Source organism: Altererythrobacter lutimaris, assembly GCF_013371495.1.
GTDB classification, from domain to species: domain Bacteria; phylum Pseudomonadota; class Alphaproteobacteria; order Sphingomonadales; family Sphingomonadaceae; genus Erythrobacter; species Erythrobacter lutimaris_A.
On the sequence record NZ_JABWTA010000001.1, the window covers coordinates 1777494 to 1834992 of the forward strand.

The following is a 57499-nucleotide window of genomic DNA, read 5'->3' on the forward strand; positions in this document are numbered from 1 at the left end:
CTGCTGGGCGCTCGCAAGCTCTTCTTCGGTGCGGGTAAATTCTGTCTGCAAATCGCTGATATATTGCGAGCGGATGCGCGAGATTTCGCCGCGTGTCTCCACCACTGCGCGGCGCATGCGGATGATTTCCGACATTGCCACATCGCCTGTTTCGACGAGCGGCAGGTTCAAATCCAGTTCCTGCTGCTGAAGCTGCGCGAGCTGCTCAAGCGTCGAGACTTGCGCTTGCAGCGCTGCGCGCCGGCGCTGGAACAGGCGCTGCTGGTTCGCGGTGAACTCAGGGAAATCAGCGAGCGAAGCAGGGAAACGCAAAGGCCGGTTGAACAGCTCCGCTTCGATCCGCGCCATCCGGCTTTCCAGCCCGGCAACCTTCGCCTGCGCTTCAGTCTGAGCCGCGCGCAATTGCACCGTATCAAGCTCCACCAGCAGCTCGCCCGCTTTCACTTGCTCGCCTTCGCGCACATGGATTTGCGAGATCGATCCGCCCTGCTCGCTCTGGATAATCTGTACCCGCGCAAACGGGATCACTTTGCCCGGCGCGCGTGTAACTTGGTCAAGCTCTGCCCAAAGCGACCAGCCGATAAAGATCAGCAAGGCGGCCGCAATCGTGCCGACAATGGTTGCAGCCGGTTTCAAACGGCGGTTCATGACGCGCCTCCAGCTTTGAGGCTGCTGGTCACATGCCCGCTTTGAGACGGCGGCGGCTGCGAAGCCTTGCGCATTTCATCAAGCACTACGTCCGCAGTCCCGTCACGCGCGATCCTGCCGCCGACCATCATGACGATGCGCGTGAAGCGCTCCAACAACGCAAGCTTGTGCGTGGTCATCACCAGGATATCATCTTTTGCCATCGCATCGTCGAGCGCGGTCAACACAGCCAGCTCAGAAGCTAGATCAAGCGACGATGTCGGCTCGTCCAGGAGCCAAATGCCGGGCGAGGCGTGGATCATCCGGTTAATCCCGACAATCGCGCGCTGACCGCCTGAAAGCCCGCTGCCACCTTCGAATATCTGTGTCTCGAGCCCGCCTTGCTGCTCGCCAAGCAGGACATTCAATCGCGTAGCCTTGGCCAGATTGATGAGCGTTTCGTCTTCCAGACCGCTCATCCCCATGGTGAGATTATCGCGCAGCGTCCCGCGAATGAGCCGCACGTTTTGCGGCAGATAGCCGATATGCCGCCGGGTTACGTCTTCTGCGACATTCGCGATATCGAGCCCGTTCACAGTGACGGAGCCTGATTGCGCGGAATACAGCCCCGCGAGCACTTTCAGCAGCGTCGTCTTGCCAGCGCCGACACCGCCGATAATAGCGACGCGTTCGCCCGGTTCGATCCGCAGACCTTCGATCTCGATCGCCGCTTTCTGTTCGGGGTAGGCAAAGCCTGCTTGCTTCACCATGATTGGCCCGCGCAAGCTTTCCGGGCGCATGGCCCCGCGCGATGCGCTCGGTTCGAGCGGCAATTTGAGAATGCCGTCGAGCATTTTGAGAGCTGAACGCGCATAGCCCCATTGCACGATCAGATTGGGTAATTGCGCTACCAAAGGCCCGTTGATGCGCCCGACAAGGATCGAGCATGCAAGCAGCGCACCGGTTGTAATCTCGCCTGTCGCTGCAAGATAGGCGCCGAAGCCCATCACCGCCACGTAAGTCATTTGCTGCAGCGAGGAGAATAGCGAGCTTGAGACAGCCGATGCCCGCTTCACCGGATATTCGAAGTGGTGGATCTGCCTTAGCAAGCGGTTCCAGCGGCTGAGGATCATCCACCCGCCGCGATTGGCTTTCACAGTCTCGGACGCGTCGAGCATCTCGACCAGCAATCCGTTTTTCTGATTGCCGCTGACTTGCGCGCGCTCTGCGCCATTGCGGATAATCCGGGCGAGCAACAGCGCGAGGCCTATAGCAATCGGCAGACTGACAATCGGGACGATGGCAACCGCACCGCCAATCGATGCGATCACCAGAATGAAGAACAGCGCGAAAGGCAAGTCAGCAATCACAAAGACAGAACTCGATGAAATCGCCTGACGGATTTGCTCCTGCCCCTGAATTTGAGAGGCCATGGTGCCCACGGCTTGCGGGCGCGCATCCAAGCGGATCGCCTGCGCGCGGGCAAAGAAATATTCCGAGACTTCGCGGTCGATATTCTGCGCTTCCAGCTCGATCAGCAGCGCTCTCAGACTGCGCAGAATGAGGTCCAGCAGAAGCGCAAAACCAACCCCGACAGTCAGAACGGCCAGTGTCTCAAAGCTCGCGAGCGGAATGACCCGATCATAAAGTTGCATCGCGTAGAATGAGACCGCCAGCGCGAGCAGGTTCGCGAACACTGTCGCGACCGCCGCCACTACCAGCACCGATTTGCGGCGCTTTATCGCGCGCACAAAAATGCTGAGCGCGGACGTTGTATCATCCGCAAGCGGATCGGGCGGCGAGATACTGAAGAAGCTTTGCACGCTCGAATAAACCACCGGCTCGCGCTCGCCTGCGATCAGCAGGCTGTCTTCATCGTCCCATTGCGTCGCGACGATCCAGCCGCGATCCGGATCATGTGTGAGCAGCGGAAACTGGTCCGCGCGCGGTCGACCGGAAATCCGTTCGGGCTGCGGCCATTCCAACTCGCTTTGCAACAGAAGCGGCGCGTCTACATCATCAAGCGAAGGATGCGCGCGCAATTCCGCGTCCCATTCAGGCGCAAGTGTGCGCCCGCTGGCTCTCGCATACCGTTCGACTGCGCTGATGAAGTCCATGCTGCGCCTCTTACCCTTGCGGCTGCCAACGGCAAGTGAGCACGAGGATCAGCGCTGCACTCGCAGCGGACGCTGTCTGGTTATCATTGGCGGAAAGCTGCGAGCTGATGACTTCCGTGACCGCATTGGAAAGATCAAGCCAGGACCGGCGTCCGGCAACGAATTGACGCTGATAACTGGCGAGCAAGTCTTGCGAAGCTTCGGCAGCGGTGGCGCTGACTTCCTGCCCTCTGAGGCCGGCTCGATATTGCGCAAATTGGCGGCGCAACAGATTGCGAACCTGCCGGTCGGTCTGCGCATACTCAGCCATCGCTTGCGCGACACCAGCTTCGGCCCGGTCGATCTGCGAGAACTTGGACAGCCCATTGCCGGTCTGCGCGCGCAAGACCAGCGCGGCCCTCGCCCCGGTCAGTTCATTCTGAGAAAGTTGCAACAGCAAGCGCGGAAAGAGCTGGCTCTCCGCATTATCAAGCGAGGATTGCGCTGCACCCAAGCGATTTGTTCGCTCTTGTAATGCGGGGCTGCACGCTTTCATTTCTTCCACCGCCAGGCTTTCCGGCGGCGGAATGGCAGCCGGGCCGCTGGCATGGATCTGCGGGATAGCAACATCGTATCCGACCAGCTCGGTTAACCGCAGATAGGAAATGTCGCGCTGTTCCTGGCTCGCCGCAAGGTCCGCTTCCAATTGCGCCATGCGCGAACGGGCAAGCGTCAAATCAACCGCAGGCGAAACCTGCTGCGACACGCGCCGCTCAATACTGGCGGAAAGGCCCGCATAATCGACAAGGCCCTGCTCGAGCACTCTCACGCGACCGTCAAAGCGCGCCACATCATAGTAGGCCTGAATGATATCAAGCGTGAGCGTCTGCGCTGTAATATCAACGCGGTCACCCGCCGCCTGCGCGTCAAAGCGCGCTTCGTCGATCTGGTTCGAGATCGCGCCGCCTGTCCAGACTGGCTGCTCCAAAGCGACATTGGCTGCGATGCCGTCTGTGTCAGCAATGGCAGAGCCGCCAGTAGTCGTAAGGATTTCCGCGCTGATATTGGGGAAGCGCTGCCACTTGGCTGTGCGCAAATCTGCATCTGCGCTTTCGCTCGCCGCTTCAGACGCAGCAAGCAGCGGGCTCGACCGTAATCCGGTTGTGATGATCTGCGCGAGCGCCTCCGGAATGCCAGGCGGTTTTTCGGACGCCGGGTTTTGCAGCTCAGGTGTCGCTGGACCGTAAATCTCCGCTTCCGGCTCAACTTCTTGCGGCCCGTCCTGAGCCCCGTCTTGTGCCAGCGCCCCGCTCACGCACAGCCCAGCCGCCAGCATCACCAAGATGCCGGAAACATGCCGCGTACGATGTGCAGCAAATGGCGAAGCCGTTGCGAAAACCGTCCTGTCCCTTCCGTTATGCTGTATCAGCAGCGATGCCCTTAGCATCGCGGTCTGATATTATGCTTAACGCAGCGGTGTTGTTGAGCGATTATCTCAAAATTGCAATCGCTTGAACGATTAGGCCCGTCAGCTCTCGGCTGAGGGCGGCGCGAAGCGGTTCGTAGCGAAGGTGACACAAACGACAAGAAACCAGCCGCAAGCGATGATCGCAAAGGCATAAAGCAACGGCACGACCGCTCCCACGAGGATCGCAATACATGCGGCGAGCGCGTAGAAATCGCGCATGGCGATATAGACCAGCGCCTGTTTGAAGCGCGAAGGTTTTGCGCGCATCTTGTGCTTCAAGGCATCGAAGGTGAAAGGCCCGCCGGACCGGCGTGCAACAATGCCAAGAAGCGCGCTACCAAGGCCCAGCACGATACAGGCGACCGCGCCCGCGGCTGCCGCGCGCTCCATGCCTTGCTGCCAGACATTAAAGCTGACGCCCGCCAGAAAGCCGAGATTGGTTGCGGCATCCGTTAGACTGTCAAGCATCGCGCCCCGCTCTGACGAGCGCTGTGTCGCGCGCGCCATTTCGCCATCGACGCCGTCGACGATTGAGGCCGCTTGGAACAGCACGGCTCCGATCAATAGCCCGGTCGCTCCGCCGAAAAGCAGCGCGATGACCATGGCAAGGCCGATCAAGGCCGCGAGCGCGGTTGCATGGCCGGGCCGGGTCCAGCTCGCACGCAGCATGATGCGGCTGATGGATTGCGAAATGGGCCGGTTGATGTAGCGCGAAACAATACCGTCCGCCGCTTTCCCGGTTGATGCGATGATTGCCTTGGAAGCCTGTTTGAGAGCCTGAATCTCGGCCTCACGGTTCTGCTCATTTTCATCTGGCTTCACGCCCAGCAGATCTATCGCCCAGACGGCATCATCTCGATTGATCTCATGGGTATCTGCCGTTTTCCATTCACCATCTCCGGCAAGCCTTTTTGCTTCCATTTGGCAGTATTCGCTGGGCTTCCATCCGCCCGGCACGGCAATGGCGATATCGCCATTTTTCTTCGCGTTTTCAGTAGCTAATAAGAGGGCGCGAGCTGCTGCAGGTACCCCAGCAACTAGCTGATTTGCCCCCGCTTCGCTGGCAAAAAGGATTGAGGCTGGAGGCTTTTCAGACATTGTTCCGGCTAGCTAGCAGACAGGCTTTAGTGTTACGAATGCAAATCGCGCTGGATCTCGATGATGCGTCCAGCGCAGTCGATAAACAGCTGTTTTGCGTGGAGATCATGCAGCCCAATCCCTCGCCTAAACCTCTGAATTCAAACGTGAATGATGCTTCTTTGACGAGCACCGGACGCGTGCGGGCTGTGCAGCATCCGGTCGATGTGCTGATCTTCCATCCGCTCGCCGCGCGGCTTGCAAAAGCGCTCAGCCACACACCGATTACCCCGAACATGGTGTCTTTCGCAGGTGGCTTGGCGGTCGTGCTCGCTGCGATCATCTATGTGCACGAAAACTGGGCATTTTCTGTGGCTCTTGGCTTTCTAGTCCATGCGAGCTGGCATGTCCTTGATGGCGCGGACGGTGACCTTGCCCGGCTAACCGGGAAGAGCAGTCCACAAGGCGAAGTGTTTGACGGGATATGCGATTATGCAGGGCACATTGCGCTCTATCTCATCCTCGCCTGGGCTCTATCTCAAAGTATGGGATGGCTTGGCTGGGTATTGGGTGTTGGATCCGGGCTAAGTCGCATTCCGCAAACGATTTTCTACGAATCCCAGCGCCGCCAATACATGCAATGGGTGCACGGCATCCCATGGCTCAGAACAAGTACCTCACAGGAGAAGGCAGCGGACGCTTCTGGTCTCAGTACAACCTACTTGAAAGCTGCCGGTATTCTGGCACCGAGCGCGCCTGCAATTGAGCGAGCACTGGCCGATCCAAACAAGGCAGAAGCAATGCGCACGCGGCTTGTCGCGACCGGTCCAGAGAAGCTTTTCGGTAGTACACTGCTTGGGCAGCCATACAGGACTTTGGCCTTAGGCGCGTCCATGCTGACAGGATCACCTGTATGGTATTTCCTGTTCGAAATCATAGTTTTGCATGTCGTTTTGGCGTTCAGCATATTCCGCGCCCGCCGCACACTCACGGAGCTGAGCATTCAGGTAGACGTTCGCTGAAGCACCTGTTTATACACTTCAAGATGCTGCTCAGCGCATCTCTGCCAACTTAGCTGCGCCGCCCGTTCCAGACCTTTGGCGCGCAACTCTGCACGCAGATCTGCATCGGTCGCCAGCCGCCGCTGCGCGTGCGCAATTGCTTCGACATTTAGAGGATCGACCAGCAGAGCCGCGCCGCCGGTGACTTCCGGCATTGCGGACTGGTCGCTTGTGATTACGGGGCATCCGCAAGCCATCGCTTCGGCTAATGGCATCCCGAACCCTTCGCAGATGGAAGGATGAAGCAACGCAAGCGCCCCGTTATACAGCTGCACAAGAACGTCATCGTCAACAGGTTCGACGAAACGCACACGCCCGTCGATCCGCAAATCCGAGCAAAGCCGTTGAAGGGCAGCGTCACGCAGGCCTCGGCGCTGTATCAGCACTAGCTGCATGTGCGGCGAATCAGCGAATGCCTTCGCGAATCCACGGATCACACTCTCATGATTCTTGTAGGGTGCGTTCTGACCTACGGTTAAAACATATTTATTCTTGGCGATGCCGAACTTTGCCAGCACTCGCGCATCGACTTCACTGGGACGAAAATTAGACGAAACACCCGACAAGATTGCAGTTGTCTTTGGGCCTGCGCTTGGATCGCACGCGATAATGTCTTTCCGCGTCGCTTCGCTTACCGAGATGATAGAATCTGACCGCCGCAATGCGCGCTTCATACCGTGCTGATAAAACCGACGTTCAACCTTACCCCAAATCCTCGCGCTACAAAGCTCGGGTCGCATGAGCCACATGACATCGTGAAGAGTGGTCACGGCGTTCATCGGCAATCGCGCCGGCAGAATATTCGAAGGCGAATGAAAAAGATCAACACCTTTCAAGTCGATCAGCTCGGGTAGGAACCACATACTCAACGGGTGGTTGGCACCAAATTCGACAACCATTTCGCAAGTGTTAGGCGCAGCAGATAAGGGTTCTTTCAACTCATTCGAACGCAAAAAGAGAAAGCTCCATTCCGGAGCAATACTAGGCAAATAGTCCACGAGTTGCCGCACGACCATGCCGATGCCACTAGGGCGCTCACGAACGTAGCGACAGTCTAGACACACCAAAGGCATGATTTTCGCATTGCCGCAAAGCTACTAAATCGCAAGCGTATTTCCGTGAGGTCCGGCCGCCAAGTCATCACTTATTAACTTTGTCTCTGGATAGCTATCTAAAGTAAAAGTTTCAGGCGGGGTTGGCGAACTGAACTCAGAATAGCGCACATGACTGTCGGCCTGCCTCCCAATGATCGCGATTGACGCAGGAAAGATACAGAGCATTACAATCAAGTGGTGGATTATTTGAACCAATCTGCCAATGGACGGTTGAAAGAGTGTAACGACACAAACCAATATGGATTAACGGGCCATAGCTTTGCGGGAAATTCCCACTTAGGTCCGGAACACATTTTATTACGAGGTCGTCGGATTATGTCCCCCATCCGAGTTGCCATTATAGGTATCGGAAATTGTGCAAGCTCGCTCGTACAGGGCGTGAGTTTTTACACGCAAAATCCTCATGCCGGCGGCCTGATCCATCCCGAGATCGCGGGCTATCTTCCTTCCGACGTGCAGTTCGTTCTGGGCATCGATGTGGACGAGCGCAAAGTCGGGAAGGATGTTGCTGAAGCCATATTTTCACCGCCTAACAACACCAAAGTGTTTCAGGACGATGTTCCACTCACAGGTGCGAAAGTCATTCGCGGATGCGTGCTTGACGGCGTTGCCCCGCATATGGTTCAAGGCGGGGAGCGCGGCTTTCAAGTTTCTGATCAGCCTGATTCTACCAAAGACGAAATTGTCGCAGCGCTGAATGCATCACAGGCAGAAATTCTCCTGAACTTCCTGCCAGTCGGCTCGCAACAGGCCACAGAATTCTACATGGAATGCGCGCTTGAAGCAGGTGTTGCTGTTGTGAATTGTATCCCTGTCTTCATCGCTAGCGATGCCGATTGGGAGGCGCGTTTCCGGGCGCGAAGGCTGCCCATCGTCGGGGATGATATCAAAGCGCAGGTAGGCGCGACAATCGTCCACCGCACTTTGTCGACGTTGTTTGCATCGCGCGGCGTATCCGTCGATCGCACGTATCAGCTCAACACCGGCGGCAACACTGACTTCATGAACATGCTCGATCGCGATCGGATCAGCAGCAAGAAAGAATCGAAAACTGAGGCTGTTCAAGCCGCAATGGCTCGGCGTTTGAATGACGAGAATATTCAGATCGGTCCGTCAGAGTATGTCCCATGGCAAAAAGACAATAAACTCTGCTTCTTACGGCTTGAAGGCGAGCAATGGGGCGGTGTGCCGGTAGAGGTCGAGCTGAGGCTGTCGGTCGAAGACAGCCCGAATGCAGCGGCTTGCGTTATGGACGCGATCCGCTTCTGCCGCTTTGCGCTTGATAATGGTGAAAGCGGCGCGCTGACGGTGCCAAGCGCCTATTATTGCAAGCATCCACCCCAACAAATGAATGAAGGTACGGCAGGACGCCTGCTCGACGATTATCTTTTGGGTCAGCTCAAAGCTGCTGAGTAGTTGCGGAAGAGGTCGCAGTCATGGACGCGCTCATCCTAGCAGCAGGTTTTGGCAGTCGATTGAGAGACGCTGAGCCATGCAAGCCGTTATCTCAGATCAACGGTGTGACCTTGCTGGAGATTTCGGCGCGGCAGCTACAAAGTGCGGGCGCGGATCGCATTGTCGTTGCAACCGGATACGAAGCAGAACTGCTGGAAGTGGAGATCGATCGGATTTCGGCCAGGCTACGTATTCCGATTGTATCGAAACACGTAGGTGATTTCACCCGGCCTAACGGATATTCGATTCTTGCTGCGGCAGACATACTCGACGAACAATTCCTGCTGGTCATGGCGGATCACATATTCAGCGCCCCCATCCTTCAAATGCTTTCAGCGCAAGCGGCACCTGAAAGAGGGGTAGCGCTAGCGACTGACAGTTATGTTCAATCCGAATTGATCGATCCTGACGATGCGACTTGGGTGGAAAGCGATGCTCAAGGGCGCATCGTTCGGATCGGGAAGCATTTGTCGAGTTACAATGCAGTGGATTGCGGCGCTTTCCGCGCGAGCGCCGGCCTTATCGAAGCGATTAGAGAGGCCATCAAGGCGGGCAAACCCGGCTCACTTTCTGACGGCATGCAGACTCTCGCTGATCGTGGGATGGCATGGACCAGAGACATAGGGACAGCCTGGTGGATTGACGTCGATGACCCCCATTTTCTCGGGCTTGCCCGCCAACAAGCCCCACATCATCTACCGTTCCTGAAGCAACAGGATGCCGCCGTGCACAGCCCGGAATTCACCGAAGAAAGAGCGATGTTGTGAGTCGCATCGTACTTGACATGACGCGTGCAGCCGCGCGCAGGTGGAACGGGGCAAACCCGACGGGCATTGATCGCGTTTGCGACGCTTACGCGTCATATTTTTCTCAGCGTGCAATTGCTGTCATTCAGATACGCGGACGCGCAGTGATCCTCAATCGCGCGGCAAGCGATGAGCTGATGATGGCGCTCAACCTGCCGCGCTGGCAGTTTCGCCGTATGCTTGCCACTTGCATCGCAAGAAGTGCCGCTGCGCCGCTCCAAATCAGTGAGTTGAAAGACGCTTTTTACATTAATGTGGGCCATTCCGACTTTGACCTTGCTGCCCATTGGCGCTGGGTTGGGCGTCACGCGGTCAAGCCAATCTACCTGCTCCACGATCTCATTCCAATTACCAACCCCTCTGTTACAACGCCTCACAAGACAGCTCGACATCGAGGGCGCGTCGAAAGCGCGCTTCAGCAAGCAGCCGGAATTGTGACCAACTCGCAGACGACAGCTGATGCGCTAGCCGATTTTGCAGAAAACAATCAGCTTCGGTTGCCGCCGGTTTTGGTTTCGCACATCGCGGGTGGCGCCCTGCCGCATTTGCGACCACCCTTGGCTACGAGCAATGCGCCCTTTGTCACTGTAGGCACTATCGAGCGGCGCAAGAACTGCGGTTTGCTCTTGCGGGTGTGGGAAGAACTGATCGAGAGACTGGGGAACAATTGCCCGCAGCTGATATTTGCTGGCGGGATGGGCAAAGGCAGCGAAGAAGTTCTCTTCGAGCTTGAAAAGAAACCGCGGCTCGCTCGCTTTATCAGCATCCAATCCGATCTGGACGATCGAGGCATGGCGAAGCTCATTGCAAGTGCGCGAGCGGTTCTGCTGCCATCCTTTGCGGAAGGCTATGGCATACCTCTCGTCGAGGCGCTGGAGCGGAAGGTACCAGTGATCGGATCAAACCTTGCGAGCTTTAACGAGCTCGGACAAGGCGTGCCTACTCTGCTTGATCCCGCTGATGACAGCGCCTGGATCGACGCAGTTTTGGATTTCTGTGTGCAGGGTAAAGAGTTCCAGCGTCAGCGTGTCGCCATTGCGACATTCAATCCGCCTCGCTGGTCGCGCCATTTTTCCATGTTGGACAACTGGCTTGATCAACTCGAATCCGCTCATGAATCTGTCATTGCCCAGCAAGGGCGGCTTGCTGCATTGGCCTGACCACGGCAATGTTGTTAAGCGACAGCACAAACCCATGAAGCAAGAGAGACGGGCATAGGTGATGATGGAACGGTTGAAAGCAGTCAGCCCGTTATTTCTTGCGATCGTCGCGCTGCCGACTTTGCTTGCGATGGTATATTTCGGCTTACTCGCGGAAGACATCTATGTGTCGGAGTCGCGCATCGTTGTGAGCAGCACGACGAAATCCAGCGCCTCTCCGATCGACGCCGTGTTGGGATCCACTGGTATCTCCACGTCAAATCAGGAAAGCGACGCCGTGACAGAATATGTCATGTCGCGGGACGCTCTAGAGGCGGTGAATGCCGACGGGCTCGTGCGCGAGGCCTATGGCAATCCGGCAATCTTCGCTCTTGACCGGTTCGGCTGGCCAATTGGTGACAGTTTTGAGCATCTGTACTCATATTTCTCCGGCAAAGTGATGATCCAGCCGGGGGACAGCCAGCGCGTGCTACGCCTTAGCGTTGAGGCTTACACACCCGAACATGCGCGGGAAATCAATGAAAGGCTCCTCAAAGGTGCGGAGCAATTGGTCAATGATTTATCCAACCGTGCGCGCAGCGATGCTATCGAGTTCTCTGAAGGTCAGGTTGTGGAAGCACGTGAAAAGGCTAGAGCTGCATCGCTTGCTCTTGCCCGGTTTCGAGACCAGCAAGAGGTGATCGATCCACAGCTACAAGCTCAAGTCGGATTACAAACCATCGCGCAGCTTCAAGATCAGCTAACCGCTGCACGAACACAGCTGCAGCAAATGCAGGCCTACACGCCGAGAGCCTCGCAGATACCATTCTTACGCACACAGATTGCGCAGCTTGAGCGAGAGATCGATGCGCAAACTGCAAAGATCGCAGGCGGTAAGGAATCTCTTTCAACCAATGCAGCACGTTTCCAAGAACTCACGCTTGCATCCGAGTTTGCAGAACAGCAGCTCGCCATCGCTTTGGCATCATTGCAAGAAGCGCAAGCGGAAGCGCGACGCCAACAGGCCTATGTGGAACGGATCTCGGAGCCCTCCCTGCCAGATTTTGCGATTTACCCGCAGCGCTTGCGCAATATTTTCGCGACGCTGGTTTTGGGATTATTGGCTTGGGGTGTGATCGCCATGCTCCTCGTCGGAATAAAAGAGCACCGCGAGTAATGTCTGAAAGCGCTCAGGCAGCTCCTTCCTTGAAGGAAAGCTTTCGCACCACCAAGCGCATCATTGGCGCTTTGCTTGTGCGCGAGATGCTGACGCGCTTTGGCAGACATAATATCGGTTTCCTTTGGCTCTTTCTTGAGCCTATGATGTTCACACTCGCTGTCACAGCGCTGTGGACAGCCACCAGGTCCTTGCATGGAAGTGATTTGCCTATCGTGGCTTTTTCGCTGACCGGGTACTCTAGTGTGCTGCTCTGGCGGAACATGCCGGGCCGCTGCATCGGCGCAATCGCTCAAAATGCCAGCCTGATGTATCACCGCAATATCAAGGTTTTGGACATCTATTTCGCGCGCCTTTTGCTGGAATTCGGCGGAGCGACGATTTCGTTCATCGCACTTGCTCTGGTTTTCATTGCAATCGGGATTCTTGAGCCCCCCGAGGACGTATTGAAGGCTGTGGCGGGTTGGTTTTTGCTCGCATGGTTCGGCTGCGGGCTCGCCATCACCTTAGGTTCAATTGCGCATCATAGCGAGCTTGTATCGAAATTCTGGAATCCTGCATCTTACATCATGTTCCCGCTCTCAGGAGCCGCCTTCCTGGTTGCGGCATTACCGAAATTTGCTCAGGAAATTGTTCTGATGTTTCCGATGGTTCATGGCGTTGAAATGGTCCGTGAAGGATGGTTTGGAGACCGAGCACAAGCAATTTACGACGTATCCTACCTCATCAGCTTCAATTTGATATTGTCGGTGGTTGGCTTGATGTTTGCCCGATGGACATCGAAACGGGTTGTTCCTGAATGAGTGAGCGCGGCCTGATCCAAGTGCGCGATGTGCACAAATCCTATCCGACGCGCTTCGGTGAAAAGACCGTGCTGCGCGGAATCAATTTCGACCTCGCGCGAGGGGATCGCCTAGGCATTCTCGGCCGTAACGGCGCGGGCAAATCAACACTGATCAGGCTGATCAGCGGAGCCGAGAAGCCGACCTCTGGAACCATCGAGAGTTCGATGTCCATTTCTTGGCCCTTGGCATTTGGCGGCGCGTTCCAGCCACAATTGACCGGCGTGGACAACGTCCGTTTCATAACTTCGATTTACGATCAGGACTTTGATCGGAACATCGCCTTTGTCGAAGATTTTGCGGAGCTAGGCCCTTATCTGAGGGAGCCTGTCCGTTCCTACTCGTCAGGTATGCGGGCGCGGTTGGCATTCGCAATTTCGATGATCATCGAGTTCGATTGCTTCCTTATCGATGAAATCGGTGCGGTTGGCGATGCTCGCTTCCACGATCGCTGCAATCATGAGCTCTTCGAAGTGCGCGGCGATCGCGCGATGATCATCATTTCGCACAATGCCAGCTATGTGCGTCAGAACTGCAATCGCTGGGCTATCCTTCACGAAGGCAAGCTCACGCTTTGTGATGATTTTGAAGAAGCTTACGAAGAGTACAAAGAGCTGATCGGCGCGAATACTCGCGCTCAAGCCCAGCCGGTGAGCTTTACCAATCGTGCGCGAATGATTGAATCCTCTCAACACGCTGCTCTTTCTGACGAACGCTTTCGGGCACTCACACAGCAGGCTGATTGGGCGCGCGACCAAAAGCAACGACAACGCGCCGCAGAGCATTACGCGAAAGCGCTGGCTCTCTACCCGTATCAGAGCAGCTATTGGGCCCAGCTGGGTCACATGCACAAGGAACAAGGTGAATTTGCAGAAGCAGAGGTCGCATATCGGACCTCTGTTGCTTTAGGCAAACCGATTGCCGACGTTGAGCCGCATATTAAGAATGTCGTGAAGAAACAGGCGGGCGATTATTACTACTCCGCCATGCATTTGCCGAGCGATGGTCCTGCCTCAGAGCAGCCGCCCACACGGCCGGATATAGATTGGTTGAGTTGGATGTTACGCGGGCAAGCTCAGCCATCGACCGATGAGTATCTTCGCGCGCTGCGCCTTTACCCCAATCTGGATTCGCTCTGCGCTTCCATGCTGACGGAGCAATCGGACGCCCTTGCCGGCGAAAAATGCACAGCTCAGGATGCTGCGAGGTTACGCCAGTTTGCGATCTGCCAATTTGGCGATGCACTGCCAGATGCTGCGCGCAAGCAGCTTGAGAAATCAGGGGCATCGCCGGAGAAACTGCTCGCCGCGCTCAAGCAGCAGGGCGCTTTCGCGCGCTGGCCGAAAACTGCCGCCGCTCTTGCCGCTCAAGATCCGCAGATGGCGGCTTAGGGGCTATCCATGGACGCGCAACCAAAAGAGCCCATTGGCGCCGGTCGGCAAGCCTCATCAACCGGCAAAACCATCCTGATCGATGGCTACAACCTCGGACTTGAGAAGGGTACCGGCGTTGCCACCTATGCGCGCAATCTCAGCTATGAGGTCCATGAGCTTGGCCACAGAGTCTCTGTCCTTTACGGCAATCGAAGCTCTTATCAGCGCGATGAGCTCCTGAACGAGATTTCCTTTTTCGATGGTCCTGTAGAACCCAACAAGTTCTTTGCATTTGTTGAGCTTGCCAAGCAGGCATTGCGGGGTGGCCTGAGTTACAACGCAAGGCCCGTGCCCATTTCCGGAAGAGTTGTGACCCAATCCTTCTCGTCGCAACTGCCGTATTTCGATGCGCTCCATAATTCCAACCAGATCTTCAAGAACGCGCAAGCGGCGTTCTCGATTTGGAAGAGGCTTATCAATGTGCGTTTGGATGAGCAGCCGGATTTGGCGCATTGGACCTATCCGCTGCCTGTAAAGCTTGTCGGTCGGCCCAATATTTACACGCTGCATGACCTTGTTCCGCTGCGGCTGCCGTACACCACCTTGGACAATAAGCGCCGTTATCTAAAACTGATGCGCTTACTGCGAGACAAGGCAGACCACATCGTTACAGTATCCGAGAACTCCAAACGCGATCTTGTCGAGCTTATCGGCATTCCCGAAGACAGGATCACAAACACGTATCAGTCTGTCTCAATCCCGGCGAAATATCGCGAGAAGCCGGAAGAACAGGTCGAACGCGAAATCGAAGGCATCACTGGCTGTGATTACAAGGAATACTTCCTGTTTTGGGGGTCTCTTGAGCCGAAAAAGAATATCGGGCGGATCATCGAAGCCTATCTTTCAAGCGATGTTGATACGCCTCTGATCATAATCGGTGCACAAGCTTGGAAAGAGGACAAGGAACTTGCTTTGCTTAACGTGGCAAAACGGTCCCCAGAGGCTGAACCTCAAGAGAAAGGCCGTCCTCCCCGTGCTCATGCTGGCAACACACGCCGACGTCGGAACCAGAAGCAAATTATTCGCATGGATTATGTTCCGTTCAGCATGCTCGTAAGCCTCATTCGCGGCGCAAAAGCCGCGCTGTTTCCTTCGCTCTATGAAGGATTCGGCTTGCCTGCATTAGAAGCTATGCTGTTGAATACGCCGGTGATTTGTTCCAACACATCATCATTGCCGGAAGTTGTCGGAGATGCAGCCTACATGGTTGATCCATACGATCCGCAAGCCATCACTGAAGCGATTCGTGCACTCGATGCCGATGCGGACATGCGCGCTGATCTGATTAAGCGCGGGGCTGCGCAAGCCGCGAAATACAGCCCAGAAAATCATCGCACTCGGCTCCAATCAGTCTATGAGAAGTTTCTGTGAGCGAAACTAGAACATCTAACTCCATATTCCGTATCATTGGTGCATGCTTGCTCGCGATGGCGGTGAGTGCATGCTCCACGTTGGGAGCTGGCGGGCCTGGCAGCGGCACTGTTCGCGGCGCCGATAGTGAGACCTATGCAGCCGCAGATATTGCCGTGGTGCAGTTGGATGGGGAGACCAACGCGCGCATAGCTGCCACGCAGGAAGCACAAAGCTTTGCCCAAGTGTTTGGAGAAGCGGAATTTGTCGCTCCGAAGCTCGCAAAAGGCGATATCGTTAGTGTTACTTTGTGGGAAGCACCGCCAGCAGTTCTGTTCGGACAACAATTGATGGGCGCCAGTCCGATTGGAAGCACAACTTCGCAAGGGGGCTCAGTGCCAGAACAACCGGTAGATGAAACAGGTTCAATCACTGTCCCGTTCGTCGGAAAGATCGTTGCAGCTGGACGCACGACAACGCAGGTGCAAGATGCTATTATGCGCGAGCTTCGTGGACGAGCAAACGATCCACAGGTCCTCGTTCGACTTGTAAGCAATCAAGCCAATACGGTCACTGTGATGGGTAGGGTTGCTCAAACACAACGTGTTCCCCTTTCTTCACGAGGCGAACGCTTGTTGGATGTGTTGGCTCAAGCTGGCGGCCCCGTTCAGGAAATCGAACAAACCACCGTGAGAATTGCTCGCGGCAACGAAGCTGCTTCGATGCCACTCGACGCAGTAATCCTAGATCCTGCGCAGAACATTTCTCTGCAAGCTGAAGACATCGTAACTGTGGTGAACAAGCCCTATAGCTTTATCGCTCTGGGCGCCTTGAAACGTAACGCAGAAGTGCCATTCGAAGGATCGGGCATCTCTCTTGCTCAGGCCTTGGGCCGGGCTGGTGGCCTGCGCGACGATCGAGCGGATATACGCGGCGTTTTCATATTTCGGTTCGAAGATGCTGAAGCGATTGATCCGGCCATATTAAGCGGACTGCAGATCACTCAAGATGGCCGCGTGCCCGTAGTTTACCGTCTCGATCTGTCACAAGCAGCAGGATTGTTTGTGGCTCAGGACTTCCAAATACGTGATGATGACGTACTCTATGTGTCGAGCGCTCCGGGTGCCGATTTGCAGAAATTCCTGCAAACGCTTTCGAATGTCGCGCTCTCGACCATCGCGATCAGCAACTCGCTTGATAACAACTAAAAAACTTTTCGACCTTGCGGCACCAATCCTGAGTTGAAGCGTTCAGGACCAGTTGATCAGAATTTTAATCCGATCTTGAGAATGACCTTAAGGGGATAACGATGAAGAAACTGCCACTTACACTGGGTGCTCTTGCTCCCATCGCTCTGCTGGCTGCTTGCGGCGGCGGCAGCGAAGAAGCAGCGCCGAGCGATGATGCAGCGCCAGCAGCAACTGAAGAAGCTGCAGGGGATGAAACCGCTGCTGCAGAACCAGCAGACGAAGCTCCTGGTGCGCCCGCGCCGGACAATACAGAGACTGTTGACGGCACTATCCTCGCAAACTTCACGGGTGATGCGGCTGCTGGCGAGAAGGTCTTCCTGCAGTGCAAGTCATGCCATGTGCTTGAGCCTGGTCAGAACCGGATTGGTCCATCACTGGCAGGCATCGTAGGCCGCGCAGCAGGTACTGTAGAAGGCTATAATTACACAGAAGCCAATGCGAACAGCGGCATCACTTGGTCAAAAGAGAAGATGTTCCAGTACTTGGAAAACCCGATGCGGGTCATTCCAGGCACTAAGATGGCATTTGCAGGCCTGAAAGATGCTCAGGATCGTGCAGATATCATTGCCTATCTGGAAACTGCTGGGGCGGAATAAGCTCAAGATTAGTCGAGCTGGTCAATCGCCTGGCTCACTCAGAAAAAAGGGCGCGCTCCGTATATCGGACCGCGCCCTTTTCCTTGCCCGGTCGGAGGGAGTGTCCGGGCCTGCGCCTGACTTGATCAATGGGAGCAATCAAGCCGGGCCGGTTTGCCGAGAGAACGGCAAAGCCAAAAATCCTCGCGATCAGGCGGCGATTTCTCCCCGCGCCAATTCGCATTGCGACCAGATGTCGCTGAGCGCATGGATCAAACGATCGATGTCTCCATCACTATGAACAGGTGATGGCGTGATCCGCAGACGCTCGGTTCCAACCGGCACTGTCGGATAGTTGATCGGCTGCACATATATACCGTGGTTATCCATCAACCAGTCGCTGATCATTTTGCATTTCTTCGCGTCGCCAACCATCACAGGAATGATGTGGCTGGGATTAGGAAGGTGCGGAATGCGCAGCATGTCGAGCTTGCGACGGACAGTCGCAACCCGGTCGCGCTGCGCTTCGCGTTCAGCATCGCTATGCTTCAAATGCTTGATGCTGGCACACGCCCCCGCGGCAACTGCAGGCGGCAAAGCAGTTGAGAAGATGAAGCCGCTGGCAAAGGTGCGAACGAAGTCGACCAAATCAGCCGAAGCAGCAATATACCCGCCCATCACACCAAACGCTTTGCCCAGTGTGCCTTCAATTACAGTGATGCGATCCATCAGGCCTTCGCGCTCTGCGACGCCGCCTCCGCGCGGTCCATAAAGGCCAACCGCATGAACCTCGTCGATATAGCTCATCGCACCGTGCCTTTCGCAAACGTCAAGGATTTCTGCGATCGGTGCGATATCGCCATCCATTGAATAGACGCTTTCGAATGCTACCAGCTTGGGCACGTCGGGCCCGTATTCAGAGAGCATGGCGTCGAGATCTTCGACATCATTGTGCTTCCATATTTTATACGGCGCACGCGAATGACGAATGCCTTCGATCATGGAAGCATGGTTCAATGCATCAGAGAATACCACGCATCCAGGAATCTTGTTGGCAAGCGTGCCGAGCCCTGCCCAATTCGACACATAGCCGCTTGTGAACAGCAACGCAGACTCTTTGCCATGCAAGTCCGCCAGTTCATTTTCGAGCAGCACATGGTGATGGTTTGTGCCTGAGATATTGCGCGTGCCGCCAGCGCCTGCACCGCATTCGTCCAGCACTTTGTGCATGGCTTCCAACACGACCGGGTTCTGCCCCATGCCGAGATAGTCATTGGAACACCAGACGGTCACATCCTGTGTCCCGTCATTCACATAGCGGGTTGCATGGGGAAAGCTGCCCTGGTGCCGCTTGATCTCTGTAAAGACGCGATAGCGCCCTTCCTCGCGGACCTTCTGGAGCTCATCGGCAAAGAATGTGTCGAAATCCATGATTTCAGCTTTCCTCTTTTGTTATTTGGGTTTGCGCCGCTGAAGAGCGGGCTGAAACAGCTTTGTTGAGTGTGTTTGATCGCCACGCAGACTGCGGCAGCGCCCAACCCCACAGCGCGCCATCACGAAATGGCAATGCGAGAAAGAAATGCTCGACCAGGCCCAGGCACGCGAGCGCAAACAGCAGGCTCGCGCCGATAGCCTCTGGGCTGCCGGGAGATGCGAGATATGCGCTCTGCCCGATGACAAAGCTCAATGCACCGATACCAAGTATCGCCAGCAGCAAGGCCGGGCTAAAGCGGTTCGCCCCATAATAGCTGCGAAGATACCCCAGATGCGGCGGGAGAATATCGGTGTGCGTATTGGGCACGCCTGAATAAATGCAGAGCTTCGCGCTCAGACGCAGGCCATAAAGCAGCGCGAACGTCATCGCACCGATCTGATTGACGGCATTCCAAGTGAGGGAAATCAGGATGAGCGCGGACAGCAGCAACGCCACTTCGTGATAAAGCAGTGTTGCGCTCGCATGCACAAACCGCTCCCAACCTCGCGCACCATCAGGACACGCCTCGCGCCGCGGGCCAGCAGCCGCCCCTGTAAGGAAGCTCACTTCGTGCCATGCCCAAACCATCAAGGCGCCTGCGAAACTCGCATAGATCGCGAGGCTCGCTGTGCTCGCCATAGACAGCCAGATCACAACCAAGCCCGCGATGCCAACCGCTCCAGCCAGCACAAGGCTGCGCGGGAACGTCGTCCGCGAACGGTTGTCGATCCATGCGATCAGGCCTGTCGCCAGAAACCAGATCGCGATCGTAACCAGAACAGGCAGTATATGGCCGCTCCAGCTTACCATGCAGGCTGAAGCCTTGTGGTTTGCGGTAGCTCATTGGGACGCGTGCGGTGCACATAAAGGCGAGCGAAGTTGAAACCTGCTCCAGCCATTCCAGCAACCCGTTGCAAAGCGCCTACAATGCCGCCTCGCTCCTTGCCCGCTTCGATTCTCTGAGCAGCCCTCAGCAAAGCATCCATCTTGCGGCGGAATGCCGGGTCATCAATGTCAAGCTCCACTGGGAAGACCTGCCGGCTGATCTGATTGCAGATCCCGAAGACTTTGTAGTCATACTCCGTCGGATCAATTCCGAGTGCGGCGTGGAACACTGGCCGGTTGTGATCGCGCACATACATGGTCGCGTAAACCGACAGCAGGAAGAAGCGTACCCACAGCTTGTTATGTCCTTGCAGGAGCTTGGGGTCCGCGCGCATCAGCATCGCAAAGGCCTCCCCATGACGAAACTCGTCATTGCACCACTCTTCAAACCAGCTGAAAATCGGATGGATCTGCTTGTCGGGATTTGCCGCCAAATGCCGATAGATCGAGATGTAGCGCGCGTAGCCAATCTTCTCCGACAGATAGACCGCGTACCAAATGAATTTCGGCTTGAAGTAAGTGTATTTCTTGGTCCGCGTCAGGAACCCCAGATCGATCCCAATGCCTGCATCTTTCAGCGATTCATTGATGAAGCCCGCATGCCGGCTTTCATCGCGCGCCAGCAGTTTAAAGAGCTGCTTCACGTCAGGATTTTTCGTGCGCTTGGCAATCTCTGCATAGAGCACACAGCCGGAAAATTCTGCCGTTAGCGAGCTGACGAGAAAATCGATGAACTCTGCGCGCAATTCCGGTTCGAGCCGATCAATCGCGCCTGTAAAGCTGTCGTCTTTCTTGAAATGCTTCTTGTTACGATCCTCGATCATCTCATTGATCAGCGCATCCCATTCTGCCCGCACGGGCGAGACATCGATAGCATCGAGCGCATCGAAATCGGTGGTGTAAAAACGCGGGCTGAGAACGGTGTTCTCCTTTGCCATGTCCATGGCATCATCGCGCGTGATCGGGGTGTGTGCGTTCATCTGGCCCTCCCAGGGTTGAAGCTGACCTCATAGAGCTCCTTGAGGTCGAAATAGGCCGCGAGCTTCGTCCAAGCGCGGGCGATCCAACCTGCGCGCGTCACTGTGGCCATACGGTTGAAAGTCACCCGCTCCCCGAAGCGGACCTGGATCGGATCACCGTGCACGCGGACTTTGTCGCCAGGCTCGATAGCGAGATTACCATCAAGCTCGACATGTGCGTGAAAGTGATCCTCACTCTGCTCGACACTGATCAAGCAAGGTGTATCGAATTTGCGAATACTCATGATGCCTCTCCCATTGGCAATAGCTTCGCGAATGTGACACGGTTGTCCGACCCGAATGCCCCTAGCTCGATCATCCGACCCGTTGCGGTGTCAGTGAGCGACAGTGAGCCGTCAGCCCAGGCAGTCAGGACGAAAGGCGGCTCTGATCCGATCCCATGCATGCGGCGCTCGCGCGCCAGGCCGCGCATGACCCCGCGAATAAAGCCCCCGCCTTCGGTTTCTGCGCCAATGACAGCGATGGATGAGCCGTCACTAACGTCAGAGATGATCACCGCACCATCTTCGCGATCATCGAAGCGAATATCGCGCGATGCGATGGCTTGCACCTGCGCTTTTTCACGTTCGAGTTGCGGGATAGCTTCACGCTCCAAGAACCCGAGCGATACAGCGGAAGTCAGGACTAGCGATAGTATCACAAGAGCGCAGGCAGAGATGAGCGCCGCGCGGGGCACTGTATTCTCATGACTGTGACCGTGACCGCCACCGTGAGAATGAGCATGGGCATGCGTCATGCGGGCGCTCCTGTCAGGCGGTCATTCGTGACATGCTCGCTCGCATCTTTCAGGACTTCACCCGCTTGGTGCGGCGCTATCGCAGCGCAGCTCTCTGCCAGCATACGCGCGACTTTCTCCACTTCAGGCAATGCGCGCAGCATTGGCTGCGGCTCGCGGAAATGGAACGGACGCACATGCGGCCAGAACACCGCATAACCGAGCCGATGAGCGGTCGTCAGCGAGACGGCGATATCGCCGAAGCCTGACCCGTGAGGACGTAAGTCCGCTGCCCCGATCACTTTTAAGGGCAGATTGATGCATTTATTTAATGCAATACCGATTCTGAACACGATACGCTTGTTAGTGATGGTGTAGACCGTGGTCTTCGCCACCAGCACAGCAAAGCCTGCCAGCAGTGCCAGTACAACCAGCCCGGCAAGGCCCGTTGCAATCGCTCCGCCCAAGCCGCCGCTTGCAAACGCAAACGCTGCTAGCAGAACGAAATAGCCTGCTACCCAACGAGTGTAGAGTGCGCTGCGCGCAAACACTCGCCAGTCCGGGGAGCCCTGCCAGACGACGTGCTCGCCTTCTGGCAGATCCTCCGGAAGACCGCGGATCGGTTCAAAATCGTATTCCATCATATAAACGGCTCCTGCCGGTCACGGTTCGCGTAGAGGTAGCCGCCGCCAAAATAGGCCATGATCCGCTCTTCCTCATCGCGAGTGATTTCACCCGGTGTCGAAAGTTGCGGCACGCCGGCGTAATCCTCTGCATTGATTGCGTCGAGCAAGACACGGCCGCCCCAGATGCGCGCCATGTTGAACGGTGCGAGGACTTTCACGCTGCCGGTGTCGACTTCGAAATAGCGGATCACATGCTCGGCATGATCGACCCACAGATCGCTGACCGTCCCCGCGGTTTTGCCGTCTGCGGCAATCACAGGAAGGCCGCGCGGATCCTTGCTCAAGGGAGCAATGCTGATCTTGTCTGTCGCAGAGAGCGGCCCGAGACGGTTGTGCCCATGCGCGTCCTGATCAGGCCATTTCGCACGCTGCGCATATCCGGCAGGTCCAATGCCATCGGTCAGCGGATTGCCGGTCGGGATATAAGGTGAACCGTTGAACGGCTCGCGCTGCTTCGCTGCGATATCAACCGGATCGCGATCATTCGCATTTGGTACACTGTATGTGCCTTTGCCATTTGGCAGAATGAACGTCTTAGTCGGCGCTTTGCCCAGCGGCCCGCCGTCAGGCAGCAGCTTGCCGTTTTCTTCTTCCAGCGGATAGCCTTCGCGGCGATCCTCTCGCCGGATCCAAACGATCAATGCGAAGAAGAACAAGAAGAATAGGAGGAGCGCGAGCTCCGCCACATCGACTGTTCCTACGAAATTGCCATTGTCCATCGGTCTTTCCTTTCCCGCAAACTCAAGTTGGGAATTCAGCAAGCCCAAACGGGTCTTGCTCGCTTGTATTCTCGTCAGGCTGCTCGCGCCCGACCAGCGGACCGATCACTATCAGCGTCGCCAACAAGAGCAGGATTTCGAGAAAATAGACCGCGCCATAACCAGAGGCGCGTGTTGCCAGTGTGGTGCCCAGCGCATCGCTGAGCGCGAAATAGGCGACGACATCGCGCAGGATGCCGCCGACCAGAATGGCAATGCCAGCGCAGGTCGCCTGGACCGCTCCCCATGCGCCTAACGCGATACCGGACGAACCGCCTCGCGATAGAGCCATGACAGCAACCAGAGAGCCGACTGCAAAAAGGCCATTACCAAACCCGATTGCGAGCGCGCCGAAAGCCAGCAAAATGGCTAGCTCCAGCGGCGCTGCGAACATTATAAGAAGAAATGCGAGTACGCCGACAGCAAGGCCGTATCCAGCGATTCGCAATGCCCGGAAGCCTTTGGAAAGCATGCTTCCCGCAAGCGCGAAACCAAGCAGAGTGCCAAGCGCCCAACCGCCGGTCAGGCTCGTCGTCGCGCCGACTGATAGAGAGAGTATCTCGCCGCCATAAGGCTCAAGCAATGCGTCTTGCATGGCAAAAGCGCCAGCGCCCAAGCCGATTGCCACAAGCATCCGGCGGGTTTGCGGATCGCTTGTGAACGCTTTCCACTCAGTCGAGAAATCAGGGCGCGGATCATCACGATTGGTGAATTCCGGACGGCGCGCTTCCTGTTTCCAAAGCGCGATCAGATTGAAAATGAAGGTAAGCGCAGCAGCGCCCTGGATGACCTGCACCAGTCTGGTGTGCGTGTAGTCAACAAGCAGGCCGCCCATCACGAAGGCTGCGAACATCATTCCCACGAGCAGCATGACATAGAGCAATGCTACTGCCCGCGGACGCTTGTCAGGCGGTGCAAGGTCAGTCGCAAGCGCAAGACCAGCGGTCTGCGTCACATGAATGCCTGCGCCTGTCAGAATGAAGGCAAAGGCGCTCGCGCCGACACCCAATGGGAATGTTGCAGGTCCGCTCAGCAAGATCAGCGCAAACGGCATGATCGCAAGGCCGCCAAACTGCATGGTCGTGCCGAACCAGATGTAAGGCACGCGACGCCATCCGAGTACAGAACGGTGATTGTCAGAGCGATGACCGATCAAGGCGCGGAAAGGCGCGATCACCAACGGGAGCGCAATCATCGCAGCGACGAGCCAGGCCGGCGTGCCGAGCTCAACAATCATGACCCGGTTAAGCGTGCCATTCAGGAGCACAGTCGCCATGCCGACGCTCACTTGAAACAGAGCGAGCCGCAGCAATTGCGACAGCGGCAAATCAATGCTCGCCGCATCCGCAAAGGGCAGCCAGGACATCGCTATCCGGCTCCACCGTGCAGAGAAAGGCTCGCCAGCCGCCATCAGCACCTCACCAATTGCATCGCGTGAGACGTATAAAAGCCGCTGGAAACACGCTGGCTACGGCCGATCACCCAGCCGTCCATTTGAGCAAGCGCTTGGCGCAGCCGGCCTTCAGCAATCGGCACAATTGCAGGCGATCGATCACTGCGCGGAAAGAACTTCCCGACTTTGTGCATCGCGCCCAACATCTTTGTGTGTGGTGCGAATGTAAAAGCGATTGAGGCAGAACAGCGCTCAGTCAACGCGCCAAGAGCTGCGACCATGTCTTCTAGCTGATAATGGATCAGCGAATCCATCAATACGATGTGGTCGAAATCGCCCAGATCTGCGTTGAGGAAATCGCCTGCCTGCCAGTCAATCTTGCCGTGGCCAAGGAATTGCGGTGCGCGCTCACGAGCAATATCCACCAGACCGCTTGCAATATCGACGGCGGTAATTTCTGCTCCGCGAAACGCCGCTTCAACAGCCAGCGCACCCGTACCGCAGCCTGCATCGAGCAGCTTCATGCGGCGCATGTCGGTGGGCAGCATGGATAAGAGAATGCCGCGCATTTCTTCTCGTCCCGCCCGCACAGTCGCGCGAATTCCGCTGACTCTTGCGTCCGAGGTAAGGTCAATCCAAGCCTCGCGCGCAGTGTCGTCAAAATAGGCCGCAAGCTTGTCACGCTGCATGCCATATTGCGTCGAGTGGAAAGGATCGGGTGCGTGTGTCGCCATCACTCGAACCCCAGGAAATCAAAGATATCGCGATCCTTCATCGGATTCGCTTCGAGGGGATCAACTCCGTCCCAGAGCAGCTGAGCCAGTCGGATGTATTCCATCTGCGCTGCGAGGACTTCCGGCGACTCTTCCATTTCAAACAGAGTGCATTTCTTGAGGCGGCTGCGACGGATCGCATCCAGATCTTGGAAGTGCGCGAGACGCTTCATGCCGATGGCATCGCTGAAACGGTCAATCTCGTCGGTCTCACGACTACGGTTTGCGACAACGCCAGCAAGGCGCACGTCGTAATTCTTCGCTTTCGCACCGATGGCCGCGACGATACGGTTCATCGCGAAGATGCTGTCAAAGTCGTTTGCAGCGACCACCAGAGCGCGCTCGGCATGCTGTAACGGAGCTGCAAAACCGCCGCAGACAACGTCACCCAGTACGTCGAAGATCACCACATCGGTGTCTTCGAGCAAGTGATGCTGCTTGAGCAGTTTGACGGTTTGACCCACGACATAGCCGCCGCAGCCTGTACCTGCCGGCGGGCCGCCTGCTTCAACGCACATCACGCCGTTATAGCCTTCGAACATATAGTCTTCAGGACGCAGCTCTTCAGAGTGAAACTCAACCGTTTCCAGCACGTCGATCACTGTCGGCATCAGCTTCTTTGTCAGCGTAAAAGTCGAATCGTGCTTGGGATCGCAACCGATCTGCAGCACGCGATGGCCAAGCTTGGAAAACGCCGCAGACAGGTTCGAAGACGTCGTGGATTTTCCGATGCCGCCTTTGCCATAGACCGCAAACACCTTGGCGCCTTTGATCTCGTCGCGCGGATCGAGCTGCACTTGAACGGAGCCCTCGCCATCAGGCTGGCTGAAGCGGGTCTTGGGATCGAGCAGGTTCATGGCGTTTCTATTCCTCTCTGGCCGATCATTTGGCCGCGACCACGCCTTCCAGGCGGTCTTCCAGCTCGTCGCTGGCTGCTTGAAGGGCTTCCAATGTTTCATCATCCGGCTCCCACAGCCGGCGTTCGCATGCTTCGAGCAAACGGTTTGCAACACGTGCCGAGCTCTTGGGATTTAGCTCCGCCAAACGCTCGCGCATCGCTTCATCGAGCACGAAAGTGTTGCTGATCTGCTGGTAGACCCAGGGCGCGACCTGACCGGTCGTCGCAGACCAGCCCATGGTGTTCGTCACATGGCCTTCGATGGCACGCACCCCTTCAAAGCCGTGTTTGAGCATGCCTTCAAACCATTTCGGGTTGAGCGTGCGCGTGCGGGTCTCGAGATCGATTTGCTCCGCAAGCGTCCGAACCTTCGCGTTCCCTTGCGTCGCATCGACGATATAGACAGGTGCATCCTCGCCGCGAGCGCGCGCGACAGAGCGGCTGATGCCGCCCAGCCCATCAACATATTGATCAAGATCGGTAATACCGACTTCGACGCTTTCGAGATTCTGATAGGTGAACTCTACGTCTGCGAGCGCGCTGCGCAGCATCTCGCGCTGCTGAACCGGCTGACCGGACACGCCGTAAGCATAGCCTTTTTGGGTCTCGAATGAATTCGCGAGTTCGTCAGGATCAGCCCAAACCCCGCCGTCGATCAGCTGATTGACATTGGCGCCATATGCGCCCTCATTATTCGAGAACACACGCAAAGCAGCTGTCTCAAGATCGCACTCGTGCGTCTGTTGATGCGTGAGCGTATGCTTGCGCACGAAGTTCATCTCGTCCGGCTCTTGCGCTTGCGAAGCCAGCAATGCCGCCTCTGCCAGCATGCGAGACTGGAGCGGCAAGAGATCGCGGAAAATGCCCGAGAGCGTCATGACTACGTCGATGCGTGGACGGCCAAGCTCCTCCAGTGGAATAAGCTCAGCCCCAGCCAATCGGCCATAGGTATCGAGCCGCGGACGCGCACCGATCAAACGCATGGCTTGTGCTATCTGCACGCCTTCGCTCTTCATATTGTCGGTGCCCCACAGCACCATAGCGAGGCTTTCAGGGAAAGGAGCGCCGCTTGCGACATGACGCTCGATCAGCTGGTCAGCCTGTTTGGCACCTTCTTCGCAGGCAAATCGCGACGGAATGCGGAACGGGTCGAAGCCGTGAATATTGCGCCCCGTGGGCAGCACTTCAGGATTGGCGAGCAGGTCACCGCCCGGCGCTGGCCGCGTATATGTGCCATCGAGCGCATGAATGAGCGCACCCATTTCATCGCAGCTATCGAGCAGCTCGCTTAGCGCCTCGCGATCCGCATCAGGATCAGCCTGCTCCATCGCATCGAGCAGACCGTCACGTTCTTCGCCTTGCGCCTGCGCGCCGAAGACATGCAGGCCATGCGGGATCAGTGTCTGCTCAAGCTCGTAGAGATCGCCATGCAAGGTCGCGATATCCTTAAGCTCGATATCCAGAATCTCGCACTGATCAGCGATCAGCTCTGCAAGGCTATCGCGCTCTTCGCCCGCTTCGGTGCTGCGCCACCGATCGACACTCGCTTTGAGCTCAGCGAACCCTTTGTAGAGGCCGGCCTGCGCCAAAGGCGGGGTCAGATAGCTGATCAGGCTTGCAGACGAACGACGCTTGGCAACCAGCCCCTCCGTCGGATTGTTCGACGCATAAAGATAGTAGTTGGGCAGATCGCCTAGCAGCCGCTCAGGCCAGCAATCGCCTGACAGACCGGCTTGCTTGCCCGGCATGAATTCTAGCGCGCCATGCGTGCCAAAATGCACTGCAGCATGCGCACCGAATTCATTGCGGATCCAGCTGTAGAATGCTGCGAAAGCGTGTGTCGGCGCAAAGTCACCGTCGAACAGCAAGCGCATTGGATCGCCTTCATAGCCAAAGCCGGGCTGCACACCGACAAAGACATTGCCAAAGTGAGCGCCCAGGACCTGGATATGCGACCCGTCGGACTGGAGTTTGCCAGGGGCTGGCCCCCACTGCGCTTCTATTTCATCGAGATGCGGCTGCTGACGCACATAGTCGTCTGCGCTGATCCGTGCAGCGACATTGGCGTCCGTACCAAACCGCTCTGAATTGCCGCCAAGGATCGCATCGCGCAGAGCGTCGACGCTCTCTGGAACTTCAACATCATACCCTTCTGCCGCCAAGCGAAGAAGCGTTGCGTGAAGCGATTCAAATACAGCGAGGAATGCTGCTGTGCCGGTTGCGCCGGCATTGGGAGGGAAGTTGAAAATGACCAAAGCGAGCTTGCGATTTGCGCGCTCAGCCTTGCGAAGCTGGATAAGTTTGAGCGTCTTCGCAGCCAATGCTTCTGCGCGTTCGGGGCAGCTTTGCATCGCGCGCACATTGCTTGAACTCTCGACTTTGCACCGCCGCTCGCAACCCGTGCAATGACCGTCTTTGCCATCAATGCGCCCGCCAAAAACGCTAGGGACGGCTGAGCCATCCAGTTCCGGCAAGGAAACCATCATGGTCGCTTCAATCGGCAGCAAGCCCTGATGCCGGTCCCGCCATTCTTCGATCGACTGGAATTCCAATGCGTGCGCTGCAATATACGGCACATCAAGCTCTGCCAGCATGTTGCTCGCCGCTTCCGTGTCGCTGTAAGCGGGGCCCCCAACGAGCGAGAAACCTGTCAAATTGACGACCGCATCGACCGTCGACTTGCCGTCTTTCATGAAGAATTGTTCGACCGCAGGGCGCGCATCAAGTCCGCTCGCAAAAGCCGGAATAACCTTTAGCCCTTCCGCTTCCATCGCTTTGATAACGCCATCGTAATGGCCTGCATCATTGCCAAGCAGGTAAGATCGCAACAGGATCAACCCGACTGTGCCGTGCTTGCCTTTCTTGCGCTGAAGCAAGCGAAGGCTTTCTGAAATGCGTTGATCCTTGCTCGGGTGGTAGACACCGTTTTCAGGGTATTCGAGCGGCGGCTGAGCTTTCGTATGTCCGCGCCGAGCGAGCCGGTCTCCAGCGGCGTAACGGTCAATCAATGCGCGCACCATCGCAACGACATTCTCTTCCGAACCCGCCAGCCAATATTGCAAAGTGAGGAAGTAAGCCCGCACATCCTGCGCAGTGCCCGGTATGAACCGAAGGATTTTTGGCAAGCGGCGCAGCATCTTCATCTGCCCCGCACCAGAGCTTGCCCCTGCCTTTTTCGATCCGCGCAGCCGCTTAAGCAGTGCTAGCGGGCCGTTGCTCGGTGCATCCATGCGGTAATTGCCAAGCTTCGTCAGCTTGACGACTTCGCCAGCGGACATCAGCCCGAGGATCGCGTCGCAATCCTCACGGCGCTCTTCCAGTGCGGGCAGAATGGCGCGGATGTGATCATCGAGAAACAGCATCGTCGCAATGATGATGTCGGCTTTTGCGATGTCTGCCTTGGCCGCCTCTAAAGCTGCTTCATCGCGATCCCAGTCAGCTGCTGCATGCAGATCAAGCGTGATCTTCTGATCCCGTAGCGTCGCGCTCGCTCGCTCAACCGCCCCTTTAAGGTGGTTGTCCAGCGTGACGATCACGACACGCACATTAGGGAAAAAGCTGCTACCGGGCATAATGCGCCTTTGCATCGTACAATGTGGCGAGATCGATCTCTGGCCGTCCTTCCTGAGCGGCATATGCTTCCGTGTTGCGACGCGCCTTACCGCGCACGAAGAACGGGATTTTCTTTAGCTCGCGCTCGGCTTCCGCCGTCCAAAGTGAGCCATCGGCTGTCGCCACGACATCGACGGGGGCAGGCTCTGCGCTGTCATTCGCAGGCATTTTCGGTGAATGCGCTGCGTGATGCGAGGGGCCGGCTTCGTCGGAAAACTCGAAGTCTTCGCGGAACATTGTGAGCAAGTGCTCTTCAAGCCCCATCACCAGCGGATGAACCCAAGTGTCGAAGATCACATTTGCGCCTTCAAAACCCATTTGCGGAGAATGCCGCGCAGGGAAATCCTGCACATGGACAGGTGAAGAAATGACCGCACAAGCCATTCCCAGCCGCTTGGCAATGTGACGCTCCATCTGAGTGCCAAGGACGAGCTCTGGCGATGTATCAGCAATCGCGCGTTCGACTTCCAGATGGTCGTCGGTAATCAGCGGCTCGACACCGTATTTCTTTGCTGCAGCGCGAACGTCGCGGGCGAATTCGCGGTTGTAGCAACCAAGCCCTACCAGCTCGAAGCCAAGTTCTTCGACGGCGATCCGGGCTGCCGCCACTGCGTGCGTGGCATCGCCAAATACAAAGACCCGTTTGCCCGTCAGATAGGTCGAATCGACAGAACGGCTCCACCAAGGCATGCGCGAACCATCATCATCGAGCGCAAGCGCCGGATCGACCCCTGCAAGAGCAGCGACAGCTCTAATGAACTCGCGCGTTGCACCTACGCCAATGGGAACGACGCGTACTGCCGGTTGGTTGAATTCGCGTTCCAGCCAGCGCGCTGCTTCGTCTCCGATCTCGGGATAGAGCACGATATTGAAGTCCGCTTGGCCAATCTCACGGATATCGTGCGGTGAAGCGCCCAAAGGCGCGACGAAATTGACGTCCACACCAAGCTTGCTGAGGATCTTTTCGACTTCGATCACATCATCGCGGTGGCGAAATCCGAGCGCTGACGGGCCAAGGATATTGACCATCGGGCGCCTGCCATCAGGCGCGGTGCGCACGACATCCTTGTCAGCCAGATGCCGGACAATCTGATAGAAGCTTTCCGACGCGCCCCAATTCTCTTTGCGCTGATAGCTCGGCAGCTCAAGCGGAATAACCGGACACTCGAGCCGCATAGCTTCTGCCAGACCTGCTGGATCGTCCTGGATCAATTCAGCGGTGCAAGACGCACCCACCATCAGTGCGTCAGGCTTGTACCGTTCAAGGCAATCAGCTGCAGCGTCCTGAAACAACTGTGCCGTGTCTTTGCCAAGATCACGCGCCTGGAATGTTGTGTAAGTGACCGGAGGCCGCTTGCCGCGCCGTTCGATCATCGTGAACAGCAGATCGGCATAGGTGTCACCCTGCGGCGCGTGCAGGAGGTAATGCATGCCTTCCATGCCAGTCGCGACGCGCATGGCCCCAACATGGGGCGGGCCTTCATATGTCCAGACTGAAAGCTGCATCGCTCTACACCTCCAACACGTCGCGGCGGCGCAGCGGACGAGCGAACAATTCCGCCAGATCGCCTGCTTGTTCAAAGCCGTGGATTGGAGAGAAGACGAGCTCGATCGCCCACTTGGTTGAAAGCCCTTCGCTTTCCAGTGGGTTCGCAAGACCAAGCCCGCAAACGGTCAGATCAGGCCGGGCTTCGCGCACCCGGTCAAGCTGCTTGTCCACATGCTGACCTTCGGACAACTGCACGCTTTGCGGGAGCGCATTAAGCTCATGCGAAAGCAGTCCGCGATGCAGATAAGGCGTGCCCACTTCCAACGGCTCCATACCGAGCTCATTGCCGAGAAAACGCGCAAGTGGCACTTCCAATTGCGAATCCGGCAGGAAGCTAATCCGCTTGCCTTCCAGTTGAGCGCGGCTGTGCTCGATTGCCCGTTTGGCGCGCTCACGCGGTTTCGCGACCACGCTGTTAAAATGCATTTCATCCACGCCGAAAGCTTCAGCTGCTGCCTTGAGCCAAGCTGTCGTGCCTTCAGCGCCGAACGGGAACAGCGCTTCGAGCCGTATAGCACTGCGATCCTCAAGCGCTCGTGACGTTTCGCCAAGGAAAGGCTGTGCGAGAAGGAAATGTGTGTTGGGACCAACAGCAGGAAGGTCGCAGGCCTTGCGCGCCGGGAGAACGCCGACATTCTTGATGCCGAGCTCTTCGAAAAGACGAAGAAATTGATCTTCGACAATATCCGGGAGCGATCCGACCATCAACAGCGACGGTTGAGCGTCAGCGGATTCGGCGGGCATTTCCGGCACTAGCGATGCCAAGCAAGCATCCTCGCCTTCAGTAAACGTCGTTTCGATCCCGCTGCCGGAGTAGTTGAGGATACGCACTGTGCCGGCATGTTCGCGGCCCAGCCGCTGCGCTGCCTTTGCCAGATCCATCTTGATGACTTCAGATGGACAGGAGCCGACGAGGAACAGCGTCTTGATATCAGGACGACGCTCAAGCAGCTGATCGACAACGCGATCAAGCTCGTCCTGACAATCAGCCATGCCTGCAAGATCGCGCTCTTCAATGATCGCCGTTGCAAAGCGAGGCTCTGCAAAGATCATCACACCTGCAGCCGATTGAAGCAGGTGCGCGCAAGTCCTTGAACCAACCACAAGGAAGAAGGCGTCCTGCATCTTGCGGTGCAGCCAGATAATGCCTGTCAGCCCGCAGAATACCTCGCGCTGTCCGCGTTCGCGCAATATCGGGCGCTCGTTACGCTCCACCACATTTGTGCTGCAGCCGACTGCGATAGGTGGTGATGTCAGCGTGCCGCTCATCCCTGCACCGCCAATTCGCCCGTTGGACGCGCTTTTGGCGCTTCAAGGCGCGCAGCTCTTAGCTTGAGCAAGAACTGGCCAGCATTGATGACGTAAGCGAGATAGGCCGCAAGTGCGATGTACATGCGATGCTCAGCGCTTCCCAAGCCCGCGAACAGCATCACGAGGTAAGCTGTGTGCAATGCCAGCACGAGCATGGAGAAGACATCTTCCCAGAAGAATGCAGGCACAAACAGATATTGCCCGAAGACATCTTTTTCCCAGATCGCTCCGGTCACCATAATTGTGTAAAGCGCGAGCGTCTTGGCAACGATGGACGCATCAGCGAGCCACATGCCATCGCCGGTGGCCAGATACCGCAGAACCAGGCCAAGGCTGGCGAGGAAGATCACGAACTGAACCGGAGCCAGGATGCCCTGGACGAGAGTCCATTTGGACGCGTCGCGCCGTTCGCGTTCCGCATCAGTATAAAGCTGTTTGCTGGAAGCAGTTTCGACCGCTTTGGGATCCCTGATTAGGCAATCCGTGTTTCTCGGCAGAGCGTTCTGCCCTGTCTTTGCTTCTGTAAGCTGAGATCTGGCCTGCGCCCCTCTCATGCCAAACGTATCTACCTCCGTCGGCTCCCAAAAAGCGGCCTACGCCTGTACACACCCAAGTGTCAATCTTTCTGGACGACAATTTTACTTGACAGTTTGGAGTTTGCCAGCAGACCAGAATAGGCGTACGGCATTGTCATGGCGCGCAAATAGGCGCTGCCTGTTTGACGCGATCCGCGCCGCTGACAGACGGGAGTGTCTGAGATGGCATCGCAGACTGATAGGAATTCTGGGAGGCCGAACGGCTGGCAACCGCCTGCTGTGTCTGATCGCGTGCACAAATCCATAAAGAATGCTGCAGAATCAAATGGTAATGCGCAGCAGGCTTCGCCGAGTAACGCGGAAGGAAATGCGCTAGCCAGCCTGATTGAAGGCGAGGTTATACCGCGGCTTATGGTTGCCCACTCATCCGATCAGAAGGGTGACACCAAGGGTATCCGCGACACTCAGTCGAGCATTGAACCGGCAGAAGCCGCTCGATTCGCGCCCCTTCCGCTTGTCGCGGATGCGGATGAGTTGATGGGAAAAGTGCAAACATTCCTCGATCGGGGGGTCAGTCCCGAATCGATTTTCGTCGATTTACTGGCTCCATCAGCCCGGCGACTCGGGCAATTGTGGGAAACCGATGCCTGCGATTTCCTCGACGTCACAATGGGCCTGTGGCGCCTGCAGGAAGTCATGCATGAGACTGCAAGGCTTTCACCAGGGACAATAAAGGGGCGCGACAATCCCCCGTCGATCCTTCTTACCCCCATCCCAGGTGAAACGCACAGCTTCGGAAGCTTGATGGTTGAAGAGGTTTTCGCGCGAGCAGGCTGGCGCAGCGAAGTGCTGCTCGAGCCTCAGCGCAGCGAATTGCTGAAGGTCGTCGCCGGCAACAGCTACGATGTGGTAGGATTGACCATAAGCTGTGATTGTCTTAGCTCGAATCTAACAGATATAATTACGGCAATTCGAAGTGTTTCAAAATCCCCGTCAACAAAGGTCATCATTGGAGGACGGATGGTCAACGCCCATCCCGAATTGGTTGAGCAATGTGGTGCCGACGGGACAGCAACGGATGCAATATCCGCGCTTTCCCTTGCTGAAAGGATAGTCCTCGAGACGCATTCCAGCGCCTCTCCCACTGCTTAACCAACAAGGTCCCCCTTGCTTACCCGAAAGCATATCATTGAACACAAGCAGCCTTTCGCGGACTTTACCGCGCTGTTTGACGTGCTTGATGCCGAAGCCGCATCGAAGCTGGCGATGGTCGCCGGGGACATTGCGTTTATTCTCGATGACACGGGCAAGATCATTGATGGCAGCGCCAATCCTGATCGCTACCCGGAATTCGACAGCTGGATCGGGCAAGACTTTGCCTCCACTTTAACTGTCGAGGGCAAACCAAAAGCGATGGAAATGCTGGCCGCTGCGCGCAAAGGCCAATCCCAGCATTGGCGGCAAGTGAACCATGCTAACACTGAAAGCAATCTGACAGTCCAATATGTGATCATACCGCTCGCGGAAGCTGATCGGCACATTGCGATTGGCCGCGACATGCGAGAGGCCGCGCAATTGCAGCAGAAGCTGCTGCAAGCTCAGCAATCGCTTGAGCGCGACTACATGCGGTTGCGCCAGCTCGAGACGCGTTATCGTGTCCTGTTTGAGCAATCCTCTGAAGCTGTTCTCGTGGTTGACGCGGACAATCATCAGGTCCGCGAAGCGAACGGTGCAGCCTACGGTGTGCTGGATGCGAGGCCGGGCAGTCTTACCGGCAAGCGCTTGCTCGGACTGTTTCAGCGTTCCGAGCGGGAATCTCTCATCGCGTTTCTGGGATCTGCCTTGGTCTCTGAGAAAGTCTCGCCGATCTCGCTAGCGACCGACGCCGGAGAACGCGAAGTCACTCTGACTGCAACCGGCTTCAGACAGCGCGGACAACAATTCCTGTTGGTCCGACTCTTTACCGGCGAAGCCACTCTCAGCGGTGAGACTTCCACCATGCTCGACGTTGTCGAAAGCATGCCGGACGCCTTTGCCATGACTGACACGCAAGGCCGTATTATCGCGTCTAATCAATCATTTATCGAGCTGGTTGGTGCTGCGGGCGCCGAACAGGTCCAAGGCAATATGTTGTCCGACTGGATTGGAAGGCCTGGCATTGATCTGGACCTGATTGACGGACAACTGGCCAAGCAAGGCGTTGCGCGCAATGTAAACACTGTGGTTGGAGCGAGCGAAAGTTTCGATGGCGAGCCGGTCGAGCTTTCTGCTGTAAGAGTTGGCTCAGATGAGCGCTTTACAGGCTATGTCATCCGCCCGACTGCGCGGCGCCTGCGCGATCTGCCACCTACGACGCAAGATTTGCCGCGTTCCGTCGAACAGTTGACCGAACTCGTTGGGCGCATGTCGCTCAAGGAGATTGTGCGCGAGAGTACAGATTTGATTGAGCGCCTCTGCATCGAGGCTGCGCTCAATTACACATCGGACAACCGCGCTTCTGCTGCTGAAATTCTCGGTCTCAGCCGGCAAAGCCTTTATTCCAAACTGCATCGCTACGGGTTGGGAAATTTGTCCGATGATACGGATTGATTGACGACTTAGCCGGCCGTTCGGCTCGCCTGACAGTATAAACTGTCAAAATAATTTGACGCTAGCGTCTGTCAGGCATAGCCTGACAGTATGTCACGCTCGGCTGTCTCGATTCCGCGTGCGCCAGCGCCGGCGCTTCGGGACGGACTTGAGCTCCTCAAACCCATCACATGGTTTCCGCCGATCTGGGCATTTGTGTGCGGCGTCGTCTCCTCGGGCGAACCGCTGCTGGCTAACTGGCTGTTTATCCTTGCCGGAATGGCCCTCACAGGACCGCTGGTCTGCGGCACTAGCCAGGCTGTAAACGACTGGTTTGACCGTCACGTCGATGCGATTAACGAGCCGCATCGCCCGATCCCGTCCGGACGTGTGGGAGGAACTTGGGGCCTACGCGTAGCCATCCTCTGGACTGCGTTGTCCATTATCCTTGCTGCAAGCATGGGCCAGTGGGTTCTGATCGCGACGATCGTCGGGCTGGCAGCGGCATGGGCCTACAGTGCGCCGCCCTTCCGCTTCAAGCAAAGCGGCTGGATAGGTCCGCTTGTGGTCGGCTTTACCTATGAAGGGTTGAGCTGGTTCACGGGTGCCGCGGTAATGGCAGCAAGCCTGCCTTCCGCTGAAATTCTGACCGTACTCGCTCTTTATAGCCTTGGGGCTTTCGGGATCATGACTCTGAACGATTTCAAAGCAGTTGAAGGTGACGAGCAGACCGGTCTTCGCTCGCTGCCGGTGACGTTGGGCGTCGATAAAGCCGCGAGATTGGCTTGCCTGGTGATGGCCTTGCCTCAAGTGATTGTCGTCGGATTGCTATGGAAATGGGGTCTGAGTGTCTCCGCGATCATCGTGTCCGCGTTGTTGATCGCGCAATGCTTTGCGATGCCGCGCTTGCTGCGTGATCCGGCCCAATACGCTCCTTGGTATAATGCGGCCGGTATTGCTCTCTACGTGCTCGGCATGATGGCTGCAGCTCTGGGCCTGGGAGGGTATATCTGATGGCCAGCACAGCCATGACGCGAGAGCCACTCGGATTTGGCTGGTTCGGCATCATCCGGATCGGCGCGGTCCAGGCCTCGATCGGCGCAATCGTCATGCTGACGACTTCGCTGCTGAATCGTGTGATGGTGGTCGAATACGGCTTAGTTGCAGCCATCCCGGCAGGCCTTGTCGCATGGCATTATGCTGTCCAGCTTTCCCGCCCCATTTGGGGTCACGGATCAGACAAAGGCCGGGCAAGAACGCCATGGGTGATCGGCGGTATCTCTGTTCTGGTGCTCGGAGCGCTGATGGCGGTGAACGCCACGATCATGATGGATCACTATTTCACTGGCGGGCTTATCCTCGCCATTGTGGCCTTCACCTTCATCGGCATTGGCGTTGGCGCAGGCGGCACGACCGTGCTGGCCTTGCTGGCTTCCGGCGTCCGCAAAGAACGCCGCGCGGCAGCTGCTGCCACCACATGGATCATGATGGTTTCCGGCATTGTGGTGTCCGCCGGCATCACCAGCCAAGTGCTTGATCCTTTTTCCGAGCAACGCCTGGCCTTGGTCGCAAGCGGAGTTGCAGGCTGCGCATTTCTCTTGGCAATCCTCGCCATGTGGGGGCTGGAGAAGCAATCGCTTCCGGTAGGTTATCAGCGCGAAAGCGAGCCAGCTCCCGACTTTCGCGAAGCTTTAAAGGAGATCTGGGAAGAAAAAGCCGCGCGCCGCTTCACCGCCTTCATCTTCGTATCAATGCTCGCCTATTCTATGCAGGACTTAATCCTTGAGCCGTTCGCAGGGCTCGTGTTCGGGATGACGCCAGGCGAGTCCACTGGACTTGCCGGCATCCAACATGGCGGCGTGCTGCTCGGCATGATTGTCACGGGTATCGGCGGAAGCGCATTCGGAGGACGTTTGCCGTCAGAACTTCGTTACTGGATCGTCGCCGGGTGTTTGGGTTCAGGCCTCGCTTTGGTCGGGCTGGTCATGGCTGCAGCAAATGGTCCGGGCTGGCCGCTTAAAGCCAATGTCTTTGCACTGGGTTTCTGCAACGGCGCTTTTGCAGTCGCAGCCATCGGCGCGATGATGGGACTTGCCGGTTCAGGCAAGCGCACACGCGAAGGCGTACGCATGGGCGTATGGGGCGCAGCGCAAGCGATCGCCTTTGGCCTCGGCGGCTTGCTGGGCGCGCTCGGTGTCGACATCGCGCGGCAAGCGCAAAGCCAGGATGCAGCTGCTTTCCAGACCATTTTTGCAGCAGAAGCAGTCGCTTTCGTTCTCGCTGCAATCCTCGCAGTGCGAGCCACGAGCAAGGCGCTGACCACTGACTCAGCCGACCCACACCAAACGCAAGAACCACCTATTGAACCGCAAACAGAGGTAGCCAAGGCATGAGCAATCCAGAATTCGATATCGTCGTCGTTGGTGGTGGCCCTGCCGGAGCAACCGCGGCGTGTGATCTGGCGAGGCAAGGCCACAAGGTTTTGCTTCTGGACCGCGATGGGCGGATCAAACCATGCGGCGGCGCGGTTCCTCCACGCATGCTGGAAGACTTCGATGTGCCGCATTCGCTTTTGGTCGCGCGTGCCCGCTCAGCCCGGATGGTCGCCCCCTCAGGCAGGGCCGTTGACATGCCCGTCGGCGATACGGGCTTCGTCGGCATGGTTGACCGCGATGTCTTCGATGAATGGCTGCGCGAGCGCGCCAAGGCGGCCGGCGCTGAGCGGCGCGTTGGAACATTTGACCATATCGAGCGCGACGGGAATGGCGGGCCGATCGTGCATTACCGCGAAGACCGCTGGTCGGACATGAAGTCTGTGCGGGCAAAACTGGTTATCGGAGCTGATGGTGCGCGCTCGGCTGTTGCTCGGCAGAATATCCCTGACGCAGAAAAGATGCCTTGCGTCTTTGCCTATCACGAAGTGATCAAGTCGCCTGAAACGACCGAGCAAGGCTTTGATGGGGCGCGTTGCGATGTCCTTTACCAAGGGCATTTGTCGCCTGACTTTTACGCTTGGATCTTTCCGCACGGCTCGACCAGCAGCGTCGGCGTCGGCAGCGCCAACAAAGGTTTCTCCTTGCGCGGCGCCGTACAAACCATGCGCGATGATTTCGGGCTTCGTCAGTGTGAAACCGTGCGGCGCGAAGGCGCGCCCATTCCTTTGAAACCGCTCAAGAAGTGGGACAATGGCCGAGACGTGATTGTCGCTGGTGATGCTGCTGGCGTCGTTGCTCCTGCATCCGGCGAAGGAATTTACTACGCCATGACGGGCGGGCGGATCGTAGCTGAGGCAGCGCACGAATTCGTCAGAAGCGGCAATCCGGCCGCGCTCAAGAAGGCGCGCAAGCGTTTTATGCGCGAACATGGCAAGGTGTTCTTCATCCTAAGAATGATGCAATACTTCTGGTATTCGAGCGACAAACGTCGCGAACGTTTTGTCGAGATGTGTGCCGACAAGGATGTTCAGCAACTCACTTGGCAGGCCTATATGAACAAACGTCTGGTTCGTGCCAAGCCAATGGCTCATATCAAGATCTTTTTGAAAGACACAGCGCATCTGCTAGGCTTGCGTCCGGTTGAGGGATCATCCCGGTAATTTGTGAGCCGCTTGAGGTATGAATAGAGGCTGGATTTTTCCTGCTGTTATCGCGTCAGTAGCGGCGCTTGCTGTCGCAATGCTGGGCGCGACGATCACTGATCTCGGCCCTTGGTATCAGAGCCTCGCAAAGCCTGATTGGACACCGCCTGGCCCTGCATTCGGGATCATCTGGACGGTAGTCTTCGCACTGACGGCCATGTCCGGCATTACCGCTTGGTCCAAAGCGCCAAACGGACGCGCAGCCGACTGGGTGATCAGCCTGTTCGCGTTAAACGCCTTTCTCAATATCCTCTGGAGCCTGTTATTCTTCAGGATGCAGCGCCCCGACTGGGCGATGATTGAGCTCGGCATCTTATGGGCCTCGATTGCCGTCTTGATAGTCTTTTGCGGCCGGTTTTCACGGCTCGCTGCGATCCTGCTCGTGCCTTATCTTGCTTGGGTTTCGATTGCAGGCGCGCTCAATTGGCAAGTGATCCAATTGAACGGACCATTCGGTTGAGCCACTTTTTCCGAGCTGCAAGCCAATGATGGACTGGTTCGCGTGGCTGTTCGCAGGCGGTCGCGCGATCGATTTTGTCCTCGTCGTGATTGCTGCTGAAGCCATTGTCCTTAAAACGCGGGGTTGGTCTTTGCGTGAGCTCGCCTTAATGCTCATGCCCGCTGTGCTGATCCTACTCGGCCTGCGCGCGGCATTAGTTGGAGCCGAGTGGTGGTGGATCGCCTTCCCCTTGCTCGCTTCCCTGCCAGTGCATCTGGCAGACGTCAGGCAAAGAAAAACGCGGAAGCCCTAAAAGGGTTCGCCACCCCAAGGTCCACCGCGTCATTCCCGATCCCGATCTACGCCTAGCTAAGCGCAGACTTTCTTAAGGTGGCGGCGAGCCCGTGTGCCTCTTCGTCACGAGACTCGCGCCATCCGCCGTTTAGCCCCCTTCAGCAGGCTCCTCCGCCATGGCATCCGTCATTGTTTCCGTTGCCAGTTCCGATGGTGTCATCCGCAGCGCAGGATAGTCCTTTGCCATCGGATAGCCGCCCATCGGCTTGTTCAAACCCTGGTGGCACGTGGTGCAATTGGTCTTGAACGGATCGCCTTCGCTACCCAGCCGGTTAGCCGGGAAAACGTCAGTCAGCGGCGTGATATAGGTTGCGTTGATATCGCCAACCATCCTTAAGCCATGCCAGGCCGTTGCACGTTGCGGCGTGCTCAGCGACCACTCGTTAAAGGCCTGCGTGTTGTGGCAGAATGTGCAGTTCACACCCAGGGCGTCCGACATGTGGTTCATCAGCGCATAGGTTGGCTCTGCATCCGGCGTTTTCCGCGTGTTTGCTTCACTTGGATAGACCGTCTTGGATGCAATGCTGATATTGTCGAGATTGTCCTGACTACCAAGGAACAGATCGGAATAATTACCAGGCAACGACGCATAGACAGTGCTGGCTGTCGGCGTGTTATCGTACTGCTTGACTCCTGCGAAGCCCTTGCTCTTAGGCGCCGGCATCTCTGACCAGTAGTTCTCCGGAATGTTGTTGCCCCGGTGACAGGTCCAGCATGTCACACCAGTATTCCCGACATGCGATGCCCAGTCCGAGTTCAACGCCTGGTTCATCTGGATCATCTTGCGAGCGACCACTTTCGTGTAGACCTCGTCCGATGCCAGATTGGCCGGGTTGTGGCAGTAATTGCACCCTTCTTCCGGCGACACCCATTCGGTGATCGCCGCCATCAGATAGGTGAATTCCTCATCGGAGATATTCGCCAGTACCTGAACGTTCTCATACACTTCGCCTGCAGTCTGTTCACCCGGAGGCGGCAGTTCATAAGGCGGAGCAGGCACTTCATCTGCATCCTGGGTCCCATCGACATAAATCTGGTTCATGCCGGTTCCTCGGAACCCGTTCTGCGTCGAAGTCTTCGGCGCAATTTCGCATGCCGCTAGAGCAAAGGGGAGCAATGCGGCCAAGAGATAAGAGAGTCTCATTGTGCTTCTCCTGCGCTAGGGGCGGCTGACATCGGATCAACTACGCCGGTATCAGGATAGGCTGGCGCATACTGATGCTGCTGAGCCCACAGATACCAGTTGTCGACGACAGTGCCGGTGAGCAGAATGCCGATCCCGCCGGTCAGCGTCGTCAGCACTGCAAACCACCATGCCCAACGGTGAACCGATTCCATCGTAGCGTTGAAGCCCATGGTCCAGCGCCAGAATAGTGCGGCCCGTTCAGAGGCTGTACCGCGATCTGTGATCTGCTCGATCTCGCGTTCACCGCCATAGCGGGTCACAGCAAGGATCGTCGCACCGTGCATCGCAAACAGCAGCGTCGAACCGTAAAGGAAAACGATCGAAAGCGCGTGGAACGGATTGTAGAACAGGTTGCCGTATCGGATGGAGAAAGCGGCGGTCCAATCCAAGTGCGGGAATACACCGAATGGAACAGCTTCAGCCCAGCTACCCATCATCATCGGCCGGATGAAGCCAAGCACGAGATAGAGGAAGATTGCTGACGCGAATGCCCAGCACACATGGTATCCCATGCCAAGAGCGCGTGCTCGCATATAAGTGCGGACCCACCAAAGCAGGATCGCGATTGTGAGGAACGCGCCTGACAGGATCCACCAACCGCCTTCAGCCAGCGGCACGAAAGGCGAGAAGCCATATTCCGGTCCCGGTGGTTCCAGCGACAGCCAGAAAAGCTGGCGGACAAACTGGATCGGGCTCCAGTCGACGCTCGCCCACATATTCATGCCAATGATGAAAATGGCGAAGAGGCCAAAGGTGAGCGAAACCAGGCCAGTCCAACCAAGATAAATCGGGCCAATTTGCGCTTGGCCGATCGTGCCCATGATGTGGCTGAAAGTGGTCTTCTCGATGCGCTGCTCGCTGCCTTTCGGAAGCGGGATGCCCATTTCCGGTTCGCCGCGAACCTGAACTTGAGTGAAGATGTTTTGATAGCGTATCATCATCGATCAATCCTCCTCACGACCAGATCGGCAGGTTAAGCCACCAGGTCCACCATTCCGGCCAACCGCGCGTCCACAAAGGTCCGCTGATGACGATGCACACCGCGCTCCAGAAGCCGGCATTGAGAGCCAGCAGCAAGCCGACCCGGTGAATTCCAAGAGTACCTACCGAATATCCGACAAAGTCCCGGAAGAACGTGTCTTCATATTCCGGCGTTTTGACTTCTCCGCCCTTCTGCGGATTGACCGCTGAAAGGACCAGCGCGCCGTGTAAGGCGAGCGCCAGTGTGGTGGTGAAGAAGAATGTCACCGCCAGCATATGTGCCGGGTTGTAGTGGAAATGCAGGTATTGATAGCCAGTGTTCGAGACCCAGTCCAAATGGCTCCAGATCCCGTAAGGAAAGCCGAAATGCCAGCCGCCTAGAAGGACAGGCCGGATCACAACCAGCGTGATGTATGCGAAGATCGCCATGCCGAAAGCGAACGGGACGTGATAACCCATGCCCAGCTTACGACAGATTTCCACTTCGCGCAGTGCCCAACTGACAAAGGAAATGATCGCGCAAACGGTGATCACTTGCCAGAAGCCGCCTTCTTTGAGCGGAGCCAGTGAAAGGCCGTAACTCAAGTCTGGTGGCTCGATTGATATCAGCCAGGGATTCCAGGTCGGGCCCTGTGATGCGGCATACATTATGAGCGCCGTCCCAAGGGTCGCAAAGATCGCGGTCACGATCCCGAAAAAGCCCACGTAAAAGGGGCCGACCCAAAAGTCGAACAGATCTCCGCCGATCAGCGTGCCACCACGCACACGATATTTTCGCTCGAAACTGAGGAGCGCCATAGCCCAATCCTCCCCCGCCCACTGAGACGGGAACAATGGTTTTCAGCTACTTGACTGTTGAGGCGCGGTTGCTGCGCCAACCAGCGCCTCTCGCACAGTCAAATGGTTTTCTTCTTGGTGCTTAGCGTTACTCAGACGCTGCCATCTCGATGGTCGAACGCGCATTCGGTCCGTCCATCCAGTTGTACGTGTCTGTGCTGAGCAGAATGAAGTGGATCGTGAACGCAAGCACGGCCAGGAAGACGTGAAGTCCTACCAGCACACGCTGCGGTTCAAAGGTCATCCAAGTTCTCCACATAGGTAATTCCTTTGTCTTAGAGAGTTTTCAGGAAGCGTACGTGGCTTCAGATGCCGATCCATGGGCGCCAGGCCCAGACCAACAGGTGGGCGACAACGGCAATGCCGGTGTGCGCTGCGAACCAGAACATAAAGAGTTTGTGGAACTCTTTTGCTTCCTCTGGCGTCAGATATGTCTGCATGCCGAAGCGATCAGCAGAATCACTCATAACGTTTCTCCATTTTAGGTTGTTGTGCGAGAGGCGCCTGGCCTCTTTCGGTATCCGCACATCCCAGAGCTTCGGCTAATGCCGAGACCAAGGTCAGTGTGGATGATGGAGCCCGGCGCGAATGGCGCGCGCAGGCAATCTCGTTGATCGATGAATACCCAGTCATGACACTTCTCCTTGTAGGAGGAGAGTGTCAGCCAGCCTGTCGGCAGAGACGCTTGTCTCGCCGGCAGCTCTGGCGGCCCGCTCTGCCGCGTCGCGCAAGCGCTTGGCAGCAGAAATACGGACCAGGACTGGTTGCGCCTCGACCAACGCATCCAATTTGTCCTTGGCATCGGAATCCCACGGCAACTCCCGATCGAGCCGTGAGGGTGTAGCAGCCACTTGATCCATCTCACTCGACAGCGGGAGGATGTGGAACAGCGCGTCAAACAGCGCATTGCACACCTCCTGCACGAGATAGGTCGCACCGGAATAGCCCATGAAAGGCGTGCCGGTGTGGCGGCGAATGGCGGCACCAGGGAAGCTTGCCGGGATGTAGATCCCACGCGAGCCCTGCTGCGCCATGTACATTCGTTCATTGTAAGAGCCGAAGACGACCAGCGGCGCTTTTTCTGCAATCGCATCGCTGACGGCCTGATTGTCCGGCTTCACGCCAGCCGAGCGGCTGAACGCAAACGCGCAGGGCAAACCCATATCCTCTTCAAGGAAAGTCCGAATGCCGCGCGCATAAGTCTCGTTTGCAACGATCCCGAAGCTGGCTGTCGCAAAGAAGTCCTGCGTAACAGAACGCCACAGATCCCATAGCGGCTTGATCGTTGTGTGTTTCTCGCGCTCGATGAATGGCTCCGGATCGAGGCCCAGCTCTTCACCCAGTGCGCGGAGGAATTTCGTCGTCGATTGAAGGCCAATTGGCGCCTGGAAGTATGGCCGCTCCAGCAGTTCGCAAAGGCCGCGGCCATATTCGCGGTAGAGGCATACATTGGCTTCGGCAAAAGCAAGCTTGCGTACGTCCGCCAAGTGACTGCCAAGCGGGAAGGCCATGTTGACTTCGGCACCAATGCCCTCGATCAAGCGTCGGATTTCCGCGAGGTCAGAAGCCATGTTGAACATGCCATAAGCAGGCCCGATGATATTGACCTTGGGCTTCTCCCCTTCCTTGCGGGGTTTGAGCACGGGGACTTTTTTAGGTCCGAATTCCGTCCACAGCCATGAGAGCGCGCGGTCAGCGGACTGCCATTGATCTTCATCGATTGTGCGCGGCAGGAAGCGCTTGATATTGGTGCCTTCGGGCGTCACGCCGCCGCCGATCATCTCTGCAATAGAGCCGGTCACAACAACTGCCGGAAGCTCAGGATCGAGCGTTTCCCAAGCGCGCTTCATCGCGCCTTCTGTGCCTGTTTTGCCGAGCTCTTCCTCCCCAAGTCCTGTCACCACAATCGGCAGCTCATGCGGAGGCAAACCATCGGTGTAATGCAGGACTGACGTCACCGGCAGGTTCTCGCACCCGACCGGACCATCGATTATGACCTGCAGGCCTTTGACGGCCGTAAAGACGTAAGTCGCCCCCCAATATCCGCCAGCGCGATCATGATCGAGGATCAGCGTCATGTGCCCACCGCCTCTGCCGCTTTCCGGGCAGCTTCGTTGAGAGCAGCGTATTTCTTCTTGAATTTCGGCTGATCGGACGGCGTTTCTTCCCAGATGCCGGCGCGATAGTCGCTGCCTACTTCCCCAAAGAATTCGCTCATAGTGTCGAAGCGCGCTTTGTTGGCAATCGCGGCATTGATGACTTGCGCAAGGCTGCCTGCACCTGCTGGCCCCATCAGTGGCCGCGCAGAAATCAGGTTCGTGAAATAGAGCGCTGGGATCGAACGCTGTTTGGCGTGCTGGACCACAGGCGTTGTGCCAATCGCCAAGTCTGGCCGGTATTCCTCGACAGCAGCGATATCCTGCTCAAGGCTCGCACGATACTGGACGCGCACGCCCTTCGCTTCCAGCCATTCACGATCTGGCGCAGACCATGGCGTTTGCGGGCAGGCTGAGCCAACATAGCGCACATCCGCGCCGCTTTCGACGAGAAGCCGAGCGACAAGCAATTCAGAGCCTTCATAGCCTGAAACCGTGATCCGGCCTGTAATCGGATTGGCTGCAAGCGCGCCTTTGATCGCTGCGATGAAGCCGTCTTTCGCGGCATCGATCTGAGCCTGCTTCACGCCGCAAGCTGCGCCAATCGCATCAAGCCATGCCGCGGTGCCCTCTGCACCCACTGGCGCAGAGCCAACAATCGGACGGCCTGCTGTCTCAAACTCGCGAATGCTGGCCGTGTAAAACGGATGGATTGCCGCCACCGCCGTGCTGTCGAGCGCCGCGTAAAGCTCGCGCCATTCGCGCGTTGGAACAACCGGCCCCGGTGCGATCCCGAGAGGCTCAAGCATGGCTGCAATACCCATTGGATCTGCCGGGAACATCTCCCCGAGTAATGAGACCGTGGGGCGGCCGTCAGCAGCTGGACCCGTTTGATCTGGCGCAGCAACCGGGCCTTGCTCGGCCTCTTTGCGCGCATAGGCAAGCATTGCACCCGCAAGCACATCCTTAGCTTCCGCATGTGTTGGAATACCAAAGCCCGGTACATCGATGCCAATGATGCGCACACCGTCGATTTGATCGGGCAGCAAACGCAACGGCACTCCGCTCGCAGTTGGCACGCACAGATTGGTGACTACTATAGCGTCGTATTTTTCCGGATCGGCCAGATCCTCGACCGCTTCCTTGATGTCCTCGAACAGCTTGCCAGTGACGAGCGTTTCGGAACTGAACGGCACGTAGCCAACGGTCCGGCGCGCGCCATAGAAATGCGAAGTGAAGGTGAGGCCATAGACGCAGCAGGCCGAGCCGGAGAGGACTGTGGCCGTCCTGCGCATTCTCAGCCCCACCCTCAAACTGCCGAAAGCAGGACACATGCTTTGCGGCTGATCATGGGGACCCCGCTCCGGATCGACCGGATAATCTTCAGCATAGCGGTCGAGTATCTCGCTCTTCCCGGCTTTACGCGCAGCTTCGCGCATAGTCTCAGCGCCTCCGTGGCAACCACCCGCCTCATTTGCCGCAGACGCAGCCGCATCGCTCGCCGGATCCAAATCGATCCGGTCGCGCGTGCGCCCTGCATTTGCAGCGTATTCGCTCATCGGCTAAACCTCATCATAAATCACTTCGAGTGAAGGTTTGGGTTCATAACTGCCGCCGCGCATATCGGCCTGGGTCGCCGGGACGAGTGTGATGTCGCCACCGGTGTCCTCGGGAGAGAAGAGACCAAGCAGCCCATCCTGGTCGAGGGGAACGGGCTGGCGCGGCGGCGCCTGGGCAACGTTGGTAGCAAGCTCTTCAAAGAGCCCTCCCCACTCGCCGCCTGGCATTCCGATAATCTGATAATTTGCAGACTTTCGGCGGATGTCCTCGTCCGCCGGAATTGCGCATAGAACAGGGATGTCGACAGCTTCAGCGAAGGCTTGCGCCTCGCCTGTGCCATCGTCCTTGTTCACGATCATGCCGGCAACGCCGACGTTCCCTCCCATTTTGCGGAAATATTCGACCGCGTGGCAAACATTATTCGCCACATAGAGCGATTGGAGGTCGTTCGAACCGACAACAATCACCTTCTGACACATGTCGCGCGCGATCGGCAGACCAAAGCCGCCGCATACCACATCGCCAAGAAAATCGAGCAGGACGTAGTCAAAACCCCAGTCATGAAAGCCGAGCTTCTCGAGCAGCTCAAACCCATGAATGATGCCGCGCCCGCCGCATCCACGACCCACTTCGGGGCCGCCAAGCTCCATGGCGAAGACGCCATCGCGTTGGAAGCACACATCTTCGATAGTGACTTCTTCGCCGGCGAGCTTCTTTTTCGATGAGGTCTCGATGATTGTCGGACAACTCTTGCCGCCAAAAAGAAGGCTGGTTGTGTCGGACTTGGGATCGCAACCGATCAGCAAGACTCGCTTGCCCTGTTGCGCCATCATGTAGCTGAGGTTGGACAGCGCGAAGCTCTTGCCCGAACCGCCTTTGCCATAAATCGCAATAACTTGCGTTTCGGATTTCACTTCACCGGTGTGCACCGGATCGGGTTCCTGCGCCGCTTCGTCACGAAGCGCAGCATCGTTTGCCACCTGACTATCAAGCATCGTCATGTCGCATCTCTCCAATCCAGCACCATCTTGAGGCAATCCGCGTCGTGGAAAGCCTTGGGGTACGCCTCAGCTGCGTCCGCAACCGGCGCGCTATTCGACACCAATCCCTCAAGAGAGAGAGCGCCATCATCGATCAGTTTGAGCACTGCGGTGAGGTCTTCCGGCGCCCACTCTGCAGCGATCCGCATCCGCGCTTCCTTCTGGAAAGCAGCGGGGAATGCGAAATTGACGCGGTCTGAGTAAAAGCCCGCGAGCACGATCTCGCCTTGGCGAGCCAGCCGCGCGATCAGATCATCGAGCACTGTAGTGCTGCCGCTAACGTCGCAGATGACACTGTAATCGCGGCGCTCGTCGGCTTCAGGCGCCAGCACTTCATAGCCTTGCGCGCCTTCCCGGCGGCTTGCGGCCGTATCCCAGACGGTCGGCGCTTCTCCGCACAGCGCAATCGCCATGCGCGCCATCAAACGACCAAGGACGCCGTGGCCCACAATAAGTTCAGGAAGTTGGCCGCCCGCAAGCGCATGATGCGCAGTGGCTGCCAAAGCGATCAGCACACCTGACTCAGCAAGCGACTCGGAAACAGGAAATGCGCGAGCCGACGGAACGATGAGCCGCTGCGCGCTTCCACCGAACAATCCGCGTGCGTTTTCATAGCATGACGCGCCGGGCACAAAGACCCACTCACCTATTCGCGAAACGGCATCCGGGCCTGCATCGATGATGCGTCCGACGGTTTCGTAGCCAGGGACCAGAGGATAACCCATCCCAGGAAAATCAGGCATTTGGCCGGTGTAGAGCAGCTTTTCAGTGCCGGTACTGATCCCGCTCCAATGGGTTTCAACCAGAACATCGCTTGAGCCGAGCGAGGTCAAAGTCACCGGCTTGAGAGCCAGCTGCTTTGGTGCCTCCATCAGGACTGCAAGTGCGTCCATTGCTCTAGGCCTTCCCCTTTCCGGCCGGGGTCCTGTTTGCTCACAGGGATATTCCCACCCAGTGTCCTCCTACAGGAACAGTCATAAGTGTCAATCTAGCATGACACTTTTTAATGTCAGGCTGTGGCGACGATTATGCTTGTGATGACGGGCTGAGTGGTTGCGACTCGCCGGATTGAGCCGAAGCCAGCACGCTCAAGCATCACACCAATTTCCTGTGAACTTCTCGGTCTGCCGGACCGCATCGCCCAAAGGTAGAGACCGAAATAGGTGCCGCCCATGGCTTCAGCCCCCGACTCTTGCGCCATTGGCTCCGCAATCAGGAGCCGACCTGAAGGAGGCAAAGCTGAGTGGATGGTATTGAGCAAGTGTTGTGCAGGCTCGTCATCATGGTCATGAAGGATGCGCACAAGGCTCACTGTGTCGTAGCCATCAGGTAAAGGACCAGCGAAGAAATCACCAGGATGAAGTGCAATGTCAGGCATGTTGGCTTCGGCTAAAAACCGTGCCTTTGTATTCTCAAGCACGCCGGGAAGATCGAAGATTCCAACTTCGACTTGTGGGTGCGATGCAGCCACGGACCTGGCAAATACGCCTAGCCCGCCACCAATATCCAGTAAGCGCTTGGTTCCGGAAAAGCGATATGATGCAAGGACTTGGCGGGATACCATCTCTTGAGAGACAGCCATCAGGTCAGAATAGCCCTCTACTGTGGGAGCATCCTCGCCGGCTGCTGCAGGGTTGGCGGCATAGCTCCAGAACTTCGACAGTGCGGTCTCAGTCGCTCTGTCGTCGCGCAGCAAGGCCAAGGGATCAGCCAGATCCTGGTACAGCAATTTATGGTGCAAGATCATCGCCCGTGCGCCTGCATTGTTGAGGAGAGAAGCCCCTTCCTCGCCCAGCATCCAGTGGCCGGGCGCCACTTCTTCAGCGATATTGACTCCTTGTGCCGCGCGAACCAAACGCTCAGCAGCCGCGAGCGACAGGCTGGTCGAATTGGCAATCCGGCTGACTGTTACCACGCCTCTGGCTAGCTCATCAAGCAAGCCGCTTTCAACAACGGCCAGCAGCGATTGCGTGTAAGCGAAGCCCGCGACTAGATCGAACACACGCTGAGCCCGCCTGCGTGCAATCACACGCACAATCGGCGTGCGTGCAGCCCACTCCTGAAACCTGGGACTGGCAAATATCCGGTTTCGCCAAGCGACCCGCTTGAGCTTCCAAACCTGCATCTTTGAGAGCGGTTTTCCCGGCTGACCCATTTCCATATGTCCAATCTTCTGGACAGTTGATATGTAAAGGTCAATAAAACGTGTCAGTCCTTGGCGACTGTACTTGCTGAACGGAAGGACCTTCGAAGACGTGAGAATTGCCATCATCGGGGCGGGAATTGGCGGGCTTGTCTGCGCCGTCTCGCTCGCGCTTGAAGGGCATGAAATCGATGTTTTCGAGAAGGAAAACGGCCCCGGCGGCAAAGCGCGTCGCTTGCCGGTTGGCCAAAGCATGGTCGATGCCGGACCAACCGTCTTCACCATGCGCGATGTCTTCGATCAGCTATTCGAACGAGCCGGTGAGCGACTCGAAAATCAAGTGACGCTCAGCCAAGCAGAGGTCCTCGCGCGGCATGCATGGGACGACAAAGCGCAGCTCGATCTGTTTGCCGACCAGCAGCGCAGCGAAGAAGCAATAGGCGCTTTCGCAGGCGCTAAAGCCGCGGTGGAGTTTCGCTCTTTCAGCGCGGACGCCGCGCGTGCCTACACTGTGCTTGAAGACACTTTCATGCGGGCGACAAAGCCCGCAACGCCGCTAGCATTATCCTGGCGGATCGGCCCCATGCGTGTCGCCGATCAATTGGCAATCCGGCCGTTCTCTTCACTTTGGAATGTCATCGGCAACCATTTCAGTGACCCGCGCTTGCAGCAATTGTTTGGCCGTTATGCGACGTATTGCGGTTCATCGCCGTTCGAAGCGCCCGGTACACTCAGCCTGATCGCGCATCTCGAACAACGCGGGGTTTGGCTTATCGAAGGCGGAATCCATGCTCTGGCCCTTGCGTTGCAAAGGATAGGCGAAAAGCACGGCGTCCGCTTTCACTTCAACTCTTCGGTAGATTCCATTCGAGCCACGGGCGACAATCTGGAAGGTGTTGTCTTGGCAAACGGAGATCTGGCCGCCTGCGACCATATTGTCTCGAATTGCGATCCCGATGCACTGGCACGTGGGAGGTTCGGCAAAGATGCTGCCCGCGCTGTGAGAGCGACACCCGAACGCGAACGTTCCTTGTCTGCGCTGGTTTGGTTGGCGGAAGCCGAGACAGATGGTTTCCCATTGAGCCATCACAACGTGATCTTCTCGCCTGACTACATCGCCGAGTTCCAGGACATTGCGGAGAGCAAGCCGCCCAGCGATCCGAGCATCTATGTCTGCGCCTTGGATCGAGAAGCCGTGCCGGGCGTTCAATCATCAAGCGGGCGCGAGCGGCTGCAGATCATCGTCAATGCTCCGGCAAATGGCGACACCCACAAATACTCATCCGAGGAGACCGAGCAATGCACAGAAGCGATGATGCGAAGCGCGCAGAGATGCGGTCTCAAGCTGGAGCGACCTCTGCCGCACGAATTGCTGACGCCGAACGCGTTCGAGCAGCTCTCGCCCTCGACGGGCGGAGCGATCTATGGACGGGCCTCGCACGGGTGGGCGGCATCCTTCCGGCGCCAGGGCGCACGCACGAAGATCCCTTGGCTTTATTGCGCGGGCGGAGCGACACACCCGGGAGCGGGAGTCCCGATGGCGGCCTTATCCGGCTTGCAAGCAGCCCGCAGCCTGATGGAAGACCGCGCTTCGACACCCAAATTCCACCCGGTGGCTACGGCTGGTGGTACATCGATGCGATCAGCGAAGACGGCCAGCACGCGCTGACCATTATTGCCTTTATCGGCTCGGTCTTTTCGCCCTTCTACAAGCGCAGCGGTCGGCATGATCCACTGAACCATGCATGTTTGAATGTCGCGCTTTATGGCCCGCAAGCACGCTGGGCGATGACGGAGCGCGAGCGCGATGACGTTCGCCAAAGCAAGGACTGCCTTCAGATCGGACCGAGCAACGTGCGCTGGGCGGGTGATGCCCTGGAGATCACGATCGAGGAGCGCGACAAGCGCTTGTTCAACCCGTTCCGCCGGCGGGTTCGAGGCACAGTGCGCGTTACGCCTGAGATTGTGAACCCGGTCGCTTTCGCGCTTGATCCGGGCACAAAGCATCGTTGGCATTGTCTTTCGCCGCGCGCCCGGATTGATGTCGACATGGAAGAGCCAGGTCTTAGCTGGACAGGCAGCGCCTATCTCGACTCCAATTTCGGCTCGGAATCGCTCGAAGAAGGCTTCCGCATCTGGCATTGGTCGCGCGCGCATTGTAAAAACGGCGCAGTGGTTTGCTATGAAGGGGTGAGACGCGACGGCTCTCAATTCGCAAGCGCATTACGCTTTGCAGAAAATGGCGAACCTGAAGCGGAAGCTATCCCCGCAAAAGCAGCTTTGCCGCGCAGTGGCTGGCAGGTCGAACGCAGCACCCGGTCAAGCAGCGGGCGCGCAAGCATTATCCGCACATGGGAAGACACACCGTTCTATTCGCGCTCTGAACTGGCGACCGAGCTACACAGTGAGCCGGTCGTGGCAGTACAGGAAAGCCTGGACTTGAACCGCTTTAGATCGCCGGTGGTACAATTCATGCTGCCATACCGGATGCCGCGCAAAGACTAGCTTTCTTTGGGCTCGTCCGGCGTCGGATTGCCTGACGCTTTGGCGGCCTCTTCTTCCGCTTTCTTCGCTGCGGCCTTGGCTTTGTCCTTCTTGATCTCACGGTCCATTTTCCAGATCTGCTGAGCGGCAAATCCCAATGCGATCGAGTAGAAAAACGCGATCTCGATCCAGCCGTAGTTCTCTGTGAAATTCTCGATCATGGCGTTGCCTGAGCGTCTTCCGGCGCGAGGATGCCGAGCTCAGCTGCAAAGCCGGCAATGAGCGCCGCAATTGTCCCGGGCTGCTGCTCATGCGCGAGATGCCCTGCGCCATTGATGAGCTCCAAACGAGCGTCGGGCAGCAAACGCTGAGCCGCCTCGACACTGGCGAGCGGAATCGCTTTGTCCTTGCTTGAATGAATCAAGAGGGTTGGATTGGTCACCTTGGACAAACGCGTCTTGAGCGCATCCAGATCCCAGTTCGCCATCATTTCCAGCGCTCCGCGCGCATGGCGATGATTGCCGAACAGCGTCGCATAACATGCTTCGCTCACTGGATCGGTCCGCGAGCCAGTTGCGCGCTGCAAGAACCGCGCGGCTTCGCCCGGCACTTGCGCCATGCGGGCAAAAATACGCGGCGCGAAAGGATTGACCAGCAGCAGCTTGGCCATTGCTGGGAAGACCTGAGCCGCGGGCCCGCGAAACGGCATGATCGCAGGGTTGAGGCCGACCAGTGGAATATCGCCGGAATGGCGTAGTGCCCACTCCAAAGCGATCGCCGCTCCGGCCGAATGACCCACGACCATGTCCGGCTCGAAACGCTCTTGCTCAAGCAGATCCGACAGCGCGCTGACGATACCTGCCAGCGTGAGCCCGCCTCTGGGTTTGCCAGCAGTAAAGGCATGTCCGGGGAGGTCCGGGGCGAAGACTTCGAACCGCTCTGCCAGCAATGGCATGAGCCCATGCCAGCTATGCACGGACGCACCGGTGCCATGAAGCAGCAGCAACTTGGGATAGTCACTCTTAGCAGACCCCATTTGCTGGATATGCCAGCGCAGCCCGCTCACCTCTACGAACCGGCTTGCTTCGCGATGCGGCCAATTTCGGCCTTCGCGTTCCCAATGGAGCGGCCTGCTCATGCCCGCCTCAAGCCCAACTCAAGCGCCGGCCAATTGCGGCTGCGCAGCGGAGACAGCGCGCTCCAATGCTGCAGCATCCGCCATTGGCAGCGGGAGATAGCGAGCGCGCATGAACCCCGCGATTGTTTCAGCATCAGGCCGCGGTCGGGGTGAGATATCGATCAGCAATGCTTCCACGCCAGAGGCTGCCACACGCCGTGCCGCCGCCTCTGCATCTTCACGCGCTTGCCCTCTACCAGGTGTTCCATCGGCAGCAATGTTCGCGCTTCCGTCAGTGAGGAAGACAAGAAACGGCGTGCGTCCACGCGAAGCGATGCTTTCCGCCATTTGCAGTCCGGAAGTGATCCCGCTGGCCAGCGGAGTTCCGCCTCCGCCCGGCAACCCCGCCAATGCCCGACGTGCTCTCGTGAGCGAGCGCGTGGGAGGCAGCAAGACTTCCGCGCCCTCGCCACGAAAAGCAATCAAAGCGACCTCGCTGCGTTTGACGTAAGCCTGCGCGAGGATCAGCTCGACCGCGCCTTTTGCTTCAGCGAGCCGCGCAGCTGCAGCCGAACCTGACGCATCCACACAAAAGACGGTGACGCTTCCGGCGCGCTCTTCAAATCGGCGCACACGCAGATCGTCTTTGCGCACGAGCACGGCGCGTGACGCCTCCGGCTCCTCGCGACGACGAACCGTTTGCCAAGGTGCAGCAGCCCGCAAGCTGTCGATCAGGGCAAGCCTTGAGCCACCACGCGGCATGCCGGGACGCGCGCCCAAAGGCCGCCCGCGCAAATTCGACTGCGTGCGCTTTCCTGCACCGCCTGCGCTCGCGCTGCGTTGCAGCCGACCATCCGCAATCGCAGCGAGTACATCGTCGGGAATGGACGCAAGCACAGCCTCCAGTACCACATCTTCGGGCGGCGTTTCTTGCGAGCTCGCCTTTTCGGAGTCGTTATCCTGATTGGTCACCGCGTCATTCTCGGGCGGAGCGCTTTCCGCTTCCGGCTCTGCTGGACACGGAAATCGCGTGGCACGCGGCGCCAAGACCAGCTTTGCAGCGGCGATGAGATCAGCCTCTTCCAATTTGCGTCGTCCGGCCAAGGCCGCATGGGCGCGCGCGGTCTGCAAGGCGAACAGCAGCGGGCGCACTGAATCCACGCCCAAAGCCAAGGCTATCTGTGCAAGCTCAGTCAGGTGGGCATCGTCGCCGGGTTCGACGGCCTGCAAATCGACTGCTGTGGGGTTCTTAGGAAGATCCACCGACGCAAACGCTTCTGCCGCCGACAGGTCGCAGACAAATGCCACGCGATCCGTCAGATTGGCGGGCGGGCGTTCATCCACTTCACGCCCGTCATCGAGCAGTACCAAAGCAAAGCCAGCCTCGCCCTTGGCGGTATCCATCGCTTGCACGAGCTTTCCGGCAAGCTCGGCGCGCAGTCGCTCGGCCATCGGGACGCACACGCAACCTTTTGCTGCTTCTGTGAGCAATCCGCTTTGAAGAACCGGCTTGCCACTGGCGAGGCTTGCCGCAAGGTCAATTCCGCCCAGCAAGCGTTCGTCATCGATATGCGCAGGCAAACGTCGCCACGGCCTTGCTTCGCCCATTGCGTCTCTGAGCAAATCGAGCAGCTCATCACGCGCCGGACCTGCGCCGCGCAGCACAATCCCGCCAAGCTGTTCAGGAGCCATCAGCAGCAGCTGGACAGCAAGTGCCGCATCAGCCAGCGGGCCGTTTTCAGGCCCCTTCGTGCTCACCCGAAAAGCCCTTCAATCGCGCGTTCGATCCGCACTGTCGATCCGGTTTCATCAAGGACATCGCGGCGCAAACGGTGGCGCAGTGCCATTGGTGCGACGTCCAGCAAGTGCGCGCGTTTCACAGATCGCGCACCGCTGAGCGCCGCCTGCGCGCGCGCGGCTCGCATCAAAGTCAATTCGCCGCGCAGCCCATCGACACCGACTTTGGCACAAAGCGCTGCAGCATCGGCAAGGACCGCGTCAGGAACTTCAAGTTTGGGAAGCTTGCGGCGTCCGCTCGCGATCCTCTTCACGACCTTGTTGTCTTCATCCGCCCAACTGGCTGCGAAACCTTCCGCATTGCTGTCTTGCGCAGCGCAGCGCTTCATGATCTCGACGCGATCTTCAACGCTCTCCGGCGTGCGCACTTCAACCGATAAGCCGAAGCGGTCGAGCAATTGCGGGCGAAGCTCGCCTTCTTCCGGGTTGCCGCTGCCGATCAGTACGAACTTAGCGCGGTGTCGGACGGACAGCCCTTCGCGCTCGACCACGTTCTCGCCAGAGGCCGCCACATCGAGCAGCAAGTCGACCAAGTGGTCTTCCAGCAGATTGATTTCATCGATGTAGAGAAAGCCGCGATGCGCCTTGGCGAGTAATCCCGGCTCGAAAGCCTTTTCGCCAGCGCGCAAGGCTCGCTCCAGATCGAGAGCGCCGACAACACGATCCTCGGTTGCTCCCAGAGGCATGTCAACGAACGGCACTGCCGTTTTCCGGCTGCGTTTAGAAGTGCACGGATCTGGGCAAGTACCGGTCTGATCCGGCTCGCAATTATAGCGGCAATCCTCGACCACGCTCATCGGCGGAAGCAAGCCAGCCAGCGCCCGCGTCGCTGTCGATTTCCCCGTACCGCGATCGCCGAACACCATCACACCGCCAATTGAAGGATCGACCGCTGCTATCAGCAGCGCGCGCTTCATCTCGTCCTGTCCGACGATGGCTGAAAAGGGAAAACGGGCCATGTGTCAGTTGTTCTGGACACATATGAGCGTCAGGACAAGCTGAAAAGGCGAATTTCCTAGTCGGAGAACAACCGCCGACGCAGCAGTCGCATGCTGATCCAGATCGTCGCGACGACCGGTATGACGAGACCTGCCAGCACCGCGTTCTTGCTCAGCCCCCATTGCTCAAGCGGCAAGAGCGGCAGGAAATAGCCAACCAGACCTATCAGATAATAGCTCAGAGCGACGACGGAGAACCCTTCGACCAATTGCTGCAAACGGACTTGCATCGATGTGGATTTCTCCATGGATAGCAGCAACCGGGCGTTCTGGTTCTCGATCCGGGTCTCAATCCGCGCGCGCAGCAAGGAAGCCAGTTGAGACGCGCGCAAGGCAAGCTGGCGCACCCGCTCAGTGGTCGCTTCACACGTGCTCATCGCGGGCCGGAAGCGTCGCTGCGTGAAATCGGTCAGGGATGCAAAGCCATCGATTGGACGCGGATCGACTTGCTCCAATCGCTCGTGAACCAATTGAGCATAAGCCTTGGTCGCATCCATCCGGAATGAGATTTCCGATGCAATCGCAGTCAATTCCAGCGACAACCCCGATAGCGCTTCCATCAGCGCATCGTCCGATTCCTCGCCATTGGTGATCCGCGTGGAAAGCTCGCGCAAACGCCGCTCTGCGTCATCAAGTTTGGGCCAGCAGGCTTGTGCCACAGGAAAGCCGAGCAATGCGCGATTGCGGTAATTGCCAAGCTCTTGCAAGCGCTGCACCTGGCGGGTCAGTTCGCCCGGCTCTGCGCCATTTGCCGCGACAAGCAAGCGCCCAAAACCGTCTTCCTTGATCCGGAAATCGGACCAGATCCGGATCGGATCGCTGATGGCCTTGCCGATATGGGTAGAGACCAATTCGTGCCGGTTGAGGTCCAGCTTTGACAAAAGTGCTTCCACCGCGGCATCATCTTCCGCCACCCAGATCCTCGTGCATCGTACGATCTTGCCGGGCACTTGCTGCGCCCAGTCGAGCGCTGCCTGCATTTCTTCGCTTGAATTCGGGTCAAGAAAGGCCGCGACATCCTGCGCGGCGCAAAAGATCGTCAGGCTAGTGCCTTCGCTGTGTTTTTCCCAGGTGACGTGAATATTCTCGCTGAGCTGGCCGCTGCGATGCGAGGGATTGTCCGCATCCGCCGCCGACTGAGTCGCGGCCTCGATAATACCG

General features: G+C 57.5%; 53 protein-coding genes (2 of these 53 only partly in view). 19 read left to right on the forward strand and 34 right to left on the reverse strand.

Annotated features, from left to right (window positions below; translation table 11 throughout):
• The 4 genes from HUO12_RS08555 to HUO12_RS08570 form a co-directional block, all read right to left on the reverse strand.
• Nucleotides 1-648 carry the 5' portion of an HlyD family efflux transporter periplasmic adaptor subunit gene (locus HUO12_RS08555; protein WP_176273163.1) on the reverse strand. Its footprint begins 507 nt before the window's first position, so only the first 648 of its 1155 coding nucleotides appear in the window; it begins with the start codon at nt 646-648; its stop codon lies beyond the left edge, outside the window.
• On the reverse strand, nt 645-2744 hold the full coding sequence (locus HUO12_RS08560; protein ID WP_176273164.1) for an ATP-binding cassette domain-containing protein: 2100 nt from the start codon (nt 2742-2744) through the stop codon (nt 645-647). The genes HUO12_RS08555 and HUO12_RS08560 overlap by 4 nt, the downstream gene beginning before the upstream one ends.
• Before the next feature lie 10 nt (nt 2745-2754).
• Complete coding sequence (locus HUO12_RS08565; protein WP_176273165.1) at nt 2755-4038, reverse strand: TolC family protein; 1284 nt, start codon at nt 4036-4038, stop codon at nt 2755-2757.
• Between the two features lie 213 nt (nt 4039-4251).
• The gene (locus HUO12_RS08570; RefSeq protein ID WP_176273166.1) at nt 4252-5289 is read right to left on the reverse strand and encodes a CDP-alcohol phosphatidyltransferase family protein; all 1038 of its coding nucleotides are present in this window, start codon (nt 5287-5289) and stop codon (nt 4252-4254) included.
• Nucleotides 5290-5327: 38 nt separating this feature from the next.
• Between HUO12_RS08570 and HUO12_RS08575 the strand changes: the two genes are divergently transcribed.
• Nucleotides 5328-6290 carry a CDP-alcohol phosphatidyltransferase family protein gene (locus tag HUO12_RS08575; protein WP_176273167.1) on the forward strand — a complete coding sequence of 321 codons (963 nt, stop codon included), beginning with the start codon at nt 5328-5330 and terminating at the stop codon, nt 6288-6290.
• On the opposite strand, the gene HUO12_RS08580 is transcribed toward HUO12_RS08575, so the two are convergent.
• Nucleotides 6272-7345, reverse strand: a complete 1074-nt coding sequence (locus HUO12_RS08580) for a glycosyltransferase family 4 protein (protein WP_176273168.1) — start codon at nt 7343-7345, stop codon at nt 6272-6274. The genes HUO12_RS08575 and HUO12_RS08580 overlap by 19 nt on opposite strands.
• 414 nt (nt 7346-7759) lie before the next feature.
• Between HUO12_RS08580 and HUO12_RS08585 the strand changes: the two genes are divergently transcribed.
• The 9 genes from HUO12_RS08585 (at nt 7760) to HUO12_RS08625 (ending at nt 17492) form a co-directional block, all read left to right on the forward strand.
• Nucleotides 7760-8860, forward strand: a complete 1101-nt coding sequence (locus HUO12_RS08585; RefSeq protein WP_176273169.1) for an inositol-3-phosphate synthase — start codon at nt 7760-7762, stop codon at nt 8858-8860.
• A 20-nt stretch (nt 8861-8880) separates the two neighbouring features.
• Nucleotides 8881-9666 (forward strand): phosphocholine cytidylyltransferase family protein, encoded by a 786-nt coding sequence (locus tag HUO12_RS08590; protein WP_176273170.1) that lies wholly within the window; start codon nt 8881-8883, stop codon nt 9664-9666.
• Nucleotides 9663-10865, forward strand: a complete 1203-nt coding sequence (locus HUO12_RS08595) for a glycosyltransferase (protein WP_176273171.1) — start codon at nt 9663-9665, stop codon at nt 10863-10865. The genes HUO12_RS08590 and HUO12_RS08595 overlap by 4 nt, the downstream gene beginning before the upstream one ends.
• Before the next feature lie 61 nt (nt 10866-10926).
• Complete coding sequence (locus tag HUO12_RS08600) at nt 10927-12021, forward strand: hypothetical protein (protein ID WP_176273172.1); 1095 nt, start codon at nt 10927-10929, stop codon at nt 12019-12021.
• Entirely contained in the window at nt 12021-12824 is an 804-nt protein-coding gene (locus tag HUO12_RS08605) for an ABC transporter permease (RefSeq protein WP_176273173.1), read from the forward strand. Before HUO12_RS08600 ends, HUO12_RS08605 begins: the two co-directional genes overlap by 1 nt.
• Nucleotides 12821-14254, forward strand: a complete 1434-nt coding sequence (locus HUO12_RS14665; protein ID WP_332310393.1) for an ATP-binding cassette domain-containing protein — start codon at nt 12821-12823, stop codon at nt 14252-14254. The genes HUO12_RS08605 and HUO12_RS14665 overlap by 4 nt, the downstream gene beginning before the upstream one ends.
• A 9-nt stretch (nt 14255-14263) precedes the next feature.
• Nucleotides 14264-15667: a glycosyltransferase family 4 protein gene (locus tag HUO12_RS08615; RefSeq protein ID WP_217905182.1), complete on the forward strand. Its 1404-nt coding sequence runs from the start codon at nt 14264-14266 to the stop codon at nt 15665-15667.
• Between the two features lie 56 nt (nt 15668-15723).
• The gene (locus HUO12_RS08620) at nt 15724-16854 is read left to right on the forward strand and encodes a polysaccharide biosynthesis/export family protein (protein ID WP_176274369.1); all 1131 of its coding nucleotides are present in this window, start codon (nt 15724-15726) and stop codon (nt 16852-16854) included.
• Between the two features lie 101 nt (nt 16855-16955).
• Entirely contained in the window at nt 16956-17492 is a 537-nt protein-coding gene (locus HUO12_RS08625; protein WP_176273174.1) for a c-type cytochrome, read from the forward strand.
• Nucleotides 17493-17681: 189 nt separating this feature from the next.
• Here the strand turns inward: HUO12_RS08625 and hemA are convergent, their stop codons facing one another.
• The 14 genes from hemA to bchF are packed head-to-tail and all read right to left on the reverse strand — an operon-like array spanning nt 17682 to nt 33119.
• Nucleotides 17682-18902 (reverse strand): 5-aminolevulinate synthase, encoded by a 1221-nt coding sequence (hemA, locus tag HUO12_RS08630; protein ID WP_176273175.1) that lies wholly within the window; start codon nt 18900-18902, stop codon nt 17682-17684.
• A gap of 4 nt (nt 18903-18906) precedes the next feature.
• The gene (gene puhE / locus HUO12_RS08635; RefSeq protein ID WP_176273176.1) at nt 18907-19755 is read right to left on the reverse strand and encodes a putative photosynthetic complex assembly protein PuhE; all 849 of its coding nucleotides are present in this window, start codon (nt 19753-19755) and stop codon (nt 18907-18909) included.
• A complete protein-coding gene (acsF, locus tag HUO12_RS08640) occupies nt 19749-20810 on the reverse strand; it encodes a magnesium-protoporphyrin IX monomethyl ester (oxidative) cyclase (RefSeq protein ID WP_176273177.1) in 1062 nt (353 codons plus the stop codon). Before acsF ends, puhE begins: the two co-directional genes overlap by 7 nt.
• Entirely contained in the window at nt 20807-21094 is a 288-nt protein-coding gene (locus HUO12_RS08645) for a hypothetical protein (RefSeq protein ID WP_176273178.1), read from the reverse strand. The genes acsF and HUO12_RS08645 overlap by 4 nt, the downstream gene beginning before the upstream one ends.
• On the reverse strand, nt 21091-21606 hold the full coding sequence (gene puhC / locus HUO12_RS08650) for a photosynthetic complex assembly protein PuhC (protein WP_176273179.1): 516 nt from the start codon (nt 21604-21606) through the stop codon (nt 21091-21093). Before puhC ends, HUO12_RS08645 begins: the two co-directional genes overlap by 4 nt.
• The gene (gene puhB, locus HUO12_RS08655) at nt 21603-22229 is read right to left on the reverse strand and encodes a photosynthetic complex putative assembly protein PuhB (protein ID WP_176273180.1); all 627 of its coding nucleotides are present in this window, start codon (nt 22227-22229) and stop codon (nt 21603-21605) included. The genes puhC and puhB overlap by 4 nt, the downstream gene beginning before the upstream one ends.
• Nucleotides 22226-22990, reverse strand: a complete 765-nt coding sequence (puhA, locus tag HUO12_RS08660) for a photosynthetic reaction center subunit H (protein WP_176273181.1) — start codon at nt 22988-22990, stop codon at nt 22226-22228. Before puhA ends, puhB begins: the two co-directional genes overlap by 4 nt.
• Before the next feature lie 22 nt (nt 22991-23012).
• A complete protein-coding gene (locus tag HUO12_RS08665) occupies nt 23013-24395 on the reverse strand; it encodes a BCD family MFS transporter (protein ID WP_232367347.1) in 1383 nt (460 codons plus the stop codon).
• 44 nt (nt 24396-24439) lie between these two features.
• Nucleotides 24440-25156: a magnesium protoporphyrin IX methyltransferase gene (gene bchM / locus HUO12_RS08670; RefSeq protein ID WP_176273183.1), complete on the reverse strand. Its 717-nt coding sequence runs from the start codon at nt 25154-25156 to the stop codon at nt 24440-24442.
• Nucleotides 25156-26052: a ferredoxin:protochlorophyllide reductase (ATP-dependent) iron-sulfur ATP-binding protein gene (gene bchL, locus HUO12_RS08675; RefSeq protein ID WP_176273184.1), complete on the reverse strand. Its 897-nt coding sequence runs from the start codon at nt 26050-26052 to the stop codon at nt 25156-25158. The genes bchM and bchL overlap by 1 nt, the downstream gene beginning before the upstream one ends.
• A gap of 25 nt (nt 26053-26077) precedes the next feature.
• On the reverse strand, nt 26078-29665 hold the full coding sequence (locus HUO12_RS08680; RefSeq protein WP_176273185.1) for a magnesium chelatase subunit H: 3588 nt from the start codon (nt 29663-29665) through the stop codon (nt 26078-26080).
• The gene (gene bchB, locus HUO12_RS08685; RefSeq protein ID WP_176273186.1) at nt 29655-31211 is read right to left on the reverse strand and encodes a ferredoxin:protochlorophyllide reductase (ATP-dependent) subunit B; all 1557 of its coding nucleotides are present in this window, start codon (nt 31209-31211) and stop codon (nt 29655-29657) included. The genes HUO12_RS08680 and bchB overlap by 11 nt, the downstream gene beginning before the upstream one ends.
• A gap of 4 nt (nt 31212-31215) precedes the next feature.
• Nucleotides 31216-32523: a ferredoxin:protochlorophyllide reductase (ATP-dependent) subunit N gene (locus tag HUO12_RS08690; protein ID WP_176273187.1), complete on the reverse strand. Its 1308-nt coding sequence runs from the start codon at nt 32521-32523 to the stop codon at nt 31216-31218.
• A complete protein-coding gene (bchF, locus tag HUO12_RS08695; RefSeq protein WP_176273188.1) occupies nt 32520-33119 on the reverse strand; it encodes a 2-vinyl bacteriochlorophyllide hydratase in 600 nt (199 codons plus the stop codon). The genes HUO12_RS08690 and bchF overlap by 4 nt, the downstream gene beginning before the upstream one ends.
• A gap of 204 nt (nt 33120-33323) precedes the next feature.
• On the opposite strand from bchF, the gene HUO12_RS08700 reads away from it, so the two are divergent.
• The 7 genes from HUO12_RS08700 to HUO12_RS08730 all read left to right on the forward strand — a co-directional run bounded on the left by HUO12_RS08700 (nt 33324) and on the right by HUO12_RS08730 (nt 40058).
• Nucleotides 33324-34253 carry a cobalamin B12-binding domain-containing protein gene (locus tag HUO12_RS08700; RefSeq protein ID WP_232367348.1) on the forward strand — a complete coding sequence of 310 codons (930 nt, stop codon included), beginning with the start codon at nt 33324-33326 and terminating at the stop codon, nt 34251-34253.
• A 15-nt stretch (nt 34254-34268) separates the two neighbouring features.
• The gene (gene ppsR, locus HUO12_RS08705) at nt 34269-35690 is read left to right on the forward strand and encodes a transcriptional regulator PpsR (RefSeq protein ID WP_176273189.1); all 1422 of its coding nucleotides are present in this window, start codon (nt 34269-34271) and stop codon (nt 35688-35690) included.
• Nucleotides 35691-35780: 90 nt separating this feature from the next.
• Nucleotides 35781-36683: a chlorophyll synthase ChlG gene (gene chlG, locus HUO12_RS08710; RefSeq protein WP_176273190.1), complete on the forward strand. Its 903-nt coding sequence runs from the start codon at nt 35781-35783 to the stop codon at nt 36681-36683.
• Nucleotides 36683-38062, forward strand: a complete 1380-nt coding sequence (locus tag HUO12_RS08715) for a BCD family MFS transporter (RefSeq protein WP_232367349.1) — start codon at nt 36683-36685, stop codon at nt 38060-38062. The genes chlG and HUO12_RS08715 overlap by 1 nt, the downstream gene beginning before the upstream one ends.
• Nucleotides 38059-39264 (forward strand): geranylgeranyl diphosphate reductase, encoded by a 1206-nt coding sequence (locus HUO12_RS08720; RefSeq protein WP_176273191.1) that lies wholly within the window; start codon nt 38059-38061, stop codon nt 39262-39264. Before HUO12_RS08715 ends, HUO12_RS08720 begins: the two co-directional genes overlap by 4 nt.
• A gap of 19 nt (nt 39265-39283) precedes the next feature.
• Complete coding sequence (locus HUO12_RS08725) at nt 39284-39766, forward strand: TspO/MBR family protein (RefSeq protein WP_176273192.1); 483 nt, start codon at nt 39284-39286, stop codon at nt 39764-39766.
• Nucleotides 39767-39791: 25 nt separating this feature from the next.
• The gene (locus HUO12_RS08730) at nt 39792-40058 is read left to right on the forward strand and encodes a hypothetical protein (RefSeq protein WP_176273193.1); all 267 of its coding nucleotides are present in this window, start codon (nt 39792-39794) and stop codon (nt 40056-40058) included.
• 129 nt (nt 40059-40187) lie between these two features.
• Here the strand turns inward: HUO12_RS08730 and pufC are convergent, their stop codons facing one another.
• The 10 genes from pufC to HUO12_RS08780 all read right to left on the reverse strand — a co-directional run bounded on the left by pufC (nt 40188) and on the right by HUO12_RS08780 (nt 49960).
• Nucleotides 40188-41243 carry a photosynthetic reaction center cytochrome PufC gene (gene pufC, locus HUO12_RS08735; protein WP_176273194.1) on the reverse strand — a complete coding sequence of 352 codons (1056 nt, stop codon included), beginning with the start codon at nt 41241-41243 and terminating at the stop codon, nt 40188-40190.
• Nucleotides 41240-42223, reverse strand: a complete 984-nt coding sequence (gene pufM, locus HUO12_RS08740) for a photosynthetic reaction center subunit M (RefSeq protein WP_176274372.1) — start codon at nt 42221-42223, stop codon at nt 41240-41242. The genes pufC and pufM overlap by 4 nt, the downstream gene beginning before the upstream one ends.
• A gap of 16 nt (nt 42224-42239) precedes the next feature.
• Complete coding sequence (gene pufL, locus HUO12_RS08745) at nt 42240-43064, reverse strand: photosynthetic reaction center subunit L (protein WP_176273195.1); 825 nt, start codon at nt 43062-43064, stop codon at nt 42240-42242.
• A 127-nt stretch (nt 43065-43191) separates the two neighbouring features.
• The gene (gene pufA / locus HUO12_RS08750) at nt 43192-43362 is read right to left on the reverse strand and encodes a light-harvesting antenna LH1, alpha subunit (RefSeq protein ID WP_176273196.1); all 171 of its coding nucleotides are present in this window, start codon (nt 43360-43362) and stop codon (nt 43192-43194) included.
• A 46-nt stretch (nt 43363-43408) separates the two neighbouring features.
• Nucleotides 43409-43570, reverse strand: a complete 162-nt coding sequence (pufB, locus tag HUO12_RS08755; protein WP_176273197.1) for a light-harvesting antenna LH1, beta subunit — start codon at nt 43568-43570, stop codon at nt 43409-43411.
• 162 nt (nt 43571-43732) lie between these two features.
• Nucleotides 43733-45181 (reverse strand): chlorophyllide a reductase subunit Z, encoded by a 1449-nt coding sequence (gene bchZ / locus HUO12_RS08760; protein WP_176273198.1) that lies wholly within the window; start codon nt 45179-45181, stop codon nt 43733-43735.
• Nucleotides 45178-46758 carry a chlorophyllide a reductase subunit Y gene (bchY, locus tag HUO12_RS08765; protein WP_176273199.1) on the reverse strand — a complete coding sequence of 527 codons (1581 nt, stop codon included), beginning with the start codon at nt 46756-46758 and terminating at the stop codon, nt 45178-45180. The genes bchZ and bchY overlap by 4 nt, the downstream gene beginning before the upstream one ends.
• A 3-nt stretch (nt 46759-46761) precedes the next feature.
• On the reverse strand, nt 46762-47760 hold the full coding sequence (locus HUO12_RS08770; RefSeq protein ID WP_176273200.1) for a chlorophyllide a reductase iron protein subunit X: 999 nt from the start codon (nt 47758-47760) through the stop codon (nt 46762-46764).
• Nucleotides 47757-48692 (reverse strand): chlorophyll synthesis pathway protein BchC, encoded by a 936-nt coding sequence (gene bchC / locus HUO12_RS08775; RefSeq protein WP_176273201.1) that lies wholly within the window; start codon nt 48690-48692, stop codon nt 47757-47759. The genes HUO12_RS08770 and bchC overlap by 4 nt, the downstream gene beginning before the upstream one ends.
• A 116-nt stretch (nt 48693-48808) precedes the next feature.
• Nucleotides 48809-49960, reverse strand: a complete 1152-nt coding sequence (locus HUO12_RS08780; RefSeq protein ID WP_232367350.1) for a methyltransferase — start codon at nt 49958-49960, stop codon at nt 48809-48811.
• A gap of 94 nt (nt 49961-50054) precedes the next feature.
• On the opposite strand from HUO12_RS08780, the gene crtD reads away from it, so the two are divergent.
• On the forward strand, nt 50055-51611 hold the full coding sequence (gene crtD, locus HUO12_RS08785) for a 1-hydroxycarotenoid 3,4-desaturase CrtD (protein WP_176273202.1): 1557 nt from the start codon (nt 50055-50057) through the stop codon (nt 51609-51611).
• 80 nt (nt 51612-51691) lie between these two features.
• On the forward strand, nt 51692-52447 hold the full coding sequence (locus HUO12_RS08790) for a hydroxyneurosporene dehydrogenase (RefSeq protein WP_232367351.1): 756 nt from the start codon (nt 51692-51694) through the stop codon (nt 52445-52447).
• On the opposite strand, the gene HUO12_RS08795 is transcribed toward HUO12_RS08790, so the two are convergent.
• The 5 genes in view from HUO12_RS08795 to HUO12_RS08815 are tightly spaced (at most 56 nt apart) and all read right to left on the reverse strand, a layout consistent with a single transcriptional unit that may run on beyond the window.
• A complete protein-coding gene (locus tag HUO12_RS08795) occupies nt 52444-52647 on the reverse strand; it encodes a hypothetical protein (protein ID WP_176273203.1) in 204 nt (67 codons plus the stop codon). The genes HUO12_RS08790 and HUO12_RS08795 overlap by 4 nt on opposite strands.
• Nucleotides 52644-53564 (reverse strand): alpha/beta fold hydrolase BchO, encoded by a 921-nt coding sequence (bchO, locus tag HUO12_RS08800; RefSeq protein ID WP_176273204.1) that lies wholly within the window; start codon nt 53562-53564, stop codon nt 52644-52646. The genes HUO12_RS08795 and bchO overlap by 4 nt, the downstream gene beginning before the upstream one ends.
• 18 nt (nt 53565-53582) lie before the next feature.
• Nucleotides 53583-55301, reverse strand: coding sequence for a magnesium chelatase subunit D (locus tag HUO12_RS08805; protein WP_332310394.1), 1719 nt, complete (start codon nt 55299-55301; stop codon nt 53583-53585).
• Nucleotides 55298-56299, reverse strand: coding sequence for a magnesium chelatase ATPase subunit I (bchI, locus tag HUO12_RS08810; protein WP_176273205.1), 1002 nt, complete (start codon nt 56297-56299; stop codon nt 55298-55300). Before bchI ends, HUO12_RS08805 begins: the two co-directional genes overlap by 4 nt.
• A 56-nt stretch (nt 56300-56355) precedes the next feature.
• Nucleotides 56356-57499 carry the 3' portion of a DUF3422 domain-containing protein gene (locus tag HUO12_RS08815; protein WP_176273206.1) on the reverse strand. Its footprint extends 131 nt past the window's final position, so 1144 of the gene's 1275 nt are visible here — the last part of the coding sequence; the start codon falls outside the window, past its right edge; the stop codon is at nt 56356-56358.

Bases quoted from the DNA above. Each gene is read 5' to 3' on its own strand.
- bchB (WP_176273186.1), bottom strand. From the start codon at position 31,211: ATGCAGCTTTCAGTCTGGACATATGAAGGCCCGCCCCATGTTGGGGCC.
- pufM (WP_176274372.1), bottom strand. From the start codon at position 42,223: ATGATACGCTATCAAAACATCTTCACTCAAGTTCAGGTTCGCGGCGAA.
- pufC (WP_176273194.1), bottom strand. From the start codon at position 41,243: ATGAGACTCTCTTATCTCTTGGCCGCATTGCTCCCCTTTGCTCTAGCG.
- HUO12_RS08770 (WP_176273200.1), bottom strand. From the start codon at position 47,760: ATGACGATGCTTGATAGTCAGGTGGCAAACGATGCTGCGCTTCGTGAC.
- chlG (WP_176273190.1), top strand. From the start codon at position 35,781: ATGTCACGCTCGGCTGTCTCGATTCCGCGTGCGCCAGCGCCGGCGCTT.
- puhA (WP_176273181.1), bottom strand. From the start codon at position 22,990: ATGGACAATGGCAATTTCGTAGGAACAGTCGATGTGGCGGAGCTCGCG.
- pufB (WP_176273197.1), bottom strand. From the start codon at position 43,570: ATGAGTGATTCTGCTGATCGCTTCGGCATGCAGACATATCTGACGCCA.
- bchF (WP_176273188.1), bottom strand. From the start codon at position 33,119: ATGAGAGGGGCGCAGGCCAGATCTCAGCTTACAGAAGCAAAGACAGGG.
- pufL (WP_176273195.1), bottom strand. From the start codon at position 43,064: ATGGCGCTCCTCAGTTTCGAGCGAAAATATCGTGTGCGTGGTGGCACG.
- HUO12_RS08560 (WP_176273164.1), bottom strand. From the start codon at position 2,744: ATGGACTTCATCAGCGCAGTCGAACGGTATGCGAGAGCCAGCGGGCGC.
- HUO12_RS08780 (WP_232367350.1), bottom strand. From the start codon at position 49,960: ATGGAAATGGGTCAGCCGGGAAAACCGCTCTCAAAGATGCAGGTTTGG.
- HUO12_RS08590 (WP_176273170.1), top strand. From the start codon at position 8,881: ATGGACGCGCTCATCCTAGCAGCAGGTTTTGGCAGTCGATTGAGAGAC.
- HUO12_RS08720 (WP_176273191.1), top strand. From the start codon at position 38,059: ATGAGCAATCCAGAATTCGATATCGTCGTCGTTGGTGGTGGCCCTGCC.
- HUO12_RS08625 (WP_176273174.1), top strand. From the start codon at position 16,956: ATGAAGAAACTGCCACTTACACTGGGTGCTCTTGCTCCCATCGCTCTG.
- HUO12_RS08570 (WP_176273166.1), bottom strand. From the start codon at position 5,289: ATGTCTGAAAAGCCTCCAGCCTCAATCCTTTTTGCCAGCGAAGCGGGG.
- HUO12_RS08700 (WP_232367348.1), top strand. From the start codon at position 33,324: ATGGCATCGCAGACTGATAGGAATTCTGGGAGGCCGAACGGCTGGCAA.
- bchL (WP_176273184.1), bottom strand. From the start codon at position 26,052: ATGAACCTGCTCGATCCCAAGACCCGCTTCAGCCAGCCTGATGGCGAG.
- hemA (WP_176273175.1), bottom strand. From the start codon at position 18,902: ATGGATTTCGACACATTCTTTGCCGATGAGCTCCAGAAGGTCCGCGAG.
- HUO12_RS08615 (WP_217905182.1), top strand. From the start codon at position 14,264: ATGGACGCGCAACCAAAAGAGCCCATTGGCGCCGGTCGGCAAGCCTCA.
- bchO (WP_176273204.1), bottom strand. From the start codon at position 53,564: ATGAGCAGGCCGCTCCATTGGGAACGCGAAGGCCGAAATTGGCCGCAT.
- HUO12_RS08600 (WP_176273172.1), top strand. From the start codon at position 10,927: ATGATGGAACGGTTGAAAGCAGTCAGCCCGTTATTTCTTGCGATCGTC.
- bchY (WP_176273199.1), bottom strand. From the start codon at position 46,758: ATGAGCGAATACGCTGCAAATGCAGGGCGCACGCGCGACCGGATCGAT.
- pufA (WP_176273196.1), bottom strand. From the start codon at position 43,362: ATGTGGAGAACTTGGATGACCTTTGAACCGCAGCGTGTGCTGGTAGGA.
- HUO12_RS08585 (WP_176273169.1), top strand. From the start codon at position 7,760: ATGTCCCCCATCCGAGTTGCCATTATAGGTATCGGAAATTGTGCAAGC.
- HUO12_RS08620 (WP_176274369.1), top strand. From the start codon at position 15,724: ATGGCGGTGAGTGCATGCTCCACGTTGGGAGCTGGCGGGCCTGGCAGC.
- puhC (WP_176273179.1), bottom strand. From the start codon at position 21,606: ATGACGCATGCCCATGCTCATTCTCACGGTGGCGGTCACGGTCACAGT.
- puhE (WP_176273176.1), bottom strand. From the start codon at position 19,755: ATGGTAAGCTGGAGCGGCCATATACTGCCTGTTCTGGTTACGATCGCG.
- HUO12_RS08690 (WP_176273187.1), bottom strand. From the start codon at position 32,523: ATGAGCGGCACGCTGACATCACCACCTATCGCAGTCGGCTGCAGCACA.
- bchZ (WP_176273198.1), bottom strand. From the start codon at position 45,181: ATGACGCTGATCCTCGATCATGATCGCGCTGGCGGATATTGGGGGGCG.
- bchC (WP_176273201.1), bottom strand. From the start codon at position 48,692: ATGGACGCACTTGCAGTCCTGATGGAGGCACCAAAGCAGCTGGCTCTC.
- HUO12_RS08680 (WP_176273185.1), bottom strand. From the start codon at position 29,665: ATGCCCGGTAGCAGCTTTTTCCCTAATGTGCGTGTCGTGATCGTCACG.
- acsF (WP_176273177.1), bottom strand. From the start codon at position 20,810: ATGAACGCACACACCCCGATCACGCGCGATGATGCCATGGACATGGCA.
- HUO12_RS08795 (WP_176273203.1), bottom strand. From the start codon at position 52,647: ATGATCGAGAATTTCACAGAGAACTACGGCTGGATCGAGATCGCGTTT.
- HUO12_RS08575 (WP_176273167.1), top strand. From the start codon at position 5,328: ATGCAAATCGCGCTGGATCTCGATGATGCGTCCAGCGCAGTCGATAAA.
- HUO12_RS08645 (WP_176273178.1), bottom strand. From the start codon at position 21,094: ATGAGTATTCGCAAATTCGATACACCTTGCTTGATCAGTGTCGAGCAG.
- puhB (WP_176273180.1), bottom strand. From the start codon at position 22,229: ATGATGGAATACGATTTTGAACCGATCCGCGGTCTTCCGGAGGATCTG.
- bchI (WP_176273205.1), bottom strand. From the start codon at position 56,299: ATGGCCCGTTTTCCCTTTTCAGCCATCGTCGGACAGGACGAGATGAAG.
- HUO12_RS08580 (WP_176273168.1), bottom strand. From the start codon at position 7,345: ATGGTCGTGCGGCAACTCGTGGACTATTTGCCTAGTATTGCTCCGGAA.
- HUO12_RS08725 (WP_176273192.1), top strand. From the start codon at position 39,284: ATGAATAGAGGCTGGATTTTTCCTGCTGTTATCGCGTCAGTAGCGGCG.
- HUO12_RS08665 (WP_232367347.1), bottom strand. From the start codon at position 24,395: ATGTCCTGGCTGCCCTTTGCGGATGCGGCGAGCATTGATTTGCCGCTG.
- HUO12_RS08730 (WP_176273193.1), top strand. From the start codon at position 39,792: ATGATGGACTGGTTCGCGTGGCTGTTCGCAGGCGGTCGCGCGATCGAT.
- HUO12_RS08605 (WP_176273173.1), top strand. From the start codon at position 12,021: ATGTCTGAAAGCGCTCAGGCAGCTCCTTCCTTGAAGGAAAGCTTTCGC.
- bchM (WP_176273183.1), bottom strand. From the start codon at position 25,156: ATGGCGACACACGCACCCGATCCTTTCCACTCGACGCAATATGGCATG.
- HUO12_RS08715 (WP_232367349.1), top strand. From the start codon at position 36,683: ATGGCCAGCACAGCCATGACGCGAGAGCCACTCGGATTTGGCTGGTTC.
- HUO12_RS14665 (WP_332310393.1), top strand. From the start codon at position 12,821: ATGAGTGAGCGCGGCCTGATCCAAGTGCGCGATGTGCACAAATCCTAT.